Genomic DNA, 56,348 nt, shown 5'->3' on the forward strand with positions numbered 1-56,348 from the left:
TACTGCCCTGGAGACGGGGTGGGAGAGTAGGACGCCGCCGAACACCCATCAACCGAAGGCCCACCCCGACACCGGGGTGGGCCTTCGGCATACCCCCGTCCGGCCCCCACTTGCGCCGTGACCTCCGCCTGCCGGCTCGTGCCCGCGCACAGCCCTGTGCCGGACAGCAGAGCCGCGGGCGCGAGCCTCTAGACTTGCGGCATGTCCACCATCTCCCGTGACGAGGTCGCGCGCGTGGCCGCGCTGGCCCGGATCGAGCTGCGCCCCGACGAGGTCGACCGCCTCGCCGGCGAGCTCGACGTGATCGTCGACGCCATCGCCCAGATCAGCTCGGTCGCGACGCCGGACGTGCCCGCGACCAGCCACCCGCTCCCGCTGACCAACGTCTACCGCGAGGACGTCCCCGTGCCCGCGCTGGCGGTGGCCGACGTGCTCGCGGGCGCGCCGGACGCGCAGGACGGGCGCTTCGCCGTCCCGCAGATCCTCGGGGAGGAATGATGAGCGAGGACCTCACGCGGCTCACGGCTGCTGACATGGCCGCGCGGCTCGTCGCCGGTACGGTGACGAGCGTCGAGCTCACGCAGGCCCACCTCGACCGGATCGCCGCGGTCGACGGTGACGTGCACGCGTTCCTGCACGTGAGTGCCGACGACGCGCTGGCGACGGCGCGGGACATCGATGCCCGCCGCGTCGCGGGGGAGGACCTCCACCCGCTGGCCGGGGTCCCGATCGCGATCAAGGACGTGGTGGTCACGCGGGGCATGCCGACCACGGCCGGCTCGAAGATCCTCGAGGGCTGGGTGCCACCGTACGACGCGACGCTGGTCGAGCGTGTCCGCGCCGCAGGCCTGCCCATCCTCGGCAAGACGAACATGGACGAGTTCGCGATGGGCTCGTCCACGGAGCACTCCGCGTACGGTCCCACGCGCAACCCGTGGGACCTGGACCGGATCCCCGGCGGGTCCGGCGGGGGGTCCGCCGCGGCGGTGGCGGCGTTCGAGGCGCCGCTGGCCGTCGGCACGGACACGGGCGGCTCGATCCGGCAGCCCGGGGCGGTGACCGGCACGGTCGGCGTGAAGCCCACCTACGGCGGGGTCTCGCGCTACGGGCTGATCGCGCTCGCGTCGTCGCTCGACCAGGCCGGTCCGGTGACCCGCACGGTGCTCGACTCCGCGCTCCTGCACGAGCTCATCGGTGGTCACGACCCCCGCGACTCCACCTCCATCGCCGAGGACCTGCCGCCCCTGGTGGACGCCGCGCGCCGCGGCGCCTCGGGCGACCTGCGCGGCATGCGGATCGGCGTCGTCACGGAGCTCGACGGCGACGGCTACCAGGAGGGCGTGCGCGCCCGGTTCGCCGAGTCGCTCGACCTGCTGCGCGGCCTGGGTGCCGAGGTCGTCGAGGTCTCCTGCCCGCACTTCGAGTACGCGCTGGGCGCCTACTACCTCATCCTTCCGAGCGAGGCGTCGAGCAACCTCGCGAAGTTCGACGGCATGCGCTTCGGCCTGCGCGCCGAGCCGGCCGAGGGGCCCGTGACCGCCGAGCGCGTCATGGCCGCGACCCGCGGCCAGGGCTTCGGCGACGAGGTCAAGCGCCGCATCATCCTCGGGACCTACGCGCTCTCCGCCGGCTACTACGACGCCTACTACGGCAGCGCCCAGAAGGTGCGCACGCTCGTGCAGCGCGACTTCGACGCCGCGTTCGAGCAGGTCGACGTGCTCGTGTCCCCGACGGCGCCGACCACGGCGTTCGAGCTCGGCGCCAAGCTGGACGACCCGCTGGCGATGTACCTGAACGACGTCGCGACCATCCCGGCGAACCTCGCCGGCGTCCCCGGGCTCTCGGTGCCGAACGGCGTGTCCGACGACGGCCTGCCGGTCGGGTTCCAGGTCCTGGCCCCGGCCAAGGCCGACGACCGCCTCTACCGCGTCGGCGCGGCGCTCGAGCGGGCCCTCGAGACGTCCTGGGGCGGGCCCATCCTCGCGCAGGCTCCGGAGCTGGAGGTCAAGCCATGAGCACGAGCACCGTCGACCTGGTCGACTACGACGACGCCGTCCGGCGCTACGACCCCGTCCTGGGCCTCGAGGTGCACGTCGAGCTCGGCACGCGGACCAAGATGTTCTGCGGCGCCGAGGTCGAGTTCGGGGGCGACCCCAACTCGCAGGTCACGCCGGTCTCGCTCGGGCTCCCGGGAGCCCTTCCCGTGGTGAACCGCACGGCGGTCGAGTACGCGATCAAGATCGGTCTCGCGCTGAACTGCTCGATCGCGGAGTCCTGCCGGTTCGCGCGCAAGAACTACTTCTACCCGGACAACCCGAAGAACTTCCAGACGTCCCAGTACGACGAGCCGATCGCCTACGACGGCTACCTCGACGTCGAGCTGGAGGACGGGACCGTGTTCCGCGTGGAGATCGAGCGCGCGCACATGGAGGAGGACGCGGGCAAGAACACGCACGTCGGCGGCGCGGACGGCCGCATCAGCGGCGCCGAGTACTCGCTCGTCGACTACAACCGTGCCGGCATCCCCCTCGTGGAGATCGTCACCCGGCCGATCACCGGCGTCGGCGAGCGGGCTCCGGAGATCGCCCGCGCCTACGTCCGGACCCTGCGGGACATCTTCCGGGCGCTCGGCGTGTCCGAGGCGCGCATGGAGCGGGGCAACGTCCGCGCGGACGTCAACCTCTCGCTGCGCCCGACGCCCGAGTCGCCGCTCGGCACGCGGACGGAGACCAAGAACGTCAACTCCTTCCGCTCCGTCGAGCGCGCCGTGCGCTACGAGGTCTCCCGGCAGGCGGCGGTGCTCGATGCGGGCGCCACCGTGATCCAGGAGACGCGCCACTGGCACGAGCTGAGCGGCATCACGAGCTCTGGGCGCGTGAAGTCCGACGCCGAGGACTACCGCTACTTCCCCGAGCCCGACCTGGTGCCCGTCGCGCCGAGCCGCGACTGGGTCGAGCGGCTGCGCGCCGAGCAGCCGGAGCTGCCGGTGGAGCGCCGGCGCCGGCTGCAGGGCGAGTGGGGGTACGCCGACGCGGAGATGCGCGACGTCGTCAACGCGGACGCCGTGGACCTCATCGAGGCGACCGTCGCCGCCGGCTCGAGCCCCGCGGGGGCGCGCAAGTGGTGGATGGGCGAGCTGGCGCGCCGCGCCAAGTCCGACGACGTCGAGCTGGCCGCGCTTCCGGTGAGCCCGGCGCAGGTCGCCCAGCTCCAGGGCCTGGTCGACTCCGGCCGGATCAACGACAAGCTCGCGCGCCAGGCCCTCGAGGGCGTGCTCGCGGGGGAGGGCGACCCGGAGGACGTCGTCGTCGCGCGCGGGCTCGAGGTCGTCTCGGACGACGGCCCGCTGCTCGAGGCGATCGACGCCGCGCTCGCCGCCCAGCCCGACATCGCGGAGAAGATCCGCGGCGGCAACCTCGGGCCGGTCGGTGCGATCATCGGCGCCGTCATGAAGGCGACCCGCGGTCAGGCCGACGCCGGGCGCGTCCGCGAGCTCGTGGTCGAGCGGGTCGGCTGAGCCGTGCTGCGCACCAAGGGGGCACGGTGAGCCGCGGGCCGGTCGTGCAGGGCGAGATGATGCACCTGCGGCCGACGGAGGCGCGGGACGCCGACCGGATGTGGGAGTCGGTCCAGGACCCGGAGGCGTCGCGCCAGACCGGCAGGACGCGCCGGTACGACCGGTCCGAGATCGACGCGTGGTGCGCCGACGTGTCCGACATGCCGGACCGTTACGACTGGGCGATCACGCCGGGCGCGGTGCGGGACGGCGCGCTGGTCAGCGACGAGATGATCGGCGAGATCGTGCTCGACGACATCCGTGACGCGACGCGCGCCGCGCGGCTGAGCATGCTGATGCTGCCGAACTACCGCGGGCGCGGGTACGGCAGCGAGGCGATCTACGAGGTGCTGCGGTTCGCGTTCGCCGCGGCCCCCGAGGGGCTCGGCCTGCACCGCGTCGAGCTGGACGTGCTCGACATCAACCCGCGGGCGCGGTCCCTCTACGAGACCCTCGGGTTCCGCGAGGAGGGTCGCAAGCGCGACGCCTACCGGGACGGCGACGGCTTCTGCGACGCGATCATGATGAGCATCCTCGAGGACGAGTTCCGCGCGGGGCTCTGAGGCCTGCACGCGGCGTCGGCCCGGGGTCAGCGCCGGTGCAGCGCGTCGAGCGCAGCGCGGCGCTCGACCGCGTGGTCGACGATGCGCTCGGGGTACGCCTCCACGCGGTCGTGCTTCCACGGCTCCTGGGCCGCGCGACCGGGCAGGTGAGCGAGCTCGGGCACCCAGCGGCGCACGTAGTCGCCGTCCGGGTCGAACCGTAGCCCCTGGGTCACCGGGTTGAAGACCCGGAAGTAGGGCGCGGCGTCGCGCCCCGTCCCTGCCACCCACTGCCAGTTCAGCTGGTTCTGCGCGGTGTCGCCGTCGACCAGGTGGACCATGAAGTGCTCCGCCCCGCGCTGCCAGCGCACGTGCAGGTCCTTGACCAGGAACGATGCGACCACCATCCGGACCCGGTTGTGCATCCACCCGGTCGCGAGCAGCTGGCGCATCCCGGCGTCCACGAGCGGGTAGCCGCTGCGTCCCGCCCGCCACGCCCCGAGGTGGTGCTCCTCCTGCGCGCCGGTGACCCACGCGTCGTCGGGCAGGACGGTGCGCAGCGAGCGCGTCGCCGCACCCGGGTGATGGTGCAGGACGTCGGCGTGGAAGTCGCGCCAGGCGAGCTGCGAGCGGAACGTCGCTACGTCGTCGGACGACGGGCGCCCCGCCCCGGCGCGGGCCCCCGGGACCCGGCCTCGCGCGACGCCGGCAGGCTCGGCACGCTCGGCACGCTCGGCACGCTCGGCACGCTCGGCACGCTCGGCACGCTCGGCACGCTCGGCGATGTCGGCGAGCATCGTGCGCGGGTGGATCTCGCCCCACTTCAGCGGCGTGGACATCGAGGACGTGCCGTCGCGGTCCGGGCGGTCGCGGGCGGACGCGTACCCGTGCAGCCCGTCGGCGAGGAAGGCGCGCCAGCGGGCGCGCGCGGCCTCCTCCCCGGCCTCGGGCAGGTCGGCGCCCACGGCGGGCGCGGAGGGGAGCGGCTCGCCGTCGACCCTCGCCCACGGGACCGAGCGCGGCCGGGGCGCGGGCGCCCGCCAGCCGTGGTCGAGCCAGGCGGCGCGGAACGGGGTGAAGACCTGGTAGGGGTCGCCGTCGTTCTTGCGGACCCGCCCCGGGGAGACGGCGTAGGCGGAGCCGGTACGGCGCAGGGTGACGCCGTCCCGCGCGAGGCGGGCCGCGACGTCGTCGTCCCGGCGGCGCCCGTACGGCTCGTGGGCGGCGCTGACGTGCACCTCGCGCGCGCCGACCTCGCGGGCGAGCCGGGGGACGACGTCGTCCGGGGAACCGTGGCGCACGACGAGCCGCCCGCCCGTGGACCGGTCCAGCGCGGCGAGGCTCGCCGCGAGGTGCGCCGCGCGGTTCGGGCTCCGCCCGGGCCACAGGGCCGGGTCGAGGACGAAGAGCGCGACGACAGCGGGGTCGTCGTCGGCGCGCGCCGACGCGACGGCCGCCACCAGGGCCGGGTTGTCGGCGAGGCGCAGGTCGCGGCGGAACCACAGGATCGTCGTCGGCACCGACCCACGGTAGGCGGCACGGGCCGCCGACGCAGCCGACGCCCGTGCGTGCTGCGGTCGCACGGGCGTCGGGCCGGTGCCAGAGTTCCCCCATGACCCAGAGGGACGACGACAGCCTTCCCGTGGCCGGGGAGCTGGCGGACCCGCGAGGCTTCTTCGGCCATCCACGCGGCCTGATGACGCTGTTCACCACGGAGCTGTGGGAGCGGTTCAGCTACTACGGGATGCGCGCGATCCTCCTGTACTACCTGACCGACACGGCGGCCAACGGCGGCCTCGGCTTCGACACGGTGACGGGGCAGGCGTTCGTCTCGATCTACGGCACGTCGGTGTACCTGCTCTCGATCGTCGGCGGCTGGATGGCCGACCGGGTCATCGGGGCGCGGCGCTCGGTGCTGTACGGCGGGGTCGTCATCGCCGCCGGCCACGTGTGCCTGACCGTCCCGGGCTTCGGGTTCTCGATGACCGGGATTGCGCTCGTGGCGCTCGGGACCGGGTTCCTCAAGCCGAACGTCTCGACGATGGTCGGCGAGCTGTACGCGCGCGACGACCACCGGCGCGACTCGGCCTTCTCCATCTTCTACATGGGCATCAACATCGGCTCGCTCGTGGCACCCATCCTCGTCGGGCTCGCGGAGGACTGGGGCGGCTACCACGCGGGGTTCTCCGTCGCCGCCGTCGGGATGGGCTTCGCGCTCGTGTTCTTCGTCCTCGGGCGCCGGTACCTCGGCGAGGCGGGGCGCCACGTCCCCAACCCCGTCCGCCGCGAGGAGCGTCCGGCGCTGGTGCGCCTGGCCCTGCTGGTGGTCGCGGCGGTCGCGCTCACGTCGGGGGTCGCCGTGTGGATCAGCGGCGGCTGGGGGCTGGACGCCTTCATCGACGGGATGTCATATCTCGCGCTGCTCGTGCCGATCGCCGTGTTCACCGTGATGTTCCGCTCGGACCGCGTCACGGCCGCGGAGCGGAGCCGGCTCGCCGCGTACGTCCCGCTCTTCATCGGGGCGATGCTCTTCTGGATGATCTTCGAGCAGGCGGCCACGACGCTGGCGTCGTTCGCCGCGGACCGCACGCAGCTCGACGTGCTCGGGTTCACCGTGAGCCCGACGTTCTTCCAGTCGGTCAACCCCGCGTCGATCGTCCTGCTCGCCCCGGTCTTCGCGTGGATCTGGACGAAGACGCACGACCGGCCGCCGACGGCGTACAAGTTCGCCCTGGGCCTGGCCCTCGCCGCGACGTCGTTCCTGTTCCTCTCGGCCGCGTCGGCGATCCTCGGCGAGGAGCAGGCCCCGGCGTGGGTGCTGGTGGCGGTGTACGTGATCCAGACACTCGGCGAGCTGTGCCTGTCGCCCGTGGGGCTCGCGGCGACGACGCTCCTGGCGCCGCGCGCCTTCCGCGCCCAGGCGATGGCGATCTGGTTCCTCGCCGAGGCCGCGGGTCAGGCGATCACGGCCCAGACGATCCAGGCGACCGCCGACGTCTCGGACACCGCGTACTTCGGGTGGATCGGCGCGGTGGCGATGGTGTTCGCGTTCGGCCTGCTCGCCGTGGCTCCCTGGGTGACCCGGCACATCACCCGGGCGAACGAGATGGAGGCCGAGGCGGCGTCCTGACGCCCGTCCGCCCGTCCCGCCGCCCGTCCGCGCCGCCCGTCCGCCGAGACGTCGAATTCGGCCCCTGATTCTTCGAATCAAGGGGCCGAATTCGACCTCTCGGCGGACGCGGGGACCAGCAGACGGACGGCGGACAGGTGCCCGCGGCAGCGGACGTACGCTGACGCCGGCGCCGCGACGCTCGGCGCCTCCCCGTCTGTCGAAGGAGCTGACCGACATGAGCCGCCCCCTGCGCTCCCGGACGTCCACCCATGGCCGCAACATGTCCGGCGCCCGCGCCCTCTGGCGCGCGACCGGCATGGGCTCGGAGGACTTCGGCAAGCCGATCGTCGCCATCGCGAACTCGTACACGCAGTTCGTGCCCGGCCACGTGCACCTCAAGGACATGGGCGACCTCGTCGCCTCGGCGATCCGCGAGGCGGGCGGCGTCTCGAAGGAGTTCAACACGATCGCCGTGGACGACGGCATCGCGATGGGCCACGAGGGGATGCTCTACTCCCTGCCGAGCCGCGACCTCATCGCCGACTCGGTCGAGTACATGGTCAACGCCCACTGCGCGGACGCTCTCGTGTGCATCTCGAACTGCGACAAGATCACGCCGGGCATGCTCAACGCCGCGCTCCGCCTCAACATCCCCGTCGTCTTCGTCTCCGGCGGCCCGATGGAGGCCGGCAAGGCCGTGGTGGCCGACGGCGTCGCGTCCACCCCGCTGAACCTCATCAACGCGATCAACTACTCGGCCGACGACGCGGTCACCGACGACGCCCTCGCCGCCGTCGAGGAGGCCGCCTGCCCGACCTGCGGCTCGTGCTCGGGCATGTTCACGGCCAACTCGATGAACTGCCTGACGGAGGCCCTCGGGCTCTCGCTGCCCGGCAACGGGTCGACGCTCGCGACCCACGCCGCCCGCCGTGAGCTGTTCCTCGAGGCCGGTCGCACGGTCGTCGACCTCGCCCGCCGCTACTACGACGACGAGGACGACACCGCGGCGCCGCGGGGCATCGCGACCAAGGCGGCCTTCACCAACGCCATGGCGCTGGACGTCGCGATGGGCGGCTCCACCAACACGGTGCTGCACATCCTCGCCGCGGCGCAGGAGGCCGAGGTCGACTTCGACCTCACGGACATCGAGGCGCTCAGCCGCCGCGTGCCGTGCCTGGCGAAGGTGGCGCCCAACCACCCCCGCTTCCACATGGAGGACGTCCACCGCGCGGGCGGCATCCCGGCCCTGCTCGGCGAGCTCGACCGCGGCGGCCTGCTCGACCACGACGTGACCTCCGTGCACACCCCGACGCTGCGCGCCTGGCTCGACGACTGGGACGTGCGCGGCGGCGCGGCGACCGACCGGGCGCTGGAGCTCTTCCACGCCGCCCCCGGGGGCGTGCGCACCACCCAGGCCTTCTCGACCTCGAACCGCTGGGACCACCTCGACACCGACGCGGCCGAGGGCTGCATCCACGACGTCGAGCACGCCTACACGGTCGAGGGCGGGCTGGCCGTGCTGCGGGGCAACATCGCGGAGGACGGCGCGGTGTTCAAGACCGCGGGCGTCGACCCCGACGTCTTCCACTTCGTCGGCCGCGCGCTCGTCTGCGAGTCCCAGGACGAGGCCGTCGAGAAGATCCTCACCAAGCAGGTCGAGCCGGGCCACGTCGTCGTCGTGCGCTACGAGGGACCGGCCGGCGGTCCGGGGATGCAGGAGATGCTCTACCCGACGTCGTTCATCAAGGGCCGCGGCCTCGGCAAGGTCTGCGCGCTGATCACGGACGGCCGGTTCTCCGGTGGCTCGAGCGGCATCTCCGTCGGGCACGTCTCCCCGGAGGCGGCGGCCGGCGGGACGATCGGGCTGATCGAGGACGGCGACGAGATCGAGATCGACGTCGACACCCGCCTGCTCCGGCTGAACGTGCCCGACGAGGTGATCGCGGAGCGGCGCGCGAAGATGGAGGCGCGGGAGAGCCCGTGGCAGCCGCTCGACCGCGACCGGCACGTCTCGCCCGCGCTCCAGGCGTACGCGGCGATGGCGACGTCGGCGGACCGCGGCGCCGTGCGGGACGTGTCGCGGCTCGCGCGCCGCTGAGGCGGCTGAGCCTGTCGGATGCCCCGTCCGGTCGTAGTGTCGGGGCATGAGCACACCGGACATCAAGCCCCGCTCGCGCCAGGTGACCGACGGCATCGAGGCGACGGCGTCGCGCGGCATGCTGCGCGGCGTCGGCCTCGGTGACGAGGACTTCGCCAAGCCCCAGATCGGCGTCGCGAGCTCCTGGAACGAGATCACCCCCTGCAACCTGTCGCTCGACCGCCTCGCCCAGGCGGCGAAGGACGGCGTCCACGCCGCCGGCGGCTACCCGCTCGAGTTCGGCACCATCTCGGTCTCGGACGGGATCTCGATGGGCCACGAGGGGATGCACTTCTCGCTCGTGAGCCGCGACGTCATCGCGGACTCCGTCGAGACCGTGATGCAGGCCGAGCGGCTCGACGGCTCGGTGCTCCTCGCCGGCTGCGACAAGTCCCTGCCCGGGATGCTGATGGCCGCCGCGCGCCTCGACCTCGCGTCCGTGTTCATGTACGCGGGCACGATCGCCCCGGGCTGGGCGAAGATGTCGGACGGCAGCGAGAAGGAGGTCACGCTCATCGACGCCTTCGAGGCGGTCGGGGCGTGCCGGGCCGGCACGATGTCGCGCGAGGACGTGACGGCGATCGAGAAGGCCGTCTGCCCCGGCGAGGGGGCCTGCGGCGGGATGTACACGGCGAACACGATGGCCTGCGCGGCCGAGGCGATGGGGATGTCCCTGCCGGGGTCCGCGTCCCCGCCGTCGGCGGACCGCCGCCGCGACACCTGGGCGAAGCGCTCGGGCGAGGCCGTCGTGGAGCTGCTGCGCACGGGGACCACGGCCCGCGACATCATGACCAAGGAGGCGTTCGAGAACGCCATCGCGGTGACGATGGCCTTCGGCGGGTCGACCAACGCGGTGCTGCACCTGCTGGCGATCGCCCACGAGGCCGAGGTCGAGCTCACGCTCGACGACTTCGACCGCGTCGCCGGGCGGGTGCCGCACCTGGGCAACCTCAAGCCCTTCGGCCAGTACGTGATGAAGGACGTCGACCAGATGGGCGGCGTGCCCGTCGTGATGAAGGCGCTCCTGGACGCCGGTCTGATCCACGGCGACTGCCTGACGGTGAGCGGGCGCACGGTCGCGGAGAACCTCGCCGAGATCTCCCCGCCCGACCCGGACGGGAAGATCCTGCGCTCGCTGTCGAACCCGATCCACGCGACCGGCGGGATCACGATCCTGCACGGGTCCCTCGCGCCCGACGGCGCGGTGGTCAAGTCCGCGGGCTTCGACACGGACGTCTTCGAGGGCACCGCGCGCGTGTTCGACCGCGAACGCGCGGCGCTCGACGCGCTCGCCGACGGCACGATCACCCACGGTGACGCCGTCGTGATCCGCTACGAGGGCCCCAAGGGCGGCCCGGGCATGCGCGAGATGCTCGCGATCACCGGGGCGATCAAGGGCGCCGGGCTCGGCAAGACCGTGCTGCTCCTGACGGACGGGCGCTTCTCGGGTGGCACGACCGGCCTGTGCGTCGGTCACGTCGCCCCGGAGGCGGTCGACGGCGGCCCGATCGCCTTTCTGCGCGACGGGGACCCGGTCCGGCTCGACGTCGCGAACAAGACGCTCGACGTGCTCGTCGACCCCGACGAGCTCGCGGCGCGCCGGACGGACGACTGGGTTCCGCTGGCGCACGGGTACACGCGCGGGGTGCTCGCGAAGTACTCGAAGCTCGTGCAGTCGGCGTCGAAGGGTGCGGTGCTCATCTAGGCGGCGTCTTGGCGACCAAGACTCTATTGCTCGGCTGGCGAGACGCGCGGAAGATGGGCTCATGTCGACCGTCCACGAGTGCATCGACCCGAAGATCCGCGCGTTCGTCGAGGCGCAGCACGTCTTCTTCGTGGCGAGCGCGCCGAGCGGGCCGGACGGGCACGTGAACGTCTCGCCCAAGGGCGTCGAGGGCTCGTTCCTCGTGCTCGACGAGCGGACCGTCGCCTACGCCGACCTCACCGCGAGCGGCGCCGAGACGGTGGCGCACCTGCGCGAGAACGGCCGGGTGACGCTGATGTTCTGCGCGTTCGACGGCCCGCCCAACGTCGTGCGGCTGCATGGGCGCGGGCGCGTCGTCGCGCTCTACGACGCCGGGTTCGAGGACCTCGTCGGCCGGTTCGCCGAGCGGCGGGGCGTCCGGGCGGTGATCGTGGTGGACGTCGAGCGGGTGTCCGACTCGTGCGGCTACGGGGTCCCGCTCTTCGAGCACGTCGGCGAGCGCGAGCTCCTGCCGCAGTACATGGACCGCAAGGGGATCGACGGCCAGGCGGAGTACCGGCGCCGCAAGAACCGCACGAGCATCGACGGGCTGCCGGCGTTCGACGACGACTGACGCACCGGGGTGCGCCCCGCTCGGGCCTGGGCGAGGGTGGCGGTATGGCCGACGAGACGACGCGGGTGACCGCGCAGCAGTTCCACGCCGCCGAGGGCACTGCGGACTGGCGGGTGCTGATCTCGACCGCGCACGCCGTGTTCCGCACGGGCGACTTTGCGACCGGGCTCGCGCTGGTCGGCCGGATCGGGGAGCTCGCCGAGGAGGCGGGCCACCACCCCGACGTCGACCTGACGTACCCCGCCGTCGTCGTGCGCCTCACCACGCACGACGCGGGCGGGCTCACCGGCCGCGACGTCGCGCTGGCGCGCCGCATCAGCGAGGCGGCGCGGGAGCTCGGCGTCGACGCCGACCCGACGGCGCCGCTGCAGACGGAGATCGCGATCGACGTGCTGGACCGTGACGCCGTCCTGCCGTTCTGGGCGGCCGTCCTCGGCTTCGAGCGGGTGCAGACCGACGGGTACCAGGACGTCGACCTGCGCGACCCCCGGGGGCGCGGCGCGACCATCTGGTTCCAGCAGATGGACGAGCCCCGGCCGCAGCGCAACCGCATCCACCTCGACGTCTGGGTGGCGCCCGACGCCGCCCGGGAGCGGGTGGCCGCCGTCCTCGCCGCGGGCGGGACGCTGCTCTCCGACGCCGAGGCGCCGTCCTTCTGGGTGCTCGCCGACCCGGAGGGCAACGAGGCCTGCGTCTGCACGTGCCTCGACCGCGACCGGTAGCCGGCCGGTGGCCGTCCGGCAGGCAGCCGGCGGCGACGCGCCCCGCGCGGGGAGGTTCACGGGTGCGCCGGATCCCACTATGCTCCGAGCGACCGCGCCGCCCGGCCGGTCGTGAGGGCGACCCGCGACGACGCGGCGGCAGGGGACACGGATCGTGACTGCGCAGACGGCGGCGGCACCCGCACCGGTACCGGGAGCGACGGCCCCGACCGGGCTCGCGGTCTCGACGCGGGGGCTGCGCAAGACCTACCGGAGCCTGCGCGGCAGTTCGGTCGGGGTCGAGGGGCTCGACCTGGACGTGCCGCTGGGCGGTGTGCACGGCTTCCTCGGGCCCAACGGCTCGGGCAAGACCACGACGATCCGCATGCTGCTCGGGCTCGTGCGCCCGGACTCGGGCACGATGCGCATCTTCGACCAGGAGGTCCCGCGGGCGCTCCCGCAGGTCGTCGGGCGGGTCGGTGCGATCGTCGAGCAGCCCAAGTTCTTCCCGTCGTTCTCGGGGCGCCGCAACCTCGAGCTCCTCGCCGGGGCCATCGGCGCCGAGCCGCGGATGGTCGGGACGGTGCTCGCGGAGGTCGGCCTCGCGGACCGCGCGCGCGACCGGTACCGCGGCTACTCGCTCGGCATGAAGCAGCGCCTGGCGATCGCGGCCACCCTGCTCAAGGACCCGGACCTGCTGATCTTCGACGAGCCGACGAACGGGCTCGACCCCGCGGGCATCCGCGAGATCCGCGAGACCATGCGCGCGCTGGGCGAGCGCGGCAAGACCGTGCTGGTCTCGAGCCACATCCTCGCCGAGGTCGAGCAGGTCGCCGACACGGTCTCGATCATCGGCGGCGGGCGGCTGCTCGCCCAGGGTTCGGTGGCCGAGATCGTCGGACGCCAGGCCGGGGGAGTCGTCCGCGTCGGCATCGACGCACCCGGCCGCGCCGCGCAGGTCCTCGCGGAGGCCGGGCTGACCGCCCGCGTCGACGCCGGGGTCGTGCTCGTCGACGGCGTGGACGACGCCGCCCGCGTGACCCGCGTCCTCGCGGGCAGCGGACTCTTCGTTCGCGAGCTGACCACGCTCCGTGCCGACCTCGAGTCCGTCTTCCTCGACCTGACCTCGGGCGAGCGGCCCGGCGGCTTCGTGCCCGACGACGTGGAGCCAGCCCCGCTGACCGGCGCGACACGCGCCGTCGGTCGCCACGGGCGCCACCAGGGAGGGGTGGCCTGATGCGGCTGCTGCGCGTCGAGCTCCGGCGCTTCCGCCTCCGGGCGCTGATCCGGTGGGGAGCCGTCGGCGCCGTGGCCGTCGCGCTGCTGCTCGTGGCCGGCGCGTTCCAGACCTCCACGCCGCTGCCGCAGGCGCAGATCGACGAGATCCGCGCCCAGTACGACGAGCAGGTCGCCGACTGGGACGCCCACAAGGACGAGTACATCGCGGACTGCAAGCAGCAGGAGGCCGACGCCCAGGAGGCGGACCCGTCCGCGGACTACGCCTGCGAGCAGGGTGGGCCGGGAGCCTGGGAGGACTGGATCGGGGGCACCAGCAGCTTCTCGGACGCCGGGATCTCCTCGATCCAGTCGTTCGGCGTGGTCTTCCTGCTGCTCGCGCTCTTCCTGGGCATCACCTTCGCGGCCGCCGAGACGAGCAGCGGGGCCATCGGGAACTGGCTCACCTTCGAGCCACGCCGCCGCCGCGTCTACTGGTCCAAGCTGGCCGCGGCGTCGCTCGGCGTGCTGCCGATCGTCGCCGTCGCCCTCGCGGTCGGCACCGCCGGCTCGTGGCTCGCGTACGAGGTGCACGACGCGACCGGGAGCATGACCGCCGCGCTGTGGACGGACCTCGGGTGGAGCCTCGGGCGACTGCTGCTGGGGTCGGCGGCGTTCGCGGCGATCGGCGTCGCGCTCGGCATGCTCACCCGGCACACCGCGGCGGCGCTCGGCGTCGTCGTCGCCTGGTTCGTGGTGGTCGAGCTGTTCGGTGCGAACATGCTGGACGGACTGCAGCGCTGGCTGCTGGTCGTCAACACCGAGGCGTGGGTCGCGGGCGGCGCGACATACTCCGTCGAGACCTGCACGCCGTCCGACGGTGGTGGCCTCTCGTGCAGCTACGTCGACCATGCGGTCTCGCTCGCGCAGGGCGGCCTCGTGCTCGCCGGGCTGACGATCGTGGTCGCCGTGGTCTCGGCCCTCGTGTTCCGACGGCGCGACGTCGCCTGAGCCGGCGCTCGCCCCTCGATCGTGTCCCACATGTCGGGACGACTCGACCGAGGGGTGACACCGCCCCTCGATCGGCGTAGTGTGCGAGCCATGCGGACGATCCTCCTCGTAGTACTTCCTGAGCGCGCCGGCTGACGCCGATCGACCAGGTCCGTCCGCGCGCTCACCCCGAAGAACCCGAGACCCGGGTTCGAGGGGTTTTTTCATGCCGGGGACGCTGCGGGAGACTGGACGCAGACCCGGTCACGACGACCAGCTCCACCAGCACGACGGTCACACGGCCAGCGGTCGCAGCAGCGACCCGAACCAAGGAGACACCGATGGTCCAGGGCACCCCTCCGGCAGCAGCACGTCCCGGCGTCCCGACGCCGGCCGCGCTCGCCGGCGCACCCAAGCCCGCCCCCGCGGCGACGAGCGGGCCGCGCGGCCGCGTCGCCGCGGCGCCCCGCACGAGCGGTGGCGCGGCGGTATCGACGGAGCAGGTCACGGGCGCGCAGTCCATCGTCCGGTCGCTCGAGGAGATCGGCGTCGAGACGATCTTCGGCATCCCCGGCGGCGCGATCCTCCCGCTCTACGACCCGCTGATGGACTCCGCGAGGCTGCGGCACATCCTGGTCCGCCACGAGCAGGGCGGCGGGCACGCCGCGTCCGGCTACGCCCACGCCACGGGCAAGGTCGGCGTGACCATGGCCACGTCCGGCCCCGGCGCGACCAACCTGGTCACCCCCATCGCCGACGCGAACATCGACTCCATCCCGATGGTCGCGATCACGGGGCAGGTCGCCGAGTCCCTCATCGGGACGGACGGGTTCCAGGAGGCCGACATCGTCGGCATCACGATGCCGATCACCAAGCACAACTACCTCGTGACCGACCCGGCGGAGATCCCTCGCGTGCTCGCCGAGGCGTTCCACATCGCCTCGACCGGGCGCCCCGGGCCGGTCCTCGTCGACATCGCGAAGTCCGCGATGCAGGCCGCGACCACGTTCTCGTGGCCGCAGGAGCTGCAGCTGCCGGGCTACCACCCCGTCACGAAGCCGCACACGAAGCAGATCAAGGAGGCCGCGCGGCTGCTCGCCGGCGCGCGCCGGCCGGTGCTGTACGTGGGCGGCGGCACCGTCCGCGCGAACGCCTCGCCCGAGCTGCGGCGGCTGGCGGACGTCTCCGGTGCCGCCGTCGTCACGACGCTCATGGCCCGGGGCGTGCTGCCCGACACGCACCCGCAGAACCTCGGCATGCCCGGCATGCACGGCACCGTCCCGGCGGTCGCCGCGCTGCAGAAGGCCGACCTGGTCGTCGCGCTCGGGGCCCGGTTCGACGACCGGGTGACCGGCCAGCTGTCGACCTTCGCCCCCCACGCGACGATCGTGCACGCCGACGTCGACCCGGCCGAGATCGGCAAGAACCGTGCCGTGGACGTGCCGATCGTCGGGGACATGAAGGAGGTCCTCGGCGACCTCGTGCCCGAGCTCGAGCGCGAGCACGCGGCCCACGGCAAGCCCGACCTGGCGGCCTGGTGGCACCAGATCGACGACTGGCGCGAGACCTACCCGCTGGGCTTCACCGAGCCGACCGACGGGCACCTGTCGCCGCACGCCGTCATCCAGCGCCTCGGCCAGCTGGCCCGACCGGAGTCGATCTTCGTCGCGGGCGTGGGCCAGCACCAGATGTGGGCGGCGCAGTTCATCCGCTACGAGCACCCCCGCACGTGGATCAACTCCGGCGGCCTCGGCACGATGGGCTTCGCGGTCCCGGCGGCCATGGGCGCCAAGGTCGGCCAGCCCGACCGCGACGTCTGGGCCGTGGACGGCGACGGCTGCTTCCAGATGACCAACCAGGAGCTCGCCACCTGCACGATCAACGACATCCCCATCAAGGTGGCGCTGATCAACAACTCCTCGCTCGGCATGGTGCGCCAGTGGCAGTCGCTGTTCTACGACAACCGCTACTCGAACACCGACCTGCACACCGGGCGCGGGACCCAGCGCGTGCCCGACTTCGTCAAGCTCGCGGACGCCTACGGCGCCGAGGGCATCCGCGTCGAGCACGCGAGCGACGTCGACGCCGCGATCAAGCGCGCCAACGAGATCGACGACCGTCCCGTCGTCGTCGACTTCAACGTCTCCCGCGACGCGATGGTGTGGCCGATGGTCGCCGCCGGCGTGAGCAACGACGAGATCCAGTACGCGCGGGGCATCTCGCCCGCGTGGGACCGCGAAGACTGAGCCGACCGAGACCAGGGAGAACCGACCATGTCCCGCCACACCCTCTCGGTGCTCGTCGAGAACAAGCCCGGCGTGCTCACGCGCGTCGCCGGCCTCTTCGCGCGCCGCGCGTTCAACATCCACTCGCTCGCCGTCGGCCCGACGGAGCACGACGACATCTCTCGCATCACCGTCGTCGTCGACGTCGAGGACAACCCCCTCGAGCAGGTGACCAAGCAGCTCAACAAGCTCGTGCACGTGCTGAAGATCGTCGAGCTCGACCAGCCGACGTCGGTGCGCCGCGAGCTCATGCTGGTCAAGGTCCGCGCCGACGGTGCGAACCGGACCGGCGTCCTCGAGGTCGTCGAGCTCTTCCGTGCCAAGGTCGTCGACGTCGTCCCCGACGCCGTGACCGTCGAGGCCACCGGCAACCCCGAGAAGCTCGCCGCCCTCCTGGCGGCGCTCGAGCCCTACGGGGTCCGTGAGATCGTCAAGTCCGGGACGCTGGCCATCGGCCGCGGCTCCCGCTCCATCACCGACCGGGCGCTCGAGCGCGTCGCCCGCACCGCCTAAGACCCTTCCCCCAGGATTCATCACAGATACAAGGAGAACCACCGTGGCAGAGATGTTCTACGACGACGACGCCGACCTGTCGGTCATCGCCGGCCGCAAGGTCGCCGTCATCGGATACGGCAGCCAGGGCCACGCCCACGCGCTGAACCTGCGCGACTCCGGCGTCGACGTGCGCGTCGGCCTGCGCGAGGGCTCGGCGTCGCGGGCCAAGGCCGAGGACGCCGGCCTGCGCGTCCTGACGGTCGCCGACGCGACGAAGGAGGCCGACGTCGTCGTCATCCTCGCGCCGGACCAGGTGCAGCGGACCGTCTACGCCGAGGAGATCGCCCCGAACCTCACCGACGGCGCGGCCCTCGTCTTCGGGCACGGCTTCAACATCCGCTTCGGCTACATCAAGCCCGAGGCCGGGCACGACGTCGTCATGGTCGCCCCCAAGGGTCCGGGCCACCTCGTGCGCCGCGAGTACGTCGACGGGCGCGGCGTCCCCGTGATCGTCGCCGTCGAGCAGGACGCGTCCGGCTCCGCCTGGCAGCTCGCGCTCTCGTACGCCAAGGGCATCGGCGGACTGCGTGCCGGCGGCATCAAGACCTCCTTCACCGAGGAGACCGAGACCGACCTGTTCGGCGAGCAGGCCGTGCTCTGCGGCGGTGCCTCGCAGCTCGTCCAGTACGGGTTCGAGACGCTCACCGAGGCCGGCTACCAGCCCGAGGTCGCGTACTTCGAGGTGCTGCACGAGCTCAAGCTCATCGTCGACCTCATGGTCGAGGGCGGCATCGCCAAGCAGCGCTGGTCCGTCTCCGACACGGCCGAGTACGGCGACTACGTCTCCGGCCCGCGCGTCATCTCGCCGGACGTCAAGGACAACATGAAGGCCGTCCTCGCGGACATCCAGAACGGTGCCTTCGCCCAGCGGTTCATCGACGACCAGGACGCCGGCGCGCCGGAGTTCAAGGCGCTGCGCGCCAAGGGCGAGGCGCACCCGATCGAGGCCACCGGGCGCGAGCTGCGCAAGATGTTCTCGTGGGTCAAGCCGTCCGACGCCGACTACGTCGAGGGTTCCGCGGGGCGTTGATCCGCGTCTCCTGAGCGCTTCCTCGCTCGCCCTCGGAGGGCGGGACGACGGCGCGCGCGATCTGCCATCCGGCCTCGTGCCTCGGCCTCCCGCCAGGCCCGCCACGATCGCGCGCCCCGTCGTCCCGCCCTCTCGTGCGTCCGCGCCGCGATCGCGCGTCCCGGCGTCCCGGGCTCCGTCGTGCCTTCCTCGGTGTCCGTTCTGCCCCGGTCGGGCTGCGGTGAGATGATCCCGGCATGAGCGACGAGCAGCGGGACCGGCAGCAGGACGGCGCGGGGCACGACACGGCCGCCGACATCCTCGAGTTCTGGGAGTCCGCGCGCATCCGTGCCGGGCTCGTGCGGACGGCGGCGGCGACCGGCTACACCGTCGAGGCGTCGATGGTGCCGCCCGCGTGGAGCTTCGGCGACGACGCCGAGACGGCGGACGCGCTGCTCGAGGCCGTCCTGCGGCGCGAGAAGACGGCGACGTCGTCGTCCCTGTGGGAGTACGAGGACACGGGCGAGGACCTGCCCGAGGAGAAGGCCCTGGCGATCGTCCTCGACGCGAGCGGCGAGCCGCGCGCGCTCATCCGCACGGAGTCGGTCGACGTCGTGCCGTTCGACGAGGTGGGGGAGGAGTTCGCCGCCGCCGAGGGCGAGGGCGACCGCTCGCTCGAGTCGTGGCGCACGGAGCACGAGACGTTCTTCCGGCGGAGCCTGGCCGCCGGCCGCGAGTTCTCGCCGCAGATGCCGGTCGTGTGCGAGCGCTTCAGCGTCCTGTTCCCGTAGTCGCGTCCGGCACGTGAGATCGTCGTCCGCATGGTGGCCCGCGGGGCGTAGCGTCTCGTCCATGACGCGCAACATCAACCTGGCCGTGGTGGCCGGAGACGGAATCGGCACCGAGGTCGTCGACCAGGGCCTGGCGGTCCTCGAGTCCGTCCTCACCGGCTCGGACGTGACGGTCTCGACGACCGCCTTCGAGCTGGGCGCGCGGCGCTGGCACGCGACCGGCGAGACCCTCACGGACACCGACCTCGAGGCGATCCGCGCGCACGACGCGATCCTGCTCGGCGCGATCGGCGACCCGAGCGTCCCGTCGGGCGTCCTCGAGCGCGGCCTGCTGCTCAAGCTCCGGTTCTCGCTGGACCACTACGTGAACCTGCGCCCCGGCAGGCTCTACCCGGGCGTGCGCTCGCCGCTCGCCGAGCCGGGCGAGATCGACTTCGTCGTGGTGCGCGAGGGCACCGAGGGCCCCTACGGCGGCGTGGGCGGCTCGGTGCGGACCGGGACGCCGCAGGAGATCGCCACGGAGGTCTCGGTGAACACCGCGTTCGGCGTCGAGCGGGTCGTCCGCGACGCGTTCGCCCGAGCCCAGGCGCGACCCCGCAAGCACCTGACCCTCGTGCACAAGCACAACGTGCTCGTCAACGCCGGGCACCTGTGGCGGCGCACCGTCGAGGCCGTCAACGCCGAGTTCCCCGACGTGACGACCGACTACCTGCACGTCGACGCCGCCACGATCTTCCTCACGACCAACCCCTCGCGGTTCGACGTGATCGTCACCGACAACCTCTTCGGCGACATCATCACGGACCAGGCCGCCGCCATCTGCGGCGGGATCGGCCTCGCGGCCTCCGGGAACATCAACCCGGACCGCACGGGACCCTCGATGTTCGAGCCGGTGCACGGCTCGGCCCCCGACATCGCCGGCCAGGGCAAGGCCGACCCGACCGCCACGGTCGTGTCGGTCGGGATGCTCCTCGCCCACCTCGGCCTGGACGAGGAGTCCGCCCGCGTGGAGGCCGCCGTCGCGGCCGACCTCGCCGAGCGGGGGGACCGAGTACGTACGACGGCCGAGGTGGGTGGCGAGCTCGCCCAGCGCGTCGCTCGCTGACGCGCACGTCGCTCGCACCCGTCCCGGTCGTCCGCCCCGGTCCGTCCTCGCAGTCCAGGAGGTGACCGCTGTGGGCGCCCCGCGGGTCGTACCGGCACGCGGAGCGTGGAAAACTACAGGGGTCGCCAGGTTGAAAGGTCATCCCATGAGCACCCCGCTTGCTGAGCAGCACCCGCTGAACGACTCCCTCGAGGACCTCGTCGGCCTGTTCGACGTCCGCCGGTCCTCGGCCCCGATGTCGGAGGCCGACCGCGGGCTCGCGCTCGCCGCGCCCAAGTTCGGCACGGTCTTCACCGACCACATGGCCCGTGCCACCTGGACGGCGGACACGGGCTGGTACGACAGGCGCATCGAGGCCTACGGGCCCCTCCAGCTCGACCCGGCCACCGCCGTCCTGCACTACGCGCAGGAGATCTTCGAGGGTCTCAAGGCGTACAAGCACGACGACGGCAGCGTGTGGACGTTCCGTCCCGAGGCGAACGCGGCACGGTTCTCGCGGTCCGCCGCGCGCCTGGCGCTCCCGCAGCTGTCGGTCGACGACTTCGTCGCGTCCCTCGCGGCCCTCGTGCGCGAGGACCGCGCGTGGGTGCCGAGCGGCGACGAGGCGAGCCTGTACCTGCGGCCGTTCATGTTCGCCTCGGAGAAGTTCCTCGGCGTGCGCGCGAGCCTCGAGGCCGAGTACCTGGTGATCGCCTCGCCCGTCGGCGCGTACTTCGCGAACGGTGTCTCTCCCGTGTCCATCTGGGTCGAGCGCGAGTACAGCCGCGCCGCCGCCGGCGGGACGGGGGCCGCCAAGTGCGGCGGGAACTACGCGGCCAGCCTGCTGCCGCAGGTCGAGGCGCAGAAGCTCGGGTGCGACCAGGTCTGCTTCCTCGACGGCACCGGGACGTTCCTGGAGGAGCTCGGCGGGATGAACGTGTTCGTCGTCAAGGCGGACGGCTCGCTCGAGACGCCGGAGCTCAGCGGCTCGATCCTCGAGGGCGTCACGCGCTCGTCCATCATCCGCCTCGCGCAGGACCGTGGGCGCACCGTCACCGAGCGCCAGATCCCGATCGACGAGCTCCTCGCCGAGATCGCGGACGGCACCGTGGTCGAGATGTTCGCCTGCGGGACAGCAGCGGTCATGACGCCGATCGGGCGTCTCGCCGGCTCGAGCTTCGACGAGACGATCGCCGACGGCGGTCCGGGTGAGCTGACGATGTCGCTGCGGGCCGAGCTGACCGGGATCCAGACCGGCGCGGTCGAGGACCGGCACGGCTGGATGCGCCGGCTCGCCTGACCGCGTCCCGGTGCTCCGGGCGGGGTGTCATGCCGGTCCGGGCGCGGCCCCCGCTCGGCGTACGGCCGGGGGCCGCGGCGTGTGGATCGTGCGGATCGCCACGCCGGACACGCACGCCCAGGCGACGACGGTGGCGACCAGGAAGAGCGCGGCGGTGAACGCCTGGGTGACCACACCGTCGGCCCACGTGAACGGGGCGACGGTCAGCAGGGCGACCACGACGACCATCGACCAGCCGAAGAACAGCCTCGGGCGGGACACGCTCGCCGCGAGGAGGGCCATCATGACGACCGCACCGAGGCCGATCGCGGCGCCGACGACGGCGAACACCTGCGCGTCGGGCCGCTCCGGGAGCAGGTCGGGCGGCGGTGCGAGCTCCACCGCGAACACGGACTCCAGGAGCAGGCACACGACGTACGCCGCCGCGGCGGTGACCACCACCGCGACGAGGGAGCCCGCGGCGAACCGCCACCGGGCCACGACGGGTACGGGAGGTCCGGACGGGTCCTGCGGCTGCTGTGGCGCGGGCATGCGGGGAGCCTAGTGGGGCGTCGGCGGGTTCTCGCGCCGGGGCGCGCCCGGGCGGCCCGGAGATGACCACGATGCGGACACGGGTTTCGGCTGACGGGCGGGCGTGCCAGAGTGTGTCTCGTGACACACGTCAGCACCTCGCTCATTCTCACGTAGCGCGCCCGGCCCGTCCACCGAGCGCGCGAACCTCCCGTACCCCGGGGGGTTTTTTTGTTGCCGGGCACACCCCGCCCGGCGACGCACGTCCCGGCCCACGCCTCACGAGGGCCGCCACCGGGACGGAGCCGAGGAGCACGCAGCACGGCACGACCAGCACGACGAGCACGGCACGTCCAGGACGACCGTCGGAAGATCCCGCGCGGGCCGGTACCGGCCCGCGGTGCCGCCGGCCCCCGCGCCGGTCGCGCCGTACGGCGCCCTAGAGTGGTGACGGCTCGCGGGACCCGCCCGCCGCCGTCGGACCCCGGAGGAAGACCCACGATGAACCCGACCTTCGACGTCTACGACACGACCCTGCGCGACGGCGCGCAGCAGGAGGGCATGAACCTCACGGTCGCGGACAAGATCGCCATCGCCCCGCTGCTCGACGAGCTGGGCGTCGGCTACATCGAGGGCGGGTGGCCGGGCGCGATCCCCAAGGACACCGACTTCTTCGCCCGCGCGCGCCGCGAGCTGACGCTCAAGAACGCCGTCCTCGCGGCCTTCGGCTCCACGCGCAAGGCGGGAGCGCGCGCCGCGGACGACCCGCAGGTGCGGGCGCTGCTCGACTCCGAGGCGCCGGTGGTCACGCTGGTCGCGAAGTCCGACGTCCGCCACGTCGAGCGGGCCCTGCGCACGACGCCGCAGGAGAACCTCGCGATGATCGGCGACACCGTGCGGTTCCTCAGCGAGGAGGGCCGGCGCGTCGTCCTCGACGCGGAGCACTTCTTCGACGGGTACCGGTTCGACGCCGCCTACGCGCGCTCCGCCGTCGAGGCTGCCGTCGCGGCGGGCGCCGAGGTCGTGACGCTGTGCGACACCAACGGCGGCATGCTCCCCGGCTGGGTCAGCGACATCGTCGGCGAGCTGCGCGACGTCCTCGGCCACACCGACGCCTCCGGCTACCGGCTCGGGATGCACGCCCACAACGACTCCGGCTGCGCCGTCGCGAACACCCTCGCGGCCGTCGACGCGGGCGCGGCGCACGTCCAGGGCACCATCAACGGCTACGGGGAGCGGACGGGCAACGCGGACCTGCTCACCGTCGTCGCGAACCTCGAGCTCAAGGGCGGGCGGAGCCTGCTGGCCGACCACGGGCTCGAGGACGCCTCCCGGATCGCCCACCAGGTCAGCGAGATCACCAACATCTCGCCGTACGGGCGCCAGCCCTACGTCGGGGCCAGCGCGTTCGCGCACAAGGGTGGCCTGCACGCCAGCGCGATCAAGGTCGACCCGGACCTCTACCAGCACGTCGACCCGCGCGCGGTCGGCAACGACATGCGGATGCTGATCTCCGACATGGCCGGCCGTGCGTCGATCGAGCTCAAGGGCCGCGAGCTGGGCTTCGACCTCGCGGGCCAGGGGGACCTCCTGTCGCGCGTCACCACCCGGGTCAAGGACGCCGAGGCCCACGGGTACACCTTCGACGCCGCCGACGCGTCCTTCGAGCTGGTGCTGCGCGAGGAGATCTCCGGCGAGCGGCCCCGGTTCTTCACGGTGGAGAGCTGGCGCACCATCGTCGAGCGCAAGGGGTCGCGCGGCGCCGAGGCCACCGCGGAGGCGACGGTCAAGCTCACCGCCGGTGGCGAGCGGCACGTCACCACCGGCGAGGGCAACGGCCCGGTCGACGCGCTCGACCACGCGCTGCGCCTCGCCCTCGTGCGCGTCTACCCGGAGATCGAGGACTTCGAGCTCATCGACTTCAAGGTGCGCATCCTCGAGACGACGCACGGCACGGACGCGATCACGCGCGTGCTCATCGAGTCGACCGACGGCCAGCGGGCGTGGTCGACGGTCGGCGTCGGGCCGAACCTCATCGAGGCGTCGTGGGAGGCGCTCACCGACTCGGCGATCTACGGGCTGATCCACGCCGGCGTCGACCCGCGCTGAACCGTGCTGGACCGTGCCGGAGGGTGACCGACGAGACAGTGCCGCCCGCCGTCGTCGGGCACGGGACGGCGGCCGCACGAGGTGGGGCGGACGTAGGCTGGCGACCATGCGCGGTGAGTACAAGGTCCCTGGTGGCAAGCTCGTGGCGGTCGACGTCGAGACGGAGGACGGGCGGCTGTCGCGCGTCGCGGTGAGCGGCGACTTCTTCCTCGAGCCCGACGAGGCGCTCGAGGACATCGACGGCGCCCTGCTCGGGATGCCGGAGGGCGCGTCCGTGGCGCAGCTCGCGGGCGCGGTCGAGTCGGTGCTCGGCGAGGACGTCGCGATGGTCGGCTTCTCGCCGGAGGCGGTGGCGATCGCCGTGCGGCGCGCGCTCGGCCACGCGACCGGCTGGGACGACCACGAGTTCGCCGTCATCCACGACGGCCCGGAGAGCCCCGCCATGCAGATGGCGATCGACCAGGTGCTGGCCGAGGAGCTCGACGCCGGGCGGCGCGGGCCCACGCTGCGGATATGGGAGTGGGCGGACCCGACGGTGGTCATCGGCTCGTTCCAGTCGCTGCGCAACGAGGTCGACCCCGCGGGTGCCGAGAAGCACGGCGTGACCGTCGTGCGCCGGATCTCCGGCGGCGGCGCGATGTTCATCGAGCCCGGCAACACCATCACCTACTCGTTGACGGTGCCCGGGTCGCTGGTCGAGGGGCTCAGCTTCGAGCGGTCCTACGCGTTCCTCGACGACTGGGTGCTCGGCGCGCTCAAGGACGTCGGCGTCGACGCGACGTACCAGCCGCTGAACGACATCGCGTCGCCGGCCGGCAAGATCGCGGGCGCCGCGCAGAAGCGGCTGCGCGGCGGCGCGGTGCTGCACCACGTCACGATGGCCTACGACATCGACGCCGACAAGATGCTCGAGGTGCTGCGCATCGGCCGCGAGAAGATGAGCGACAAGGGCACGAAGAGCGCCAACAAGCGCGTGGACCCGGTGCGCTCGCAGACGGGGATGTCCCGCGAGGCGGTCATCGAGGCGTTCAAGGCGCACTTCCGCGGGCAGTACCGCACGGTGGAGAGCACCGTCACGCCCGAGGAGCGGGCGCGCGCGGAAGAGCTCGCGCGCGAGAAGTTCGCGACGCCGGAGTGGACCGCGCGCGTCCCGTAGCGCCCGCCTCTCCCTCTCGACCCGTCAGACCTGAGCCCCGGTATGGCGGAGGGGGAGTCTGACAGGTCTGCGTGCCCCGGGCCTGTCAGACCTGAGCCCCGGTATGGCGGAGGGGGAGTCTGACAACTGTGGGGGCAGGGCGGGCGGGGCGCGGCCTCGTGAGGAGCAGGTCAGACGACGGGCGCCGCGAGCTTGCGCACCGTGACCGTGTCCTCGTGGATGCGCTGCTCGCCCCGGCCCTCGAAGCCGAGGCGCCCGTGGAAGCGCAGCGACCCGGCGTTCATCGGGTCGATGTTGACCTCGCACGTCACGCTCTCGCGCCCCTCGGCCTTCGCGACGGCGAAGATCTCCTCGTAGAACCTCTGCCCGACGCCGCGTCCGCGCGCACCGTCGCCGACGACGATGCGGTCGACGTAGTAGTGGTCGAAGCCACGCTCCTCGAACCAGGCGTAGTTCTCGGCGTCGAAGTCGTCGAGGCCGCCGTCGAACGCGACCAGGAAGCCCAGCGCCTCGTCCGACCCCGGCTCCGCGGCGACGAGCGTGAGCGTCGATGCCTCGACGAGCTCGCGCATGTCCCGCGCGCCCGTCTCCGGGACCGCCGGAGTGCTGGCGTTGTTGAGCTCGACGATCCGCGCGAGATCCTCGTCGCGGGCCTTGCGGACGACGACGTCGCGCTCGGTCGGGCTCTCGGCAACGGCGGTGGTCGTGCTCGTCATCTGGTTCCTCTCGATCGGGACGGGTTCGCCCGACACGGTACCGAGATGTTGCCTCAAGGCAAACTTGTGGAACGTGTCACTGTTCGTCCATGACGCGTCAGCGAAGCGTCATGATCCCGCCGGGCTCCGGGTGCGAGGGTCACAATCAGGGCTGCGCCGCGGGACGGGCCCCGAAGACCGCGGTGCCGACCCGCACGAGCGTCGCGCCCTCGGCGACGGCTGCCTCCAGGTCGCGGCTCATCCCCATCGACAGCTCGCGGGCGCCCGTCGTGCCGGGTGCGCCGGAGCCGACGACGACGTCCCGCACCTCGCGCAGCCGCGCGAAGCCCGCGCGGACGAGCGACTCGTCGGGGGAGTTCGCGCCGATCGTCATGAACCCCGACAGCCGGAGGCCGGGCAGCGCGGCAACCCGGGCGGCGAGGTCGGCCGCGTCGTCGGGCGCGGTGCCGGACTTGGTCGACTCGCCGGAGACGTTGACCTGCACCATGACGTCGAGCACCCGCTCGTTGCGCACGCACCGCGCGGCCAGGGCCTCGGCGAGGCGGAGCGAGTCGAGCGACTCGACGCACGAGACGAGCGGCAGCACGTGGTTGATCTTGTTGCGCTGCAGCGGCCCGATGAGGTGCACCCCCAGGCCGCCGGCGACGAGGTCTGCGAGCGCGGGGGCTTTCGCCACGACCTCCTGCACGCGGTTCTCGCCGACGAGGCGCGCGCCCGCCGCGACGACCGCCCGGACCGCCTGCGCGTCCTGCGTCTTGGTGGCCACCAGCACCCGGACGTCGGCCGGCTCCCGGCCGGCGGCGCGTGCCGCCCGCGCGACGCGTTGGACGACGGCGGCGTAGCGCTCGGCGACGGGCTCGGCGGAGGAGGACATCTCGCCGATGGTAGGCGAACGGGTCCGGACGCGGGACAATCGGCTCATGAGGACGATCCTGAACGTGATCTGGCTGGTGCTCGCGGGCTTCTGGCTGGCGCTCGGCTACGTGTTCGCCGGCATCGTGTGCTGCGTGCTGATCGTGACGATCCCCTTCGGCATCGCCTCGTTCCGCATCGCGGGGTACGCGCTGTGGCCGTTCGGGCGCACGGTCGTGGACAAGCCGACGGCCGGCGCGTGGTCGGTCGTCGGGAACGTGATCTGGTTCATCGTCGCCGGGATCTGGCTGGCGATCGCGCACGTGATCACGTCGATCCCGCTGTTCCTGTCGATCATCGGCATCCCGCTCGGCATCGCGAACCTGAAGATGATCCCGATCTCGCTCCTGCCGCTGGGCAAGGACATCGTCTCCACCCGTGCCGCGTCGGCGCCCTACGGCTACCCGCAGGCGCCGTACGGTCAGCAGCCCTACCCCCAGCAGCCCTACCCCCAGCAGCCGTACGGGCCCGGGACGCCGCCGGCCCCTCCCGCCTGACGACGCCGGGGCAGAGCCCACCGCCTGCTATCGCCCGGCGCGTGCGACGGCCGCGGTGACGGCGCCGGTGAGGCGGACCAGGTCCCCCGGAGCGAGGCCGAGGTCCAGCCCGCGCCGCCCGCCCGAGACGTAGACGACCTCGTGCGTCAGGGCGGAGGCGTCGACGACGGTCCGCAGCCGGCGGCGCTGACCGAGCGGGGAGATCCCGCCCACGACGTAGCCGGTCGCCCGCTCGGCCGCGGCGGGCTCGGCCATCGACGCGCGCCGGGCGCCGAGCGCGAGCGCCAGCGCCTTGAGGTCCAACGACCCGGCGACCGGCACGACCGCGACGACCAGCTCGTCCGGTGCGGCACCGGCCCCCGGTCCCGCGGCGCCCGTCACCACGGCGACGAGAGTCTTGAGCACGCGGTCCGCGGGGACCCCGATCGCCGCTGCGGCCTCGAGGCCGAAGCCGAGCGCGCCTGCCGGGTCGTGCTCGTACGGGTGCAGGCTGTGGGCGACCCCGGCGGCCTCGAGCGCGACCGTGGCGGGGGTCGCCCCGCGCCGGGGCGGGCTCGGTCTGCGGCTCACCGACCGATCCAACCACGCGGTCCGGCCACGCGGGCCGGCCACGCGGTCCGGCCACGCGGGCGGCCCGCCTGGCGCCGGTCACATCGCGCCGACGCGCACCACCCGCAGCACGACCTGGCCGGCCTCGTCGGACGCCGCGTGGTCGACGACGGCGTCGATCGCCCAGTCGTGGTCGCCCGCCGGGTCGTCCAGGACCTGACGGACGAACCAGGTGCCGGGCTCGACCAGGGTGCCGTCCGGCGTCGGGCCCGACTCGACGATCGTGACCAGCGCTGAGGCGCGTGCCGCGGCGCCGAAGCCGATCGCGTCGTCGCCCTGGGCGTCGAACAGGGGGTCGAGGGCTTCGCCCCAGGCGTCCGCGTCCCAGCCGGAGGCGCCGTCGAGCGCGCCGAGCGTCTCGTAGCGCTCCTGCGCCGCGAGCTCGACCCGGCGGAACATCGCGTTGCGGACCAGCCGGCGGAACGCGCGCACGTTGCCGGTGACGGGCCGCGCCGGCTCCTCCAGCCCGGCCTCGGCGAGGGAGCCCTCGCCCGCGGGGTCGACGTCGTCCCCGGTCAGGTCGGGGTGGGACAGGCGCTCCCACTCGTCGAGCAGCGAGGAGTCGGTGCCGCGCACCAGCTCGCCCAGCCACTCGGTGACCTCGTGCACGTCCTCGGTGCGGTGCTCCTCGGAGATCGTCTGGCGCATGCCGCGGTAGGCGTCGGCGAGGTACCGCAGCAGCACGCCCTCCGTGCGCTCGAGCCCGTACTGCGAGACGAACTCGGCGAACGTCATCGCGCTCTCGAGCATGTCGCGCACCACCGACTTGGGGGACAGCTCGGCGTCGGCGACCCAGGGGTTGGACTGCTTGTACTGGACGAACGCTGGCTCGAGCAGGTCCTCCAGCGGCTTGGGCCAGGTGACGGTCTCGAGGAGCTCCATGCGCTCGTCGTACTCGATGCCCTCGGCCTTCATCGCGCCGATCGCCTCGCCGCGCGCCTTGTGCTGCTGGGCGACGAGCACCTGGCGGGGGTCGCTCAGCGTCGCCTCGAGGACGGAGACGACGTCGAGCGCGTGGGTGGGGGAGTCGACGTCGAGCAGGTCGAGGGCCGCCAGGGCGAACGGCGAGAGCGGCTGGTTGAGGGCGAAGTCGCGCGGCAGGTCGACGACGAGCCGGACCGCGGGCCGCTCGCCCGTCGGGGAGGCCGGGTCGGGGACCCGGAAGCGCTCGACGATGCCGGCCACGCGCAGGGAGCGGTAGATGCGGAACACCTGGCGCACGTGCTCGGCGCGCTGGGTGTCGTTGTCGTGGTTCGCGGTGAGCAGGTGGCGCATCGCGACGATGGGGTCCTGCGAGGGGTCGGCGTACCGGGCGGCGTCGTCGTCCGCGTCGAAGTCCGGGTGCGAGGGGTCGAGCGCGAACCGGGACCCGCGGGCCAGCACGTTGAGCACCATCGAGTGGCTGACCGTGAAGTGGCTGGTCAGCGGCTCCGGGTCGGCGTCGCGCAGGCGCTCGTACGTAGCGTCGGTCCAGTTCACCGAGCCCTGCGGGGCCTTCTTGCGCACGATCTTCTTGAGCTTCTTCGGGTCGTCGCCCGCCTTGGCGAGCAGCCGGCGGTTCTCGATGACGTGCTCGGGGGCCATGACGACGACCTCGCCGAGCGTGTCGAACCCGGCGCGCCCCGCGCGACCGGCGATCTGGTGGAACTCGCGGGCCGAGAGGTGGCGCATCCGCTCGCCGTCGAACTTCACGAGGCTCGTCAGCAGCACCGTGCGGATCGGCACGTTGATGCCCACGCCCAGCGTGTCCGTCCCGCAGACGACCTTGAGCAGGCCCTTCTGGGTCAGGCGCTCGACGACGCGGCGGTACTTGGGCAGCATCCCCGCGTGGTGCACGCCGACGCCGTGCCGCAGGAACTTGCTCAAGGTCTTGCCGAACCCGGTGCCGAACCGGAAGTCCCCGAGCTCGGCGACGATCGCGGCCTTCTCGTCCTTGGAGCTGATGTTCGTGCTGAGCAGGGCCTGGGCGCGGTCGATGGCGTCCTTCTGCGTGAAGTGCACGACATAGACGGGGGCGCGGTGGGTCTGCACGAGCTCGTCGATGACCTCGTTGAGGGGTTCGACGACGTAGCGGTACGTCAGCGGGATCGGACGCTCCGCGGTCGTGACCTCCGCGACGGGCAGCCCCGTGCGCTCGGTGAGGTCGTCGACGAACATCGACGTGTCGCCCAGGGTGGCGGACATCAGGACGAACTGCGTGTTCGGCAGCTCGAGCAGCGGGACCTGCCACGCCCAGCCGCGCTGCGGGTCGGCGTAGAAGTGGAACTCGTCCATGACGACCTGCGAGGCGTCGGCCGTGGCGCCGTCGCGCAGCGCGATGTTCGCGAGGATCTCCGCGGTGCAGCAGATGATCGGGGCGCCCGCGTTGACCGACGAGTCGCCCGTCATCATGCCGACGTTCTCGGAGCCGAACGCCTCGACGAGGGAGAAGAACTTCTCGCTGACCAGCGCCTTGAGCGGGGCCGTGTAGAAGGTGCGCCCGCCCTTGAGGTTGCGGTGCGCGGCGAGCGCCGCGAAGTGCGCGCCCATCGCGACCAGCGACTTCCCGGAACCGGTCGGGGTCGCGAGGATGACGTGCGAGCCCGAGACGATCTCCATGAGGGCCTCGGCCTGGTGCGGGTACATCTCGATGCCGCTCGCGACGGTCCACGCCTCGAAGCGCTCGTAGAGGTCGTCGGGATCGGTCCGCATGCCGACGACGGACTCGGGCAGGTGGTCGGCGAGCCGCGTGCGGGTGTCGGTGGAGGTCATCGCCGTCATTGTCGCAGGGCCGTGCGTCGTGACGGGTTCCCCTGCGTCGGAATGCCCGGGACGAGGCTTTGGTTGACGCAGGCGATGAACGACGACGCAGCGCAGGCCACCGGCCCCGCACCTCACCAGCCCCGCCTCTCCGTCCTCGACCTCGTGCCCGTGCGCACCGGGCAGACCAGCGCCCAGGCGCTCGCGTCCTCGCTCTCGCTCGCCGAGCGCGCCGACGACCTCGGCTTCGAGCGCTACTGGTTCGCGGAGCACCACAACATGGCGGCGGTGGCGGCGTCGACGCCGCCGGTGATGATCGCGGCCGCCGCGTCGCGGACCCGACGCATCCGGGTCGGCTCGGGCGGCGTGATGCTGCCCAACCACTCGCCGCTCGTGGTCGCCGAGCAGTTCGCCGCCCTCGAGGCGCTCGCGCCCGGCCGCATCGACCTCGGCATCGGCCGTGCTCCGGGCTCCGACCCGGTGGTGACCCACCTGCTGCGGGCCACCGGTCCGACGTCGGACGTGGAGCGCTTCCCCGAGCACGTCACCAACATCCGTGCGCTCCTCGACCCGGACGGCGCGCGCCTGCGCCTGGGCGACGGCGGGCTGTACGACGTGCGCGCCACGCCGGCCGCCGCGCAGGCGCCCACGATCTGGCTCCTCGGGTCCTCCGACTACTCGGCGCGGCTCGCCGCCGAGCTCGGCCTGCCGTACGTGTTCGCCAACCACTTCTCCGGTGCCGGGATCGACCAGGTGCTCGCGCTGTACCGCGACGGGTACCAGCCCTCGGCCGAGCACCCCGCACCGCAGACGTTCCTCACGCTCAACGCGGTGGTCGCCCCGACCCTCTCCGAGGTGCGCGAGCGCGCGCTGCCGCAGGCGCGGTCGATGGCGCGGCTGCGCACCGGGCGCCCGATGGGTGCCGCGGAGACCGTCGAGGAGGCGCTCGCCGCACCGCTGGACGACGCGGGCGAGCGGCTCGTCGCCGAGATGCTCGAGCGCTGGCTGGTCGCCGAGCCCGCCGCCGCCGCCGAGGCGCTGACCTCGCTCGCACGGCGGCACGGCGTGGACGAGGTCATGGTCGTCCCCGTCGCGGGGACCTACGCCGGCGAGCCGATCGACGAGACGCCCGGACGCGTGCAGACTCTCGAGCTGCTCGCGCAGGCGCTCGCGCGCTGAGTCAGGAGAGGTCCCACAGGAGCCGGTAGTAGGCGATCTTCTCCGCGTCCGGCTCGATCCCGTACGCCTCGTAGAGCGGCGCGTCGTAGCCGGGCCCGTAGTTCCACTCCGTGCTCCAGGCGGCCACGGCGAGGTCGGCCCACCGGTCGGCGACGCCCAGGGAGCCGAGGTCGACGTGCCCGGCGGGCGCGCCGTCGTCGTCCAGGAGGGTGTTGGGCGCGCAGGCGTCGCCGTGGCAGACGACGAGGTCCGGCGCCGGGGGGTCCGCGAGCCGGGCGAGGGCCTCGGCGACGGGGACGGTGCGGTGCTGCGGGGACCAGGACTCGGGGCCGTCGCCGGCGTCGGCGCGGTCGCGGGCGTCCGCGAGGCGCTCGCGGGCCGACCAGGAGAACGGGCACTCGCCGACCGGCAGCGCGTCGTGCAGCGTGCGCAGGCCGGCGCCGATGGCGCGGGCGGCGGTCTCCGGGTCCGCGAGCCAGCGCGGTGCGACGGCCGACGCGCCCGGCAGCGTCCGCGTGACGAGCCAGGTGCCCTGCCGCGCGTCCTCGGGCGCCGCCTCGTCCTCGGCCCGCCCGTGCCCGACGACGGTGGGCACCACCGCGTACGCCCGGGCCCAGGCCATGCGCTCGGCCTCGGCCACGAGGTCGAGCCCTCGCCCGTCCGGCGCCCACTTGAGGTGGTGCTCGCTCCCGACCCGGAACGTCAGCCCGCCGACCTGGTTGCGCCAGACCGGCAGGATCTCTCCCTCCAGCGCGAGCTCCGCGGCGATCTCGCGCACGACGGCCGAGGGCTCGACGTCGGCGACGTCCGCGCCGCCGACGGGGACGCGGCTCACGCGGGCACCACCGCAGGAGCCTGTTCCGCCGCCGCCGCCGCCGCCGCTGCCGCGCCCGCGACCGGCTCGTCGGTGAGCAGCGCGTCGACCGTCGCGAGCAACCGGGCGCGCAGCGCCTGCCCGCGCTCGGCGAAGGCGCGCTGGTGGCGCACGTACTCGGCGCGACCCGCCGGGGTCTCGATCGCGACCGCCTCCTCGCCGTAGGAGGAGACGTCGTACGGCGAGGCGCGCATGTCGACGTGGCGCACGTCGCGCGCCAGCTCGAAGCAGTCGAGGAGCAGGTCGCCCGGCACGGCGGGCGCGAGCTTCGTGGCCCACTTGTACAGGTCCATCGTCGCGTGCAGGCACCCGGGCTGCTCCATCGCCGGCTGCGACTCGCGCGTCGGCTGCAGGCGGTTGAGGCCGCGCGCCTCCGGGGTGAAGAACCGGAACGCGTCGAAGTGCGTGCAGGTGATCGGGTGGGCCTCGACGACGGCGTCCGTCCCGGCGTGGCCGAGCCGCAGCGGCAGCGGGTGGCGCTGGTCGCGGCCGCGCTCGCGGTCCCGGTAGACCATCGCCCACTCGTGCAGGCCGAAGCAGCCGAGCCGGGCCGGGCGCCCCGCCGTGTTGGCGAGCAGGGTGCGCACGTGCTCGAGCGTCGGGCCGCGCTCGGCGAGCAGCGCGGCGGTGTCGAGGACGACGCCGGCGCGCGGCCGGCCGCCGACCTCCACCGTGGTCTTCCGGTACCACCGCCACGAGGTGCGCTCGGCGTACGCGGCGCGAGCGACGTCGTCGGGCACGCGGCCGGCCGGGTCGGGGGACAGGACGACGACGCCCGGGCCGGGGTGCCAGCGCCGCAGCTGGCCCGGGCGGGTGGGGTAGTAGGTGAAGAGGAAGTCCTCGATCGCGTGCTTCTCGCCGCGCTCGTGCGCGGCGCGCCACACGGCGGTCAGGGCGTCGGCCCGGGCGGCGTGCGCGGCGGCCAGGGCGCTCCACGCGGACGCGGAGAGGATCTCGCGGACGGTGGTGGTGGGCACCCGTCCAGCCTAGACAGCCGCCAGGGGTGGTGCGGCCGCCACGGTCAGAACAGCGCGACCTTGCCCGGCCGCGGGAAGATCTCGTCGAGCGCCGCGAGGTCCTCGGGCGTCGGCTCCCACGCCGCGGCCGCCGCGTTCTGCCGCACCTGGTCCGGCGTGGTGGCCCCGGCGATGACCGAGGCGACCGCCCGCTGGGCCAGCAGCCAGCCGAACGCGACCTGCACCTCGGTGATGCCGCGCTCGTCGCAGAAGTCGCGCAGCCGCTCGAGCGCCTCCCAGGGGGCGCTCTCGAGAAGCTGCGGCTTGTTGCGCACGAGCCGGCCGTCGTCGGGCCGGTTGCCGCGCGTGTACTTGCCGGTGAGGAGGCCGTTGGCGAGCGGGAAGTACGGCAGGACGCCGATCCCGTACGCCTCGGCAGCCGGGATCACCTCGAGCTCGGCGCGGCGGTCGATGAGGTTGTAGTGGTTCTGCGCCGTGACGAACCGGGTGGTGCCGTGCGCGCGGGCGGTGTGCTCGGCGTCGGCGACCTGCCAGCCCGCGCGGTTGGAGTGGCCCACGTACCGGACCTTGCCCGCCCGCACGAGGTCGTCGAGCGCCGCGAGCGTCTCGTCGATCGGGGTGAGGTCGTCCGGCGTGTGGAGCTGGAAGAGGTCGACGTGGTCGGTGCCCAGGCGGCTCAGCGACCCCTCGACGGCGCGCACGACGTAGCGGCGCGAGCCGCGGGCGTCGAGGTCGGGACCGTTGAGCCCGCGCACCGGCATCCCGAACTTGGTCGCCACGACGACCTCGTCCCGGTGGGCGCCGAGCGCCCGGCCGAGGAACTCCTCGCTGCGCCCCGGCACCGCCCCGTAGCTGTCGGCGGTGTCGAAGAACGTGATCCCGGCGTCGAGCGCGGCGTGCACGACCGCCGCCGACCCCTCGAACGAGGTGGTCACGGCGTTGGAGCGGCCGAGGTTGTTGCACCCCAGCCCGACGGCGGAGACGGCCAGGCCGGAGCGGCCGGCGCGGCGGAGCGGGGGACGGGTGTCGTCGGTCGTGCCGACGGTGTCGGTAGGCATCCCACCGAGGGTAGTCAGCCCGCCGGGTCGACGCGGGACGCGCGGTCGGCGACCGACGTGACGAGGCGCTCGAGGGGGCCGCGCCCCCAGACGACGCGCCACGCGGTCGCGAGGACGAGGGAGGCGACGACCATGACCACGAGCGGCCCGTTTCCCGACGCGTCACGGACGAGGTCCGTCGACCACCGCGTGCGGACCGCCCAGAGCGCCACCACCTGCGCCGTGTACACGGTCAGGGCCGTCGCACCGACCGCCGCGAGCGGCGAGAGGACCAGCGCGACCCGGCGCGCGCGGACCACGACGAGGCACGCGCCGACGACCATGACGGCGAACCCGCCCGAGCCGAGCACCTCCAGCGGGGTGTCGGTGTGCGGACCCGCGAGGAGCAGCGCCGCCGGGAGCGGCCACGGCGCGTCCGGCGCGACGTCCTCCTGCCGGACGACGGTCGTCGCGTCGTACGCCGCGGCGACCGCGGCGGCGCCGCCCAGCCGCGCGGTGGCCAGGGACGACGCCGCGTAGCCGACGACCGTCGCGCCCGCGCCGACGAGCGCGAGACGGGCGCCGTCCCGCTCCGTCGACAGGCCCGCGCGCCCGATCGCGAGGCCGACGAGCACGTACGCCATCCACACGAGCGCGGGGTAGTAGCCGGTGAGCACGTAGTCCGTCGCGGCGCCCGTCCCGTCGTGCGGATAGCGCAGCCCCGCGTGGCCGATCGCCTCCCGCCCCGCGAACCGCAGCACGGACCCGACGAGTGCGACGACGCCGGCCGCCACGAGCAGGCGGGAGGGGCGCCACCGCAGTACGGGGATCGCGAGGACGAAGTACGCGCCGTAGCAGGCGAGGATGATCGCGATGCCGGTGTCGAGCAGGTCGAGCACCGCGGCCAGGGCGAGGAGCACCGCGGCACGGGCGAACAGCCGGGCGCGGGCCTGCAGGAGCGGCACGCCCCCCGGCGGGGTGGTCCCGCCCGTGACCAGCGCGAGCGAGATCCCCGCGACGGTCGCGAACAGGATCGACGAGCGCCCGTCGGCGATACCCAGCCAGGGGGCGCCGTCCGGTCCCTCCTGCACCCCGACGTGCGCGGCGAACATCCCGAGGACGGCGAGGCCGCGGGCCACGTCGAGGCCGACCAGGCGGCCGGGGCCGCCCAGCAGGCGGTGGGCCGCGCCGGGTCGCGCGTGGCCGCCGGGGCGCAGAGGATCGGTGGTCGTCGCGCTCGCGGGCGTCATCGCCCGAGAGTAGGCGGACGAGCGCGGACACTGCCGGACGAGACCGGCCGCGCCCTGGTGCGCGCGGACCCGCGGACCATGATGTGAGAACCCCCACCTGCCGGGCCGCCCGCCGCCCTACCGTGGTGGCATGACCGACGCGACCACCGAGCCGTTCGACGCCCCGACCGGGCCCGGCGGCAGCACTCCGTCCAAGGAGTCCGAGTCCTACACCCACGGGCACCACGAGTCCGTCCTGCGCTCGCACCGCTGGCGCACCGCGGAGAACTCCGCGGCCTTCCTCCTCCCGCACCTGTCCCCGGGCCTGTCGATCCTCGACGTCGGCTGCGGGCCCGGCACCCTCACCGTCGACCTCGCCCAGCACGTCGCGCCCGGGAAGGTCGTCGGCGTCGACGCCTCCGAGACGGTGCTCGCCAGCGCCCGCGAGGCCGCGGAGGACAAGGGCGTCGAGAACGTCGAGTTCCGGCACGCGAACGCCTACGAGCTGCCGTTCGACGACGACTCCTTCGACGTCGTCTTCGCCCACCAGGTCCTGCAGCACCTCTCGGACCCCGTCGCCGCCCTGCGCGAGATGCGCCGTGTCGCGCGGCCGGGAGGCCTCGTCGCGAACCGCGAGTCCGACTACGCCGCGATGACCTGGTACCCGGAGTCCCACGGGCTGACGGAGTGGAACGAGCTCTACCACGAGGTCACGCGCGCCTACGGGTTCGAGGCCGACGCCGGGCGCCGCCTCCTGTCGTGGGTCGAGCGGTCCGGCGTCGCGCCCGAGGCGATCACGCCGTCGGCCGGCGTGTGGTGCTACTCCACCCCGGAGGACCGGCGCTGGTGGGGCGGGCTGTGGGCCGAGCGCTGCATCGCGTCGAACTTCGCGGTGCAGGCCAAGGAGTCGGCGCTCGCGGACGACGTCGCGCTCGAGCTCCTCGCGCAGGACTGGCTGCGCTGGGCCGAGGAGCCCGGCGGCTGGTTCGCCGTCCTGCACGGCGAGACGATCGCGCGCGTCTGACGCCCGCCGGCGCCGCGTATAGCCTGGCACCGTGCGCATCGCGAGATTCACCACCGGAGACGACCCCCGCTACGCCATCGTCCAGGAGGAGCACGGGGTCACCCACCTCGCCGTCCTCAGCGGCGACCCGCTGGCCATGCCGACGCAGCCCACGGGCGAGCGCATCGAGCTGGGCGACGGCGTCCGGCTGCTGGCGCCCGTGATCCCGCGCTCCAAGATCGTGGCGGTGGGCCGCAACTACGTCGAGCACGCCAAGGAGCTCGGTAACGAGGTCCCCGAGCGGCCCCTGCTCTTCCTCAAGCCGAACACCGCCGTCATCGGTCCGGACGACCCGATCGTGCTGCCCGACTTCTCGCAGGAGGTCAGCTACGAGGCCGAGCTCGCGGTCGTCATCGGCCGCATGGCCAAGGACGTCGCGCCCGACGACGTCAAGCACTACGTCCTCGGGTACACCGTCGCGAACGACGTGACCGCCCGCGACGCCCAGCGCACCGACGGGCAGTGGGCGCGCGCGAAGGGGTTCGACTCCTCCTGCCCGCTCGGCCCGTGGATCGACACCGACCTCGACCCGGAGGACGTGGGCGTCAGCTCGCGCGTCAACGGCGAGACGCGCCAGGACGGGCGCACGCGCGACATGGTGTTCGACGTGAGCTACCTCGTGTCATACATCTCGGAGGCGATGACGCTCCTGCCGGGCGACGTGATCCTCACGGGCACGCCGGCGGGCGTCGGCCCGATCGTGCACGGCGACCGGGTGGAGTGCGAGGTCGACGGCATCGGCGTCCTCGCCAACCCGGTGGTGCGGCGCGGCTGAGCTCTCCCTGCGTCGGCCGGCGTCTGCCGCCGTCTGCCCAGCCGGGCTCGGGGCGCCGGTCCGGGACGTCGATAGACTGCACGGCGTGATCCCCGCTCCCGGTACCCAGCCCGTCCGTGTCCGCTTCTGCCCGTCCCCGACGGGCACCCCCCACGTCGGGCTGATCCGGACGGCGCTGTTCAACTGGGCCTACGCCCGGCACACGGGCGGCACGTTCGTGTTCCGCATCGAGGACACCGACGCCGCGCGCGACTCCGAGGACAGCTACGCCCAGCTCCTGGACGCGCTGCGCTGGCTCGGCCTCGACTGGGACGAGGGCGTCGAGGTCGGCGGTCCGCACGCCCCGTACCGGCAGTCCCAGCGCGCCGACCTGTACGCCGACGTGATCACGAAGCTGGTCGAGGGCGGCTACGCCTACGAGTCGTTCACCACACCGGAGGAGACCGCCGCCCGCAACGCCGCCGCGGGGATCAAGACGCAGGGCTACGACGGCTTCGACCGCGACCTGACGCCGGAGCAGAAGGACGCCTACCGCGCCGAGGGCCGCGAGCCGGTGCTGCGCATCCGGATGCCCGAGGACGACGTGACGTTCGACGACGTCGTCCGCGGCGAGATCACCTTCAAGGCCGGTTCCGTGCCGGACTTCGTCATCGTCCGCGCCAACGGCCAGCCGCTGTACACGCTGGTCAACCCCGTCGACGACGCGCTGATGGGCATCACGCACGTGCTGCGCGGCGAGGACCTGCTGTCCTCGACGCCCCGGCAGGTCGTGCTCTACCGCGCGCTGCTCGAGATCGGCGTCGCGAGCGTGATGCCGCAGTTCGGTCACCTGCCCTACGTCATGGGCGAGGGCAACAAGAAGCTCTCCAAGCGTGACCCGGAGTCCAACCTCTTCCTGCACCGCGAGCGAGGGTTCACGCCCGAGGGCCTGCTCAACTACCTCGCGCTGCTCGGCTGGTCCATCTCGCCGGACAACGACATCTTCTCGGTGACCGAGCTCGTCGAGGCCTTCGACGTGCACGACGTCCTGCCCAACCCTGCCCGCTTCGACCTGAAGAAGGCCGAGGCCATCAACGCGACGCACGTGCGCCTGCTCGCGCCCGAGGACTTCCGCGACCGTCTCGTGCCCTACCTGCACGCGGGCGGGCTCGTCCCCGCCGACTCGTTCGCCGACCTCGACGAGCGCGCCCAGGCGCTGCTGACGGCGGCCGCGCCGCTGGTCCAGGAGCGCATGACGCTGCTCGGCGAGGTCACCGGCATGCTCGGGTTCCTCTTCACGGCCGACGACGCCCTCGTCGTCGCCGACGACGCGCGGGCCGCGCTGAGGGACGAGGCGGCCGGCGTGCTCGACGCGGCGGCCGCCGCGCTCGGCGCGCTCGAGGACTTCACCGCCGGACCGGTCCAGGCGGCCCTGAACGAGGCGATCGTCGAGGGCATGGGCCTCAAGCCCCGGTTCGCGTTCACGCCGCTGCGGGTCGCGGTCAGCGGACGGCGGGTCTCGCCGCCCCTGTTCGAGTCCATGGAGCTGCTGGGGCGCGCGTCGACGCTCGCGCGGCTCGCGGCGCTGCGCGCGACGCTCTGAGCGCGCGGGTGCGCGGCACGGCGGTGCGCGGCGTGCTGCTCGACGTCGACGACACGCTCGTCGACACCCGTGCCGGGTTCGCGGCGGCGATCGAGGCGGTCGTGGAGGTGTACCTGCCGCACCTGCCGGCCGAGCGCCGGCCCGAGGTGCTCGCCATGTGGCGCGCGGACGCCGGCGGGCACTACCGCGCCTACACCCGCGGGGAGATCGGCTTCGAGGTCCAGCGGATGCGGCGGGCGAACGAGCTGCATGCGGCGTTCGGCGGCGCCGAGCTCGACGACGCGGCGTACGAAGCGTGGCGGGCGCTGTTCTGGGGCACCTTCGAGCGGTCCTGGGTGGCGCACGACGACGCGGTCGCCGCGGTGCGCGCGCTCGTGGACGCGGGCGTCCCCGTCGGCGCGGTGACGAACGCGGCGACGGCGCTGCAGGAGCGCAAGCTCGCCGCGACCGGGCTCGGCGACCTCGTGCCGGTGCTGGCCTCGGTCGACACGTTCGGCGTGGGCAAGCCCGACGCCCGGATCTTCCACGAGGGGGCACGCCGGCTGGGAGTCGAGCCCGGGCACGCCGCGTACGTCGGCGACGAGCTGGACGTCGACGCCCGCGGGGCCCGCGACGCGGGCCTGCTCGGCGTCTGGCTCGACCGGCCCGGCGCGCGCCGCGGCGGGCCGCACCCGGAGGACCCGGACGAGGCACGGGCCTCGGGCGTGCGCGTGATCGGCTCGCTCGCCGAGCTGCCGGATCTGTTCGCGCCGAGGTAGAGCATTCCCGTCGAGGGAGACGTCTCGGGGCACTACCTCGGCGCCAGCCCTCTACCTCGGGGCGAGGGGCGAGGGGGCGAGCGGCGAGCGGCGGACGTGCGGGGACGGGCGCGCCCGCGCATGGTGGGACGATCAGCGCCCGCGATCCCGGTCCGTGACCGGGATCCGGCCACGCCTCGAACCCAGGAGGACCCTTCCGTGCGCTATCTCGACGTCGACACCAGCTCCGGCCGCAAGATCTCGCGGATCGGGCTGGGCACGTGGCAGTTCGGCTCCCGCGAGTGGGGGTACGGGGACGACTACGCCACGATCCAGGCCCGGGACATCGTCCGGCGTGCCCTCGACCTGGGCGTGACCCTGTTCGACACGGCCGAGATGTACGGCTTCGGCAAGAGCGAGCGCATCCTCGGCGAGGCGCTCGGGGACCGGCGCGACGAGGCGTACGTGGCGACGAAGATCTTCCCCGTGGTGCCCACGGGCGCCGTGACCCAGCAGCGCGGCATCTCCAGCGCCGACCGCCTCGGGGTGCGCACCATCGACCTCTACCAGGTGCACCAGGCCAACCCCGTGATCCGCGACTCGGCGACCATGCCCGGGATGGCGTCCCTGCGCCGCACCGGCCTGGTGGGGGACGTCGGCGTCAGCAACTACTCGCTCGCGCGCTGGCGCAAGGCGGACGCCGCCCTCGGCGGTCCCGTGCTCTCGAACCAGGTCCAGTACAACCTCGTGCGGCGCGGGCCGGAGAAGGACCTGATCCCCTTCGCGCAGCAGGACGGCCGCGTCGTCATCGCTTACAGCCCGCTCGCGCAGGGCCTGCTCTCGGGGAGGTACGACGCGGGCCACCGCCCGACGAACGGCGTCCGCCGCTACAGCACGCTGTTCACGCCGGAGAACCTGGAACGGGTGCGTCCCCTGCTGCGCGTCCTGGCGGACGTCGCCGACGCGCACGGCGTGACGAGCTCGCAGGTGGCCCTGGCGTGGGTCCTCTCCCACCCGCACGTCGCGGCGATCCCCGGTGCGTCGAGCCTCGAGCAGCTCGAGAAGAACGTCGAGGCGGCGGAGCTCGACCTGGCGGCGGAGGAGATCACCGCGCTCGACGACGCCTCCGCGGCGTTCGACCCCGTCACGGGCGCACGGGCGCTCAAGGACGTCTTCACGGCCCGCTGAGGCCCGCTCAGGTCAGGAGCAGCACGCCGCCGAGCGAGACGGCGAGGATCACCAGCCAGGACATCGCACCGAGCGCGAGGGTGCGCCGCCCGGTGCGCACCAGGTGGGGCAGGTCCACGCCGAGGCCCATCGCGAACATCGCCCCGACGAACAGGACCGTGGTCAGCGGGGTGGTGACGGACAGGACGGCGTCGGGCACGATGCCCGTGCTCCGCACCAGGACGGCCGCGACGAAGCCGACGACGAAGAGCGGCACCGGCGTGCGCCGCGGGGTGCGGCGCTGGTCCCCGGCGGGGCCCGGGCGCCGCGCCGCGCGGATCCCGGCGCCCGCGACGAGCGGGGCGAGCAGGGCGACCCGGGCGAGCTTGGCGACGGTGGCCGTGGCGAGGGCCGCCGCGGAGATCGTCCCAGCCGCGGCGACCACCTGGGCGACCTCCTGGGTGCTGGCGCCGATCCACAGCCCGGCCTGCTGGTCGCTCATCGACAGGAGCCGGGCGAGCCAGGGGACGACGACGACGGCGAGCGACCCGTAGATCGTCACGAGCGCGAGGGCCGCCGCCAGGGCGTCGTCGCGCGCGGCGCGGGCATCCTCGGTGGCGGCGGGGCCGTCGTCGACCACACCCTTCATCGCCGAGACCGCCGCGGCGCCGCAGATCGAGAAGCCCGTCGCGACGAGCAGCGTGGTGACGCGGTCGACGCGCAGGAGCCGCCCGAGGGCGAGCGTCGCGGCGAAGGTGACGCAGACGCTCGTGAGCACCACGAGGACGCCCTGCCAGCCGAGGCCGAGCAGGTCCGGGGCCGAGAGCTGCAGCCCGAGCAGGACGACGGCGACGCGCAGCACCCGGGTCGCCGTCCAGTCCGTGCCCGCGCGGGTCGCGGCGAGGACGCGGCCGCGGCGACCGCCCGGTGCCGAGCGCGCCCCGAGCACGGAGCCCGCGACGGCGCCGAGGGCGAGCGCCAGCACGAGGGGCGAGACGGTCGGCGCCAGGCGGGCGAGCGCCAGGACCGCGCCCGTGGCGAGCACCGCGGCGACGAGCCCCGGGACGCGTGAGGCCCGGGGCGCCGGGGCGGTGCCGCTCTCGCGGACGAGGTCGGGGTGGGTCGTCATGCATCCCACCCTCACCGGAGCGCGAGGGGTCCGGTAGGCCCAGCTCCCTTCGGAACCATAGACTGGCACTATGGCAGCGATCGGGGAACGAGACGCGCGCGCCAGCCTCGGCGCGCTCGAGCTGCTCGTCGCGACCCACGAGCACGGCTCGATCAGCGGCGCGGCCCGGGCCCTCGGCATCGCGCAGCCGACCGCCTCGGCGGGCCTGCGCCGGCTCGAGCGTCAGCTCGGGCTCTCCTTGGTCCTGCGCACGGCGCGGGGGAGCCGGCTGACGGAGGCGGGACAGGCGGCCGCGACCTGGGCCCGCGAGGTGCTCGGCGCCGCGGACCGCTTCGCCGCGAGCGTGGCTGCGCTGCGCACGGAGCCGACGGCGCGGGTGCGGGTCGCGGCGAGCCTGACGATCGCCGAGTACCTGGCGCCCCGCTGGCTCGCGGCGGCGGGCGGCGCGGCCCGAGACGCGGCCGGCGGGCCGCCGGACCTCGGGACGGAGCTCGTCGTGCGCAACTCGCGCGAGGTGATGGAGCTGGTGCTCGCCGGCGACGTCGAGCTCGGGTTCGTCGAGAGCGCCACCGTGCGCCGGGGGCTGCGCAGCCGCACGGTGGCCCACGACGAGCTGGTCTGCGTGGTGGCCGCCGGCCACCCGTGGGCGTCGCGGCGCAGCGTGAGCGTGCCGGAGCTGCTCGCTGGGGGGCTCGTGGTGCGCGAGCGCGGCTCCGGGACGCGGCAGATCCTCGAGCGGGCGCTGGAGGCGGCCGGGACGCAGCTGCCCGATCACCTGCCCTCCCTCGGCTCGACCGCGGCGGTGACGACGTCGGTCCGGCACGGGGGAGCGGTCGCCGTGCTCTCCTCGCTCTCGGTGGCCGACGGCGTCGCCCGCGGCGCGCTGGTCCGCCTCCGGGTGCCGGGGCTGGCGCTGGAGCGGGCGCTGCGCATGGTGTGGAAGGACGGTCACGACCTGTCGCCGGCGGCGCGGGCCGTCGCCGCGCGCGCGACGGCGGCGTCGGCGACGGCGTGATGCCCCGGCGCCGCCGCCGTCGCGGTGGCGCTGCTCACACGGGGCCCCGCGCATTTGGTCGACGGCCCGGGCTCCGGTAATGTTCTCGCTCGGTGACACCGCCGGAACAGGGGCCTCGGCCCCTGTGAGCAGGGCGGTTATCCCCCTTGGGGTATGGTGTAATTGGCAGCACGACTGGTTCTGGTCCAGTTAGTCTAGGTTCGAGTCCTGGTACCCCAGCGCAGCGCGCTGAGCCGTCCGACCGTCTCTCGGTCCGGATGGGCTAGTGTTCTCACCGGCACGACGTCCCTCGCGGTCGTCGACCACAGGCCCCCATCGTCTAGCGGCCTAGGACGCCGCCCTCTCACGGCGGTAACACGGGTTCAAATCCCGTTGGGGGTACGACCGACCGGAGCTCCTCGAGCCCCGGTCGCCTGTTCGTCCGGGCCCCGGCCCGGAGGGACGTCCAGGCCCCCATCGTCTAGCGGCCTAGGACGCCGCCCTCTCACGGCGGTAACACGGGTTCAAATCCCGTTGGGGGTACGCGCGCCGCACGACGGCGGACGAAGGGCCCGGATCCGCGAGGATCCGGGCCCTTTCTCGTGCGCTGATGCGTTGCTCCCGCCGCATCGGCCGGCCGCCGTCTCAGCGACCCCCGCCTCAGCGCCCGCCGCCTCAACGACGCGGCGGGATCGCTGGCGGTGGGGGAGCGGGCGGTCCCTGGCCCCGGTCGAGATCGATCCGGACCGGCTGGGTCCCCGGTGCGGAGGGCGCGGAGCGCCCACCCGGGACCGTCGCGCCGTAGGCGTTCCCCCCGGATCTCGGCCGCGCGGCGGAGCCGGGGACGATGATGCCCGGGGGCGGGGCGTCGTCGGGCATCGCGCCGGGCCGTGCCGTGGGCGCCGCCCCGACGTCCCCGGGGCCGCGCGACGCCTCGTACCCGGCGTCGTCGCCCCGCGGGTCGGCGATCTCGGGGCCGAACGCGCCGCCGTAGCCCCGCAGGTGGTGGCGGCTGCCCTTGCCGAAGAGCGTGGTGCACAGCGCGCGGTAGGTCGCGTCCGGCTTGTCGACGAACCGGATGCGGTGCAGCGCCTGGTCCTGGCCGGCGGACTCCAGCACGAACTCGCCGTAGCCGAAGACCTGGCCCATGAGCGAGCGCCCGTAGTTCATGTCGGTGACCTTGCCCATCGGCATCATCGCGACGCGCTGGATGAACAGCCCGTACACCAGCAGCAGGCGCTTGTCCGTCGCGACGAACCACTCGAAGCGCCACTCGAGCAGGCGCCAGCCGGCGCGCAGCGCCACCGCGAGCCACAGGATCCACACGACGTTCGCGATCGCGCCGACGGACGGCTCGAGGGCGGTCGCGACGACGCCGGCCAGCACGAAGGCCACGACGGCGCTGGCGACCGGCTCGAGGATCGACGCCCAGTGCCGGCGCGCCTCGACGACGACGCGCTCGCCCTCGAGCACGTACCGGCGCACCGTCCGGCTGTGCGGCTGCTCGGTCCCGCTCATGCGCCGCTCACCTGCCCCGTGTCGTCCGGTGTCGTCCGGTGCCGTGTGCTGTCAGGAGTCGCTGTTGAGCAGCGAGGAGAAGAACTGTCCGATGCTCGTGAAGGCCTGGGTGATGACGTCCCAGACGCTGTGCAGGAGGTCTGCGGACTTGTCGGGGCTGTTGATGACCGCGTAGATGAGGAACGCGATCACGAGCCACAGCAGCAGCACCTTCACCTTGCCGTGCATCGTTGCTCCTCGTTCTCTCGGGTCGTCTCGTGCTCCGTCCCACGGCCCCCGCGGCGGCACCTGCGCAGGCAGGGCTCGACGCGCGGCAACCGTCGCCGGAGCGTGCCCCTGGGTCGGGGCACCGGGTGAAGTGTGGCAGGAGGGGGCGCCGCTGCGACAGACGCCGCGCCGACGAGCTACTCGCCGGCGCGGCGCAGGACCTCCGACAGCCGGTTCGCCGCGGCCACGAGCGAGCCGGAGTGCAGGCGGCCCGGCTGGCGGGTCAGCCGTTCCACGGGTCCCGAGATCGACACGGCGGCCACGACGCGTCCGGACGGGCCGCGGACCGGCGCCGAGACCGAGGCGACCCCGAGCTCGCGCTCGCCGACCGACTGGGCCCAGCCGCGCCGTCGGACGCCCGAGAGGATCGTGGCGGAGAACTTGGCCTCGCGCAGGCCGCGGTGCAGGCGGTCCGGCTCCTCCCAGGCGAGGAGGATCTGGGCGGCGGACCCGGCCTGCATGGTCAGCGTCGCGCCGACCGGGATCGAGTCGCGCAGGCCGACCGGCCGCTCGGCCGCGGCCACGCAGATGCGGTGGTCGCCCTGGCGGCGGTAGAGCTGGGCGCTCTCGCCCGTGTGGTCGCGCAGCGCCATGAGCACGGGGTTCGCCGCGGCCAGCAGCCGGTCCTCGCCCGCCGCCGTGGCCAGCTCGTTCAGCCGGGGTCCGAGGACGAACCGTCCCTGCATGTCGCGCGCGACCATCCGGTGGTGCTCGAGCGCCACGGCGAGGCGGTGGGCCGTCGGGCGGGCGAGCCCGGTCGAGGTGACGAGCTGCGCGAGGGTGGCGGGCCCGGCCTCCAGGGCGCCCAGCACGGACGCCGCCTTGTCCAGCACGCCGACTCCGCTAGTATTGTCCATAGGACGATATTGGCGTCTCGCCTCGTGAGATGCAAGTCTGGATGCACGGCGAGTCGCACGACGGGCCCGCGACGGCTCCTGCCCCCCGTGGGCCGGGACGCACGGACCACCAACATGCAGTCAGGAAGGAACATCATGGCCGGGACGCTGGCGGAGAAGGTCTGGGACGCGCACCTCGTGCGCCGGGGGAGCGACGGAGCGCCCGACCTGCTCTACATCGACCTCCACCTCATCCACGAGGTGACGAGCCCTCAGGCGTTCGAGGGGCTGCGGCTCGCGGGCCGGACGGTCCGCCGCCCGGACCTGACGATCGCCACGGAGGACCACAACACGCCGACGCTGGACATCGACCAGCCCATCGCGGACCTCACCAGCCGCACGCAGATCGACACCCTGCGCAACAACGCGGCGGAGTTCGGCATCCGGATCCACTCGCTCGGCGACGCCGACCAGGGGATCGTGCACCAGGTCGGCCCCCAGCTCGGGCTGACGATGCCGGGGCTGACGGTCGTCTGCGGGGACTCGCACACCTCGACGCACGGCGCGTTCGGCGGCCTCGCGTTCGGCATCGGCACCTCCGAGGTCGAGCACGTGATGGCGACGCAGACACTGCCGCTCGCGCCCTTCAAGACGATGGCGATCACCGTGAACGGCGAGCTGCCCCCGGGCGCGACGTCGAAGGACATCATCCTGGCGATCATCGCCAAGATCGGCACCGGCGGGGGCCAGGGCTTCGTGCTCGAGTACCGCGGCGACGCGATCCGCAGGCTGTCGATGGAAGCCCGCATGACGATCTGCAACATGTCGATCGAGGCCGGCGCGCGCGCCGGGATGATCGCCCCCGACGAGACCACGTTCGAGTACCTCAAGGGCCGCCCCCACGCTCCCGAGGGTGCCGACTGGGACGCCGCGGTGGAGTACTGGAAGACGCTGCGCAGCGACGACGACGCGACCTTCGACGAGGAGGTCGTCCTCGAGGCTGCCGACCTCGAGCCGTACGTCACGTGGGGCACGAACCCGGGCCAGGGCCTGCCGCTGTCGGCGAACGTGCCGGTCCCCGAGGAGATCGCGGACGAGAACGACCGCGTCACCGCCGAGAACGCCATCCGCTACATGGGCCTGACGCCCGGGGCGCCGCTGCGCGACATCGCCATCGACACCGTGTTCATCGGCTCGTGCACCAACGGCCGCATCGAGGACCTGCGCTCCGTCGCCAAGGTCGTGCGCGGCAAGAAGAAGGCGGACTCGCTGCGCGTGCTCGTCGTGCCGGCGTCGGCCCGCGTGCGCCTGCAGGCCGAGGCCGAGGGGCTCGACCAGATCTTCCTGGACTTCGGGGCCGAGTGGCGCAACGCCGGCTGCTCGATGTGCCTGGGCATGAACCCCGACCAGCTCGCCCCGGGGGAGCGCTCGGCGTCGACGTCGAACCGCAACTTCGAGGGTCGTCAGGGCAAGGGCGGTCGCACGCACCTGGTCTCGCCGCTCGTCGCGGCCGCCACGGCCCTGCGCGGGACGCTCTCGTCGCTCGCCGACCTCGACCTGCCCGACGACGTGGACATCACCTCGTTCGACGGCTCGCCGCTCGCCCCCCTCGACCCGGCCGTGACGCTGCAGGTCTGAGAACCGCGCGCACGGACCCCGGAACCCCTGACTGGAGCATCGCCATGGAGAAGTTCACCACCCACACCGGCGTCGGCGTGCCGCTGCGCCGCAGCAACGTCGACACCGACCAGATCATCCCCGCCGTCTACCTCAAGCGCGTGACGCGCACGGGCTTCGAGGACGCGCTCTTCGCCGCGTGGCGCGGCGACGAGTCGTTCGTGCTCAACCAGCCCGCGTACTCGTCCGGCACGGTGCTCGTGGCCGGACCCGACTTCGGCACCGGCTCGTCGCGCGAGCACGCCGTGTGGGCGCTCAAGGACTACGGCTTCCGCGTCGTCCTCGCCTCGCGCTTCGCCGACATCTTCCGCGGCAACTCCGGCAAGCAGGGCCTGCTCGCCGGCCAGGTCGCCCAGGAGGACATCGAGCTGCTGTGGAAGGTCCTGGAGAACCGGCCGGGCACGCAGGTGACGGTCGACCTCGAGCAGCGCACCGCCACGGCCGACGACGTCACGGTCCGCTTCCACGTGGACGACTACACGCGCTGGCGCCTCATGGAGGGCCTCGACGACATCGGCCTGACCCTCCAGCACGAGGACGACATCACCGCGTTCGAGTCGAGCCGCGCCTCGTGGCGGCCGAAGACGCTCCCGGCCAAGCACCTGCCGCCCGTGGACATCGAGGCCGCCCGCCCGGTCTGACGCCCGGCCTCGGCGGGCCGACGGCTCACCCGTACGCACGAAGAGTCAGACCCCGGATCGGCTGGAGCCGATCCGGGGTCTGACTCCTTCTGTGCCATCCACCGAGTTGTCAGACTCCGGAGCCGCCATGGCGGGGCCCGGGTCTGACAAGTCCGGGGCGCTGCGAGTTGTCAGACTCCGGAGCCGCCATGGCGGGGCCCGGGTCTGACAACTGTGCGGGTCTCGCGATGCGGACCGGCGTCCGAGACGTGGACGCCGGCGACACGTGCTGCCCGGGTGCGGCGTCGACCGGGTGAATAATCTTCCCTGGCCCACCGCCGACCGAGACGAGGAACGCCCGATGAACGATGTCCTGTACGTCAACGGCGGGACTCCGCTGCATGGTGAGATCACGGTGCGTGGTGCGAAGAACTTCGTGTCGAAGGCGATGGTGGCCTCGGTGCTGGGGGAGACGCCGAGCGTGCTGTCGAACGTGCCGCAGATCCGGGACGTGGGTGTGGTCAGCGGGTTGTTGGCGTTGCACGGGGTGGGGATCGAGGCGGACCCGGTGGCGGGTGTGCTGCGGATGGATCCGACGGACGTGGAGTCGGCGCACGTGGCGGACATCGATGCGCATGCGGGGGCGTCGCGGATCCCGATCTTGTTCTGCGGGCCGTTGTTGCACCGGTTGGGTGAGGCGTTCATCCCGGATCTGGGTGGGTGTCGGATCGGGGACCGGCCGATCGACTTCCACCTGGAGATCTTGCGGCAGTTCGGTGCGACGGTCGAGAAGCTGTCGTCGGGGATCCAGCTGACGGCGCCGCGGCGGTTGCAGGGGACGAAGATCGCGTTGCCGTACCCGTCGGTGGGGGCTACGGAGCAGCTGTTGCTCACGGCGGTGCGTGCGGAGGGGATCACGGAGCTGTCGAACGCGGCGATCGAGCCGGAGATCATGGATCTGATCGCGGTGCTGCAGAAGATGGGCGCGATCATCTCGGTGGATACCGACCGGGTGATCCGGATCGAGGGTGTGGACCGGTTGGTGGGGTATCGCCATCGGGCGTTGGGGGATCGGATCGAGGCGGCGTCGTGGGCGTCGGCGGCGTTGGCCACGGGTGGGGACGTGGTGGTCAAGGGTGCGACGCAGCCGGAGATGATGACGTTCTTGAACACGTTCCGCAAGGTCGGTGGGCAGTTCGACGTGCGTGAGGACGGGATCCGGTTCTTCCATCCGGGTGGGGACCTGAGCCCGATCGTGCTGGAGACGGACGTGCACCCGGGGTTCATGACGGACTGGCAGCAGCCGTTGGTGGTGGCGTTGACGCAGGCGAAGGGTCTGTCGATCGTGCACGAGACGGTGTATGAGAACCGGTTCGGGTTCACGGACGCGTTGCGGGGGATGGGCGCGACGATCGGTGTGTACAAGGAGTGTCTGGGGGGTTCGCCGTGCCGGTTCGGGCAGCGCAACTTCCATCACTCGGCGGTGGTCTCGGGGCCGACGCCGTTGGAGGCGGCGGACATCGAGGTCCCGGACCTGCGGGGTGGGTTCTCGCACCTGATCGCGGCGTTGGCGGCGAAGGGGACCTCGACGGTGCGGGGTATCGGGTTGATCGACCGGGGGTACGAGCACTTCCAGGACAAGCTCGTCGCCCTCGGCGCCGACGTCTCCCGCGCCTGACGCGGGTAGGCTCTGCGACCGTGCCCCCCGCCCGTCCGGACTCCCGGACCTACCGCGTCCTCGCGTTCGTGCTGCGTCCCGTCCTGTCGACGATGACGCGCAAGGACTGGCAGGGCCAGGAGAACGTGCCCGCCACGGGCGGCGTGATCATCGCCGCGAACCACGCGACGCAGTTCGACCCGCTGACCTTCGCGCACTACGTCTACGACGCCGGGCGGGCCCCGAAGATCATGGCCAAGCACTCGCTGTGGGACGTGCCGGTGCTCGGTCGGCTGCTGAGCGCCACGGGCATGATCCCGGTGCGCCGGGGGTCTGCGGACGCGCTCTCCTCGCTCGGTGACGCCGCGAAGGCGCTCGCCGAGGGCGAGTGTGTCGCCGTGTTCCCGGAGGGCACCGTGACCCGTGACCCGGAGCTGTGGCCCATGATCGGCAAGACCGGCGTCGCGCGCCTGGCACTGACGAGCCGGGCGCCAGTGGTGCCCGTCGCGCAGTACGGCGCCCACCGGATCCTGCCTCAGTACTCGAAGCGGTTCCGGCCCTACCCCCGCAAGGACGTCGCCGTGCACGCCGGCCCGCCGGTGGACCTGAGCGACCTCTACGACCGCAAGATCGACAGCGCGGTCCTGCGCGAGGCCACGGCCCGCATCATGCGCGAGATCACGGCGCTGCAGGAGCAGATCCGCGGCGAGAAGGCCCCCGCGCAGCCGTTCGACCCCCACCGCCCCCGAAAGACGGAGAACCCGTGAGCGCGTCCGCCGCAGCGACCACCCGCCGCACGACCACCGCCGTCCTCGGCGCGGGGAGCTGGGGGACGACGTTCGCCGCCGTGCTCGCCGACGCCGGGTGCGACGTGCGCCTCTGGGGCCGTGACCCCGAGGTCGCCGAGCAGATCAACACGCGCCGCCGCAACGGCAAGCGCCTGCCGGGCATCAAGCTCCCCGAGGGCATCCACGCCACGACGGACGCGGCGCAGGCCCTTGCGGGCGCCGAGATCGTCGTCGCGGCGGTCCCGTCGCAGACCGCGCGCGCGACGCTGAGCGCGCTGCGCGCGCACGTCGAGCCGGGCGCGATCGGGGTCTCGCTCATGAAGGGCGTGGAGCTGAGCACCGACGACCGCATGAGCACGGTGCTGGCGGACGCGCTCGGGCTCGACGAGGACCGGGTCGCGGTCCTCTCCGGCCCCAACCTCGCGCGGGAGATCGCCGAGCACCAGCCGACGGCGACCGTGGTCTCCTCCACGAGCGAGCAGACGGCCGCCCGCGTGGCGGCGGCGTGCTCGACGAGCTACTTCCGCCCGTACACCAACAACGACGTCGTCGGCGTCGAGCTCTGCGGCGCCGTGAAGAACGTCATTGCCATCGCGGTGGGCATGGCCCAGGGCCGCGGCTTCGGCTACAACACGACGGCCACGGTCATCACGCGCGGCCTCGTCGAGATCACCCGCCTCGGGCTGGCGCTCGGGGCGGACGCTGCCACGTTCCCGGGGCTCGCCGGCATGGGCGACCTGATGGCGACGTGCGCCTCGCCCCTGTCGCGCAACCACACGCTGGGGCGCCACATCGGCCAGGGCATGACCCTGGAGGAGGCCGTCGCGGCCACCGGCGGCACCGCGGAAGGCGTCAAGTCGTGCCGCTCCGTGCTGCACCTCGCCCGCACCGCCGGGGTCGACATGCCGATCACGGCCGGGGTGTCCGCGGTGCTCGACGACGGCCTGCCCGTCGAGGAGATGGCGCGCGGCCTGCTCTCGCGGCCGCAGAAGGCCGAGGGCGTCGCCTGAGCGTCGGACGTCGTCCGGGCGTCGCGGTGCGCGCTCAGCCGGCGCGCACGTCGACGACGACGCGGGCCGGGTCCTCGAGCGCATAGACCCGGAACGGCGCCTTCTCGTCCACGCCGAGGAACGCGCTCGTCCGTCCCTCGAAGACGCCCCCGTAGACGACCTCCTCGATCTCGTCCGTCGCCGCGGTGCGCACGGGATTGGGGCCGGAGTACTCCGGGACGCGCGTGTCCTGGGGGTAGCCGGTGCCGGTGAGGAAGACCTCGAGCGCGGCGTCCCCGTCGAGGTGCACGGCGTCGCCGCTGCCCTCCTCGCGCGGGTCGTCCGTGTAGGCGACGTGCCAGCCGGGCGTTCCCGCCCCGTCGAGCTCGAAGACCACGCGGTCGTACCCGTCGTGCGCGCCGACCCGGACGTCCGTCACGGTCAGCGCCGCGTCGGCGGAGGCGTCGTGGGTGTCCGCCTTCGTGTCCCCCGGGAACGGGACCTCGCTCGCCGGGGCGTCGCTGGGGGTGTCGGGGCTCGGCGCCTCGGCGCCCGGCGCGTCGTCGTCGGTGTCACCGCCCGACCCGCCGTCGGACCCGCCGTCCGACCCGCCCTGCGTGGCGCCGCTGCCCGGCGTCGTCGCGGGGGCGGCCGGGTCCTTCGACGAGGTCCCCGACCCGGTGCCTGATCCGGTGCCTGCGGTCGAGCCGTCGGACGCCGCACCGGTCGGCGTCGCCGGGCCGGCTGCGGGTCCGTCGCCCTCGTCGCCGGTGCACCCGGCGAGCAGAAGCGCGGAGGCGAGCACCAGCGCGGCGACGCCGGCCGCTCGCCCCCGCCCCGCCGGCAGCAGGCCGTCCCGTCCTGTGCCCATCACCGGGCCCCCTCGTTCTCGCTGTGACCGTCGTCGTCGCCGTCGTGCCCGTCACCGGCCCCGAGCGCGCCGAGCGCCTGCGCCAGGTCGGCCCAGAGGTCCTCGACGTCCTCGATGCCCACCGACATCCGCAGCAGGTCCTCGGGCACGGTGCCGGACTCCGTGGCGAAACGGCGCCTGCGCTCCAGGCACGACTCCACCCCGCCCAGGCTCGTCGCCGGCAGCCAGAGGCGCACCGCGGCGACCAGGGCGTCGGCGGCCTCGACCCCGCCGCGCGGGCGCAGGCCGAGCACGGAGCCGAAGCCGCGCATCGTGCGCGCCGCGCGCTCGTGCCCCGGGTCGTCGGGCAGGCTCGGGTGGCGCACCTCGGCGACGGCGGGGTGCTCGGCGAGCCGGCGCGCGAGCTCGGCCGCCGTCGCCTGGGACCGCTCCACCCGCAGCGCGAGGGTCCGCATCCCGCGCAGCGCGAGCCAGACCTCCCACGGCCCGGCGATCGAGCCGTGCAGCGTGCGGTACGCGCGGGTGCGTCGGGCGAGGTCCGCGTCGTCGGTGACGACGGCGCCGAGGACGACGTCGGAGTGCCCGGCCAGGTACTTCGTCACCGAGTGGACGACGAGGTCGGCGCCGAGCGCCAGCGGCTGCTGCCCGAGCGGGGTCGCGAACGTGTTGTCCACGGCGGAGCGGATCCCCCGCTCGCGGGCGGCCGCGAGCAGCACCGGAAGGTCGGCGACCTCGAGCATGGGGTTGGTCGGCGACTCGACCAGCAGCAGGTCGGCGCCGTCGAGGGCCGCGAGGACCTGCTCGGTGTCGGCGACGTCGACGCGCCGGACGCTCACGCCCGTGCGCGCGGCGAGGTCGTCCGCGAAGCCGAGGGTCACCTGGTAGGCATGCCGGGGGACGACGACGGTCCCGCCCGCGGGCACGTCGGCGAAGACGGAGGCGATGGCCGCCATGCCGGACGAGAACACGACGGCCGGCTGGGCGGCGCCCTCGAGCGCGGCCAGCGCCTCCTCGAAGGGGTGCCACGTCTCGGTGTCCATGCGCGTGTACAGCAGCTCGCCCGGCCCCTGCACGCCCTGGGACACGTAGGTCGAGGAGAGCACCACGGGCGGGTTCACCGGGCCGCCCTGACGGCGCAGCGGCCGGCCGGCGGCGACGGCGACGGTCGCGGGGGACAGGCCGCGGGGCAGCGGCTCGTGCTCGGGGGTGCGTGCGGGGTCCATCGCCCCAGGCTACGGGCCCGGCGGTGCGCACCCCGAGCCGGACGCGCCCTCGACTCCGGTAGTCTCGGGCCGATGTCCAGCCAGTCCGCGCCGCGGCGCAAGCCCCGTGTCCTCGTCCTCTTCGGCGGCCGCTCCGGAGAGCACGTGGTCTCCTGCGTCACGGCCGCGAGCGTGCTGCGCGCGATCGACCGCGAGGTGTACGACGTTCTGCCGGTCGGGATCACCCGCGACGGCCGCTGGGTCCAGACCGCGCAGGACCCGCAGCTGTGGAGCTTCTCGGGCGAGTCCCTCCCGGAGGTCACCTCGAGCGGCGGCGACGTCGTCCTCCCGCTCGCCTCCGAGCGGTCGGCCGTGCAGGTCCTCGAGCCGGGGCTCGCGCCGCGCGACCTGGGTGACGTCGACGTCGTCTTCCCCCTGCTGCACGGCCCCTTCGGCGAGGACGGGACCCTCCAGGGGCTGCTCGAGATGGCCGACGTGCGCTACGTCGGCGCCGGCGTGCTCGCCTCGGCCGTGGGCATGGACAAGCAGTTCATGAAGCTCGTGCTCGCCGGGCAGGGGCTGCCCGTCGGCCCGTACACGGTGATCCGTCCGGGCGAGCTCGAGCGCGACCCCGAGGCGTGCACGGCCGCCGTCGAGGAGCTCGGCCTGCCCGTCTACGTCAAGCCGGCCCGCGCGGGCTCGAGCCTGGGGATCACCCGGGTCACGGACCTCGCCGACCTGCCGGCGGCGGTCGCCGAGGCGCGCCGCCACGACCCCAAGGTGCTCGTCGAGGCCGAGGTCGTCGGCCGCGAGATCGAGTGCGCGGTGCTCGGCGGGCGCGCCGGGGAGCGGGCCCGGGCGTCGCTGCCCGGCGAGGTCGTCGTCGCCCCGGGCGGCCGGGACTTCTACGACTTCGAGTCGAAGTACCTGGACGGCGCGGGCGTCGAGCTCAGCTGCCCGGCCGACCTGCCGGACCACGTCGTCGCCGCCGTGCGGGACGTGGCGGTGCGCACGTTCGAGGCCGTGGGGGCCGAGGGGCTCTCCCGCGTCGACGTGTTCGTCACGCCCGACGAGCGCGTGGTGGTCAACGAGATCAACACCATGCCCGGGTTCACCCCGGTCTCGATGTACCCGCGGATGTGGGAGCGGTCCGGCCTCGGCTACGCGGAGCTGGTCAGCGAGCTCATCGAGCTCGCGCTGGAGCGCCCCACGGGCCTGCGCTGAGCGCGCGGCGCGCGTCGCCCGCCGCCGCGCGGGTCAGGAGGCAGGCGTCGGCACGTCGTCCAGCCCCACGCACCGGTGCTTCTGCGGAATCTTGCTGACGGGGCCGTTGAGGTCGCCGATGAACGCGGTCGAGTGGTCCTTGCGGACGGTCGGCGGCACCTTGACCTCGACGGCCGGGTCGCGGCCGTAGGTGACGAACGTCCAGGTTCCCTCGGCGTCGGGCGAGGCGAGCCAGTCGACGTCGGCGTCCGCGCCGGGCACGGTCGTGCAGGGCTCCGACGCCGTCGGGCCGGGCGGGGCCACGCCGCAGCGCAGGGTGACCGCGGCGCCCGGCTCGCCCCACGCGGTCGTCGCCTGGCTGTCGGTCTTGGTCTGGTGCAGGCCGTCCACGACGTCCGGCAGCGCGAGGACCACGTCCGCGCAGACCGGGTTCGCGGCGTCGTCGGCCACCGGCACGCCGATCGTCGGGGTGCACCCGGCGGCGAGGCCCGCGGTGGCCAGCACGAGCGCGGCCGCGCGTGCTCCCCACGCGTGGCGGTGGCGCCGCGGGCGGGCGGGGGGTCGGGCGGTCGGAGCGTGCACGCTCCCACGGTAGCCGCCCGACGGGGCCGTCCCGGACGTCTCTGCCCGCCGTCGCCCGCGGGAGAACGGGAGCGTGCCGGGCGGTGTGACCGGGATGACTAGGGTGGCGGCGTGAACGTATCCCGGACGGTCTCCGAGACGACGGAGGACGAGCTGCTCGCGACGATCTTCCCCCTGCTTCCCCGGTCGGCGGCGACAGAGCTCGGCCCCGGCGACGACGCCGCGGTCGTCCGTGCCCCGGACGGCCGGTTCGTGGTGACGACCGACGTCCTCGTCGAGGACCGGCACTTTCGCCGCCGGTGGTCGACGGGGTACGACGTCGGCTGGCGTGCCGCGGTGCAGAACCTCGCCGACGTCGCGGCGATGGGCGCCTGCCCGACGTCGCTGGTCGTCTCGCTCGTGGTGCCGGGCGACCTCGAGGTCGCGTGGGTCGCCGGCCTCGCGCGCGGCCTCGCGGCGGCGTGCGTGCCCTGGGGGGCGGGCGTCGTCGGCGGTGACCTCTCCGGCGGGGACGGCGTCGTCGTCGCGGTC

At 73.5% G+C, this 56,348-nt stretch carries 50 protein-coding genes, 3 tRNA genes and 1 pseudogene (1 of these 54 running past the window's edge); 37 read left to right on the forward strand and 17 right to left on the reverse strand.

Translation table 11 applies throughout. From position 1 onward, the window contains the following. Nucleotides 1-201 precede the first annotated feature (201 nt). The 4 genes from gatC to EDF32_RS11765 are packed head-to-tail and all read left to right on the forward strand — an operon-like array spanning nucleotide 202 to nucleotide 4,119. Nucleotides 202-498, forward strand: a complete 297-nt coding sequence (gene gatC, locus EDF32_RS11750) for an Asp-tRNA(Asn)/Glu-tRNA(Gln) amidotransferase subunit GatC (RefSeq protein WP_123308754.1) — start codon at nucleotides 202-204, stop codon at nucleotides 496-498. Next, complete coding sequence (gene gatA, locus EDF32_RS11755) at nucleotides 498-2,015, forward strand: Asp-tRNA(Asn)/Glu-tRNA(Gln) amidotransferase subunit GatA (protein WP_123308755.1); 1,518 nt, start codon at nucleotides 498-500, stop codon at nucleotides 2,013-2,015. Before gatC ends, gatA begins: the two co-directional genes overlap by 1 nt. Further along, on the forward strand, nucleotides 2,012-3,517 hold the full coding sequence (gene gatB / locus EDF32_RS11760) for an Asp-tRNA(Asn)/Glu-tRNA(Gln) amidotransferase subunit GatB (protein WP_123308756.1): 1,506 nt from the start codon (nucleotides 2,012-2,014) through the stop codon (nucleotides 3,515-3,517). The genes gatA and gatB overlap by 4 nt, the downstream gene beginning before the upstream one ends. 26 nt (nucleotides 3,518-3,543) lie before the next feature. After that, entirely contained in the window at nucleotides 3,544-4,119 is a 576-nt protein-coding gene (locus EDF32_RS11765; protein ID WP_233565889.1) for a GNAT family N-acetyltransferase, read from the forward strand. Nucleotides 4,120-4,145: 26 nt separating this feature from the next. Here EDF32_RS11765 and EDF32_RS11770 read toward each other — a convergent pair whose 3' ends face one another. After that, complete coding sequence (locus tag EDF32_RS11770) at nucleotides 4,146-5,618, reverse strand: deoxyribodipyrimidine photo-lyase (protein ID WP_123308757.1); 1,473 nt, start codon at nucleotides 5,616-5,618, stop codon at nucleotides 4,146-4,148. Nucleotides 5,619-5,710: 92 nt separating this feature from the next. Here EDF32_RS11770 and EDF32_RS11775 point away from each other — a divergent pair, with 92 nt between their 5' ends. The 13 genes from EDF32_RS11775 to EDF32_RS11835 all read left to right on the forward strand — a co-directional run bounded on the left by EDF32_RS11775 (nucleotide 5,711) and on the right by EDF32_RS11835 (nucleotide 21,595). Beyond that, nucleotides 5,711-7,228 carry a peptide MFS transporter gene (locus tag EDF32_RS11775; RefSeq protein ID WP_123308758.1) on the forward strand — a complete coding sequence of 506 codons (1,518 nt, stop codon included), beginning with the start codon at nucleotides 5,711-5,713 and terminating at the stop codon, nucleotides 7,226-7,228. 217 nt (nucleotides 7,229-7,445) lie between these two features. Continuing rightward, on the forward strand, nucleotides 7,446-9,308 hold the full coding sequence (ilvD, locus tag EDF32_RS11780; RefSeq protein ID WP_123308759.1) for a dihydroxy-acid dehydratase: 1,863 nt from the start codon (nucleotides 7,446-7,448) through the stop codon (nucleotides 9,306-9,308). Nucleotides 9,309-9,354: 46 nt separating this feature from the next. Further along, a complete protein-coding gene (gene ilvD, locus EDF32_RS11785) occupies nucleotides 9,355-11,052 on the forward strand; it encodes a dihydroxy-acid dehydratase (protein ID WP_123308760.1) in 1,698 nt (565 codons plus the stop codon). 61 nt (nucleotides 11,053-11,113) lie between these two features. Continuing rightward, nucleotides 11,114-11,665 (forward strand): pyridoxamine 5'-phosphate oxidase family protein, encoded by a 552-nt coding sequence (locus EDF32_RS11790; RefSeq protein ID WP_123308761.1) that lies wholly within the window; start codon nucleotides 11,114-11,116, stop codon nucleotides 11,663-11,665. 44 nt (nucleotides 11,666-11,709) lie between these two features. Next, nucleotides 11,710-12,387 carry a VOC family protein gene (locus EDF32_RS11795; RefSeq protein WP_123308762.1) on the forward strand — a complete coding sequence of 226 codons (678 nt, stop codon included), beginning with the start codon at nucleotides 11,710-11,712 and terminating at the stop codon, nucleotides 12,385-12,387. A 154-nt stretch (nucleotides 12,388-12,541) separates the two neighbouring features. Next, nucleotides 12,542-13,603 carry an ABC transporter ATP-binding protein gene (locus tag EDF32_RS11800; protein WP_123308763.1) on the forward strand — a complete coding sequence of 354 codons (1,062 nt, stop codon included), beginning with the start codon at nucleotides 12,542-12,544 and terminating at the stop codon, nucleotides 13,601-13,603. Beyond that, a complete protein-coding gene (locus EDF32_RS11805) occupies nucleotides 13,603-14,592 on the forward strand; it encodes an ABC transporter permease subunit (RefSeq protein ID WP_123308764.1) in 990 nt (329 codons plus the stop codon). The genes EDF32_RS11800 and EDF32_RS11805 overlap by 1 nt, the downstream gene beginning before the upstream one ends. Nucleotides 14,593-14,912: 320 nt before the next feature. Continuing rightward, nucleotides 14,913-16,817, forward strand: coding sequence for an acetolactate synthase large subunit (locus EDF32_RS11810; RefSeq protein ID WP_123308765.1), 1,905 nt, complete (start codon nucleotides 14,913-14,915; stop codon nucleotides 16,815-16,817). A 27-nt stretch (nucleotides 16,818-16,844) separates the two neighbouring features. Then, nucleotides 16,845-17,369, forward strand: coding sequence for an acetolactate synthase small subunit (gene ilvN, locus EDF32_RS11815; RefSeq protein WP_123308766.1), 525 nt, complete (start codon nucleotides 16,845-16,847; stop codon nucleotides 17,367-17,369). Between the two features lie 43 nt (nucleotides 17,370-17,412). Further along, nucleotides 17,413-18,441, forward strand: a complete 1,029-nt coding sequence (gene ilvC / locus EDF32_RS11820) for a ketol-acid reductoisomerase (RefSeq protein ID WP_123308767.1) — start codon at nucleotides 17,413-17,415, stop codon at nucleotides 18,439-18,441. 236 nt (nucleotides 18,442-18,677) lie between these two features. Then, nucleotides 18,678-19,211 carry an ASCH domain-containing protein gene (locus tag EDF32_RS11825; protein WP_123308768.1) on the forward strand — a complete coding sequence of 178 codons (534 nt, stop codon included), beginning with the start codon at nucleotides 18,678-18,680 and terminating at the stop codon, nucleotides 19,209-19,211. Between the two features lie 61 nt (nucleotides 19,212-19,272). Then, the gene (locus tag EDF32_RS11830) at nucleotides 19,273-20,316 is read left to right on the forward strand and encodes a 3-isopropylmalate dehydrogenase (protein WP_123308769.1); all 1,044 of its coding nucleotides are present in this window, start codon (nucleotides 19,273-19,275) and stop codon (nucleotides 20,314-20,316) included. 145 nt (nucleotides 20,317-20,461) lie between these two features. Continuing rightward, entirely contained in the window at nucleotides 20,462-21,595 is a 1,134-nt protein-coding gene (locus EDF32_RS11835) for a branched-chain amino acid aminotransferase (protein WP_123308770.1), read from the forward strand. A gap of 27 nt (nucleotides 21,596-21,622) precedes the next feature. Here EDF32_RS11835 and EDF32_RS11840 read toward each other — a convergent pair whose 3' ends face one another. After that, nucleotides 21,623-22,126, reverse strand: coding sequence for a hypothetical protein (locus EDF32_RS11840; RefSeq protein ID WP_148061599.1), 504 nt, complete (start codon nucleotides 22,124-22,126; stop codon nucleotides 21,623-21,625). Nucleotides 22,127-22,606: 480 nt separating this feature from the next. Between EDF32_RS11840 and cimA the strand changes: the two genes are divergently transcribed. Both cimA and EDF32_RS11850 read left to right on the forward strand, forming a co-directional pair. Beyond that, on the forward strand, nucleotides 22,607-24,214 hold the full coding sequence (gene cimA / locus EDF32_RS11845; RefSeq protein ID WP_123308772.1) for a citramalate synthase: 1,608 nt from the start codon (nucleotides 22,607-22,609) through the stop codon (nucleotides 24,212-24,214). Between the two features lie 106 nt (nucleotides 24,215-24,320). Next, nucleotides 24,321-25,370 (forward strand): biotin/lipoate A/B protein ligase family protein, encoded by a 1,050-nt coding sequence (locus EDF32_RS11850; RefSeq protein ID WP_123308773.1) that lies wholly within the window; start codon nucleotides 24,321-24,323, stop codon nucleotides 25,368-25,370. A gap of 170 nt (nucleotides 25,371-25,540) precedes the next feature. On the opposite strand, the gene EDF32_RS11855 is transcribed toward EDF32_RS11850, so the two are convergent. Further along, nucleotides 25,541-26,086: a GNAT family N-acetyltransferase gene (locus EDF32_RS11855; protein WP_123308774.1), complete on the reverse strand. Its 546-nt coding sequence runs from the start codon at nucleotides 26,084-26,086 to the stop codon at nucleotides 25,541-25,543. A 145-nt stretch (nucleotides 26,087-26,231) separates the two neighbouring features. Continuing rightward, a complete protein-coding gene (locus EDF32_RS11860; RefSeq protein WP_123308775.1) occupies nucleotides 26,232-26,960 on the reverse strand; it encodes a YggS family pyridoxal phosphate-dependent enzyme in 729 nt (242 codons plus the stop codon). Between the two features lie 46 nt (nucleotides 26,961-27,006). On the opposite strand from EDF32_RS11860, the pseudogene EDF32_RS11865 reads away from it, so the two are divergent. Next, nucleotides 27,007-27,396, forward strand: a pseudogene (locus EDF32_RS11865) (YccF domain-containing protein); the annotation flags it as partial. 126 nt (nucleotides 27,397-27,522) lie between these two features. Here the strand turns inward: EDF32_RS11865 and ybaK are convergent. Together ybaK and EDF32_RS11875 are read right to left on the reverse strand one after the other, a co-directional pair. Continuing rightward, on the reverse strand, nucleotides 27,523-28,065 hold the full coding sequence (gene ybaK, locus EDF32_RS11870) for a Cys-tRNA(Pro) deacylase (protein ID WP_123308777.1): 543 nt from the start codon (nucleotides 28,063-28,065) through the stop codon (nucleotides 27,523-27,525). A gap of 78 nt (nucleotides 28,066-28,143) precedes the next feature. Then, entirely contained in the window at nucleotides 28,144-30,855 is a 2,712-nt protein-coding gene (locus EDF32_RS11875; RefSeq protein WP_123308926.1) for an RNA helicase, read from the reverse strand. A gap of 84 nt (nucleotides 30,856-30,939) precedes the next feature. Here EDF32_RS11875 and EDF32_RS11880 point away from each other — a divergent pair, with 84 nt between their 5' ends. After that, on the forward strand, nucleotides 30,940-32,022 hold the full coding sequence (locus EDF32_RS11880; RefSeq protein ID WP_123308778.1) for an LLM class flavin-dependent oxidoreductase: 1,083 nt from the start codon (nucleotides 30,940-30,942) through the stop codon (nucleotides 32,020-32,022). A 1-nt stretch (nucleotide 32,023) separates the two neighbouring features. Here EDF32_RS11880 and EDF32_RS11885 read toward each other — a convergent pair whose 3' ends face one another. From EDF32_RS11885 to EDF32_RS11900, 4 genes are read right to left on the reverse strand one after another with little or no spacing between them, the layout of a single operon-like run. Then, nucleotides 32,024-32,857: an aminoglycoside 3'-phosphotransferase gene (locus EDF32_RS11885; protein ID WP_123308779.1), complete on the reverse strand. Its 834-nt coding sequence runs from the start codon at nucleotides 32,855-32,857 to the stop codon at nucleotides 32,024-32,026. After that, nucleotides 32,854-33,873, reverse strand: coding sequence for a 3-methyladenine DNA glycosylase (locus tag EDF32_RS11890; protein WP_233565890.1), 1,020 nt, complete (start codon nucleotides 33,871-33,873; stop codon nucleotides 32,854-32,856). The genes EDF32_RS11885 and EDF32_RS11890 overlap by 4 nt, the downstream gene beginning before the upstream one ends. A 44-nt stretch (nucleotides 33,874-33,917) precedes the next feature. Then, entirely contained in the window at nucleotides 33,918-34,931 is a 1,014-nt protein-coding gene (locus tag EDF32_RS11895) for an aldo/keto reductase (protein WP_123308780.1), read from the reverse strand. Nucleotides 34,932-34,945: 14 nt separating this feature from the next. Beyond that, on the reverse strand, nucleotides 34,946-36,160 hold the full coding sequence (locus EDF32_RS11900; protein ID WP_123308781.1) for a heparan-alpha-glucosaminide N-acetyltransferase domain-containing protein: 1,215 nt from the start codon (nucleotides 36,158-36,160) through the stop codon (nucleotides 34,946-34,948). A gap of 130 nt (nucleotides 36,161-36,290) precedes the next feature. On the opposite strand from EDF32_RS11900, the gene EDF32_RS11905 reads away from it, so the two are divergent. From EDF32_RS11905 to EDF32_RS11925, 5 genes are all read left to right on the forward strand, one after another. Then, entirely contained in the window at nucleotides 36,291-37,163 is an 873-nt protein-coding gene (locus EDF32_RS11905) for a methyltransferase domain-containing protein (RefSeq protein ID WP_123308782.1), read from the forward strand. 31 nt (nucleotides 37,164-37,194) lie between these two features. Then, entirely contained in the window at nucleotides 37,195-37,977 is a 783-nt protein-coding gene (locus tag EDF32_RS11910; RefSeq protein WP_123308783.1) for a fumarylacetoacetate hydrolase family protein, read from the forward strand. Between the two features lie 85 nt (nucleotides 37,978-38,062). Beyond that, nucleotides 38,063-39,559 (forward strand): glutamate--tRNA ligase, encoded by a 1,497-nt coding sequence (gltX, locus tag EDF32_RS11915; protein ID WP_199734922.1) that lies wholly within the window; start codon nucleotides 38,063-38,065, stop codon nucleotides 39,557-39,559. 8 nt (nucleotides 39,560-39,567) lie between these two features. Continuing rightward, on the forward strand, nucleotides 39,568-40,317 hold the full coding sequence (locus tag EDF32_RS11920) for an HAD family hydrolase (protein ID WP_199734923.1): 750 nt from the start codon (nucleotides 39,568-39,570) through the stop codon (nucleotides 40,315-40,317). Between the two features lie 198 nt (nucleotides 40,318-40,515). Beyond that, the gene (locus tag EDF32_RS11925) at nucleotides 40,516-41,484 is read left to right on the forward strand and encodes an aldo/keto reductase (protein ID WP_123308786.1); all 969 of its coding nucleotides are present in this window, start codon (nucleotides 40,516-40,518) and stop codon (nucleotides 41,482-41,484) included. 7 nt (nucleotides 41,485-41,491) lie between these two features. On the opposite strand, the gene EDF32_RS11930 is transcribed toward EDF32_RS11925, so the two are convergent. After that, the gene (locus tag EDF32_RS11930) at nucleotides 41,492-42,592 is read right to left on the reverse strand and encodes a YeiH family protein (RefSeq protein ID WP_123308787.1); all 1,101 of its coding nucleotides are present in this window, start codon (nucleotides 42,590-42,592) and stop codon (nucleotides 41,492-41,494) included. A gap of 70 nt (nucleotides 42,593-42,662) precedes the next feature. Between EDF32_RS11930 and EDF32_RS11935 the strand changes: the two genes are divergently transcribed. The 4 genes from EDF32_RS11935 (at nucleotide 42,663) to EDF32_RS11950 (ending at nucleotide 44,129) form a co-directional block, all read left to right on the forward strand. Then, on the forward strand, nucleotides 42,663-43,607 hold the full coding sequence (locus EDF32_RS11935) for a LysR family transcriptional regulator (protein ID WP_123308788.1): 945 nt from the start codon (nucleotides 42,663-42,665) through the stop codon (nucleotides 43,605-43,607). A gap of 147 nt (nucleotides 43,608-43,754) precedes the next feature. Continuing rightward, nucleotides 43,755-43,826 (forward strand) — tRNA-Gln (locus EDF32_RS11940). Nucleotides 43,827-43,915: 89 nt separating this feature from the next. Next, nucleotides 43,916-43,988 (forward strand) — tRNA-Glu (locus tag EDF32_RS11945). Nucleotides 43,989-44,056: 68 nt separating this feature from the next. Next, nucleotides 44,057-44,129 (forward strand) — tRNA-Glu (locus tag EDF32_RS11950). A gap of 132 nt (nucleotides 44,130-44,261) precedes the next feature. On the opposite strand, the gene EDF32_RS11955 is transcribed toward EDF32_RS11950, so the two are convergent. From EDF32_RS11955 to EDF32_RS11960, 3 genes are all read right to left on the reverse strand, one after another. Beyond that, a complete protein-coding gene (locus tag EDF32_RS11955; protein ID WP_123308789.1) occupies nucleotides 44,262-45,104 on the reverse strand; it encodes a PH domain-containing protein in 843 nt (280 codons plus the stop codon). A 51-nt stretch (nucleotides 45,105-45,155) separates the two neighbouring features. Next, nucleotides 45,156-45,332, reverse strand: coding sequence for a hypothetical protein (locus tag EDF32_RS14715; RefSeq protein ID WP_199734924.1), 177 nt, complete (start codon nucleotides 45,330-45,332; stop codon nucleotides 45,156-45,158). Between the two features lie 176 nt (nucleotides 45,333-45,508). Next, a complete protein-coding gene (locus EDF32_RS11960; RefSeq protein ID WP_123308790.1) occupies nucleotides 45,509-46,228 on the reverse strand; it encodes an IclR family transcriptional regulator in 720 nt (239 codons plus the stop codon). A 135-nt stretch (nucleotides 46,229-46,363) separates the two neighbouring features. Here EDF32_RS11960 and leuC point away from each other — a divergent pair, with 135 nt between their 5' ends. The 5 genes from leuC (at nucleotide 46,364) to EDF32_RS11985 (ending at nucleotide 51,959) form a co-directional block, all read left to right on the forward strand. Further along, nucleotides 46,364-47,845, forward strand: a complete 1,482-nt coding sequence (leuC, locus tag EDF32_RS11965; protein WP_123308791.1) for a 3-isopropylmalate dehydratase large subunit — start codon at nucleotides 46,364-46,366, stop codon at nucleotides 47,843-47,845. A gap of 44 nt (nucleotides 47,846-47,889) precedes the next feature. Next, on the forward strand, nucleotides 47,890-48,525 hold the full coding sequence (leuD, locus tag EDF32_RS11970) for a 3-isopropylmalate dehydratase small subunit (RefSeq protein ID WP_123308792.1): 636 nt from the start codon (nucleotides 47,890-47,892) through the stop codon (nucleotides 48,523-48,525). A gap of 340 nt (nucleotides 48,526-48,865) precedes the next feature. After that, nucleotides 48,866-50,182 (forward strand): UDP-N-acetylglucosamine 1-carboxyvinyltransferase, encoded by a 1,317-nt coding sequence (gene murA / locus EDF32_RS11975; protein ID WP_123308793.1) that lies wholly within the window; start codon nucleotides 48,866-48,868, stop codon nucleotides 50,180-50,182. A 20-nt stretch (nucleotides 50,183-50,202) separates the two neighbouring features. Next, nucleotides 50,203-50,928: a 1-acyl-sn-glycerol-3-phosphate acyltransferase gene (locus EDF32_RS11980; protein WP_233565891.1), complete on the forward strand. Its 726-nt coding sequence runs from the start codon at nucleotides 50,203-50,205 to the stop codon at nucleotides 50,926-50,928. Continuing rightward, on the forward strand, nucleotides 50,925-51,959 hold the full coding sequence (locus tag EDF32_RS11985) for an NAD(P)H-dependent glycerol-3-phosphate dehydrogenase (RefSeq protein ID WP_123308794.1): 1,035 nt from the start codon (nucleotides 50,925-50,927) through the stop codon (nucleotides 51,957-51,959). Before EDF32_RS11980 ends, EDF32_RS11985 begins: the two co-directional genes overlap by 4 nt. A gap of 34 nt (nucleotides 51,960-51,993) precedes the next feature. On the opposite strand, the gene EDF32_RS11990 is transcribed toward EDF32_RS11985, so the two are convergent. After that, nucleotides 51,994-52,809: a hypothetical protein gene (locus tag EDF32_RS11990; protein WP_123308795.1), complete on the reverse strand. Its 816-nt coding sequence runs from the start codon at nucleotides 52,807-52,809 to the stop codon at nucleotides 51,994-51,996. Beyond that, nucleotides 52,809-54,032 carry a PLP-dependent aspartate aminotransferase family protein gene (locus EDF32_RS11995; protein ID WP_123308796.1) on the reverse strand — a complete coding sequence of 408 codons (1,224 nt, stop codon included), beginning with the start codon at nucleotides 54,030-54,032 and terminating at the stop codon, nucleotides 52,809-52,811. The genes EDF32_RS11990 and EDF32_RS11995 overlap by 1 nt, the downstream gene beginning before the upstream one ends. Nucleotides 54,033-54,104: 72 nt before the next feature. Between EDF32_RS11995 and EDF32_RS12000 the strand changes: the two genes are divergently transcribed. Continuing rightward, nucleotides 54,105-55,235, forward strand: a complete 1,131-nt coding sequence (locus tag EDF32_RS12000; RefSeq protein WP_123308797.1) for a D-alanine--D-alanine ligase family protein — start codon at nucleotides 54,105-54,107, stop codon at nucleotides 55,233-55,235. A gap of 33 nt (nucleotides 55,236-55,268) precedes the next feature. Here EDF32_RS12000 and EDF32_RS12005 read toward each other — a convergent pair whose 3' ends face one another. Beyond that, a complete protein-coding gene (locus tag EDF32_RS12005) occupies nucleotides 55,269-55,817 on the reverse strand; it encodes a DUF3515 family protein (protein WP_233565892.1) in 549 nt (182 codons plus the stop codon). A gap of 111 nt (nucleotides 55,818-55,928) precedes the next feature. Between EDF32_RS12005 and EDF32_RS12010 the strand changes: the two genes are divergently transcribed. Then, nucleotides 55,929-56,348, forward strand: the beginning of a protein-coding gene (locus EDF32_RS12010) for a thiamine-phosphate kinase (RefSeq protein ID WP_123308798.1). 642 nt of this gene lie beyond the right edge of the window; 420 of the gene's 1,062 nt are visible here — the first part of the coding sequence; the start codon lies at nucleotides 55,929-55,931; its stop codon lies beyond the right edge, outside the window.

The sequence above is a fragment of the Cellulomonas sp. PhB143 genome, assembly GCF_003752595.1.
Lineage (GTDB): Bacteria > Actinomycetota > Actinomycetes > Actinomycetales > Cellulomonadaceae > Paraoerskovia.

Bases quoted from the DNA above. Each gene is read 5' to 3' on its own strand.
- EDF32_RS11895 (WP_123308780.1), bottom strand. From the start codon at position 34,931: ATGCCTACCGACACCGTCGGCACGACCGACGACACCCGTCCCCCGCTC.
- ilvD (WP_123308759.1), top strand. From the start codon at position 7,446: ATGAGCCGCCCCCTGCGCTCCCGGACGTCCACCCATGGCCGCAACATG.
- EDF32_RS11810 (WP_123308765.1), top strand. From the start codon at position 14,913: ATGGTCCAGGGCACCCCTCCGGCAGCAGCACGTCCCGGCGTCCCGACG.
- ilvN (WP_123308766.1), top strand. From the start codon at position 16,845: ATGTCCCGCCACACCCTCTCGGTGCTCGTCGAGAACAAGCCCGGCGTG.
- gatC (WP_123308754.1), top strand. From the start codon at position 202: ATGTCCACCATCTCCCGTGACGAGGTCGCGCGCGTGGCCGCGCTGGCC.
- EDF32_RS11900 (WP_123308781.1), bottom strand. From the start codon at position 36,160: ATGACGCCCGCGAGCGCGACGACCACCGATCCTCTGCGCCCCGGCGGC.
- murA (WP_123308793.1), top strand. From the start codon at position 48,866: ATGAACGATGTCCTGTACGTCAACGGCGGGACTCCGCTGCATGGTGAG.
- leuD (WP_123308792.1), top strand. From the start codon at position 47,890: ATGGAGAAGTTCACCACCCACACCGGCGTCGGCGTGCCGCTGCGCCGC.
- EDF32_RS11955 (WP_123308789.1), bottom strand. From the start codon at position 45,104: ATGAGCGGGACCGAGCAGCCGCACAGCCGGACGGTGCGCCGGTACGTG.
- EDF32_RS11855 (WP_123308774.1), bottom strand. From the start codon at position 26,086: ATGACGAGCACGACCACCGCCGTTGCCGAGAGCCCGACCGAGCGCGAC.
- EDF32_RS12000 (WP_123308797.1), top strand. From the start codon at position 54,105: ATGTCCAGCCAGTCCGCGCCGCGGCGCAAGCCCCGTGTCCTCGTCCTC.
- EDF32_RS11905 (WP_123308782.1), top strand. From the start codon at position 36,291: ATGACCGACGCGACCACCGAGCCGTTCGACGCCCCGACCGGGCCCGGC.
- EDF32_RS11995 (WP_123308796.1), bottom strand. From the start codon at position 54,032: ATGGACCCCGCACGCACCCCCGAGCACGAGCCGCTGCCCCGCGGCCTG.
- EDF32_RS11875 (WP_123308926.1), bottom strand. From the start codon at position 30,855: ATGACCTCCACCGACACCCGCACGCGGCTCGCCGACCACCTGCCCGAG.
- ilvD (WP_123308760.1), top strand. From the start codon at position 9,355: ATGAGCACACCGGACATCAAGCCCCGCTCGCGCCAGGTGACCGACGGC.
- EDF32_RS11830 (WP_123308769.1), top strand. From the start codon at position 19,273: ATGACGCGCAACATCAACCTGGCCGTGGTGGCCGGAGACGGAATCGGC.
- gatA (WP_123308755.1), top strand. From the start codon at position 498: ATGAGCGAGGACCTCACGCGGCTCACGGCTGCTGACATGGCCGCGCGG.
- EDF32_RS11825 (WP_123308768.1), top strand. From the start codon at position 18,678: ATGAGCGACGAGCAGCGGGACCGGCAGCAGGACGGCGCGGGGCACGAC.
- cimA (WP_123308772.1), top strand. From the start codon at position 22,607: ATGAACCCGACCTTCGACGTCTACGACACGACCCTGCGCGACGGCGCG.
- EDF32_RS11960 (WP_123308790.1), bottom strand. From the start codon at position 46,228: ATGGACAATACTAGCGGAGTCGGCGTGCTGGACAAGGCGGCGTCCGTG.
- EDF32_RS11835 (WP_123308770.1), top strand. From the start codon at position 20,462: ATGAGCACCCCGCTTGCTGAGCAGCACCCGCTGAACGACTCCCTCGAG.
- EDF32_RS11990 (WP_123308795.1), bottom strand. From the start codon at position 52,809: ATGGGCACAGGACGGGACGGCCTGCTGCCGGCGGGGCGGGGGCGAGCG.
- EDF32_RS11840 (WP_148061599.1), bottom strand. From the start codon at position 22,126: ATGCCCGCGCCACAGCAGCCGCAGGACCCGTCCGGACCTCCCGTACCC.
- EDF32_RS11930 (WP_123308787.1), bottom strand. From the start codon at position 42,592: ATGACGACCCACCCCGACCTCGTCCGCGAGAGCGGCACCGCCCCGGCG.
- gatB (WP_123308756.1), top strand. From the start codon at position 2,012: ATGAGCACGAGCACCGTCGACCTGGTCGACTACGACGACGCCGTCCGG.
- EDF32_RS11860 (WP_123308775.1), bottom strand. From the start codon at position 26,960: ATGTCCTCCTCCGCCGAGCCCGTCGCCGAGCGCTACGCCGCCGTCGTC.
- EDF32_RS14715 (WP_199734924.1), bottom strand. From the start codon at position 45,332: ATGCACGGCAAGGTGAAGGTGCTGCTGCTGTGGCTCGTGATCGCGTTC.
- EDF32_RS11775 (WP_123308758.1), top strand. From the start codon at position 5,711: ATGACCCAGAGGGACGACGACAGCCTTCCCGTGGCCGGGGAGCTGGCG.
- EDF32_RS11935 (WP_123308788.1), top strand. From the start codon at position 42,663: ATGGCAGCGATCGGGGAACGAGACGCGCGCGCCAGCCTCGGCGCGCTC.
- EDF32_RS11790 (WP_123308761.1), top strand. From the start codon at position 11,114: ATGTCGACCGTCCACGAGTGCATCGACCCGAAGATCCGCGCGTTCGTC.
- EDF32_RS11850 (WP_123308773.1), top strand. From the start codon at position 24,321: ATGCGCGGTGAGTACAAGGTCCCTGGTGGCAAGCTCGTGGCGGTCGAC.
- leuC (WP_123308791.1), top strand. From the start codon at position 46,364: ATGGCCGGGACGCTGGCGGAGAAGGTCTGGGACGCGCACCTCGTGCGC.
- EDF32_RS11795 (WP_123308762.1), top strand. From the start codon at position 11,710: ATGGCCGACGAGACGACGCGGGTGACCGCGCAGCAGTTCCACGCCGCC.
- EDF32_RS11805 (WP_123308764.1), top strand. From the start codon at position 13,603: ATGCGGCTGCTGCGCGTCGAGCTCCGGCGCTTCCGCCTCCGGGCGCTG.
- EDF32_RS11880 (WP_123308778.1), top strand. From the start codon at position 30,940: ATGAACGACGACGCAGCGCAGGCCACCGGCCCCGCACCTCACCAGCCC.